This is a genomic window from Streptomyces sp. B15, assembly GCF_018070605.1.
Taxonomy (GTDB): Bacteria; Actinomycetota; Actinomycetes; order Streptomycetales; family Streptomycetaceae; genus Streptomyces; species Streptomyces smyrnaeus.
Window position 1 is genome coordinate 113,004 of sequence record NZ_JAGPXJ010000001.1, and the last position, 55,440, is coordinate 168,443.

Below are 55,440 nucleotides of genomic sequence, written 5' to 3' on the forward strand. Positions count from 1 at the left end.
GCCGTACGGAGGGCAGGATCGCCTCGTTCACCTCGATCTCCGGCCCTTCCCTGGACCACTTCGGCCACTGGATCAAGAAGCGGATCTCCCGGCCGACGCCACGCCGGGCCGCCCAACTGCTCGGCCAGGGCGCCAAGTCCTGGTACGTGTACGCACTGCACACCCCGGTGCTGCCCGAGCTGGCGTGGCGGGGCCCGCTCGGCAAGCGCTGGCCCCGCCTTCTGGAACTGACCGAGAAGATGCCGGGCGGCAGCTATCCGACCGCGTCCCTGCCCCAGGACGCGGCGCACGGCGCCTGGCTCTACCGCGACAACATCCGGGCTCGGCTGCGCCGCCCGCGCACCGACTGCTACGCCCATGCGCCGGTCCAGCTCATCACGCCCACCCAGGACGCCTTCTTGAGCGAGCACCTCTACGACGAGCTGGAGCTGTGGGCCCCACGGCTCACCCGGCGCACCCTTCCCGCCAAACACTGGGTGCCGCGCACCAGGCCCGACCAGCTGGCCGACTGGATCACCGAGTTCGTCTCCGGCAACGAACCGGGGTTGCCCGCCCGGGAGCCCACGGCCACCGGCAGGTACGCGGACCGGTTCGCCGGGCAGTTGGTACTGGTGACCGGAGCCGGCAGCGGCATCGGCAGGGCGACGGCCTTCTCGTTCGCGGAAGCCGGAGCCAGGGTGATCGCCGTCGACCGCGACGCGGACAGCGCCGCCCGCACCGCGGAGCTGGCCCGACTGGTGGGCGCACCCCAGGCGTGGGCGGAAACGGTCGACGTGGCGGACGAGCAGGCGATGGAGAGGCTGGCCGAAAAAGTGGCCGCCGAGTACGGCACGGTGGACGTGCTGGTCAACAACGCGGGCATCGGCATGGCGGGCGCCTTCCTGGAGACCACCACCGAGGACTGGAAGCGGACGCTGGATGTCAATCTGTGGGGCGTCATCCACGGCTGCCGGCTCTTCGGCCGCCAGATGGCCGAACGCGGCCAGGGCGGTCACATCGTCAACACCGCCTCCGCCGCCGCCTATCAACCCTCCCGGGCACTGCCCGCCTACAGCACCTCCAAGGCCGCCGTGCTGATGCTCAGCGAGTGCCTGCGCGCTGAGCTGGCGGGCCAGGGCATCGGCGTGACAGCTGTCTGCCCCGGCTTCGTCAACACCAATATCGCCGGTACCGCCCACTTCGCCGGGGTGGACGAGGCGGAGCAGCAGCGCCGCAGGCGCCGCACCTCCCGGCTGTACGGAATACGGAACTACCCGCCGGAGAAGGTCGCGGAGGCCATTGTGCGGGCCGTCGTCCGCAACCAGGCAGTGGTACCGGTGACCCCCGAAGCCCGCGGGATGCGGCTGATGTCCCGCTTCACCCCGCGAGTCCTGCGCGGCATCGCCCGCATTCAACCGCCCACCTAGTCCTCTGGTCCACCTCGGCCGGTCCGTCTCGGCAGCCGGCAGCCGGCGGTCGGCCACTTCGGCAACCGGCCACGCCGTCCCCACGTCGCCGGCCGGGCGCCAAGAGGCCGGACCGTGGACAACCCGGCTGTGCAGGCGGGCTGCAGGCCGGGGATGGCCGACGGCGGGCCACCCACGCCGCAGCGCACCGTGCCAGCTGTTCCGAAGGAGACCGCAACCATGCCTCCGACCCCTCAGCCATCAGGGCCGGCGTCGGCTTCGGCGACCGAGCCGGAGTACCGCCTCCCCGAGTACCGCGTCGAGTACCGCATCGAGGACCTCGCGCACCGCAGCGGTGCGACGGTGCGCACGATCCGCGCCTACCAGGACAAGGGCCTGCTGCCGAAGCCGGAGCGGCGTGGACGCGCCAACGTGTACGACGACTCGCACCTGGCGCGGCTGCGCCAGATCGCCGATCTGCTGGAGCGCGGCTACACGCTCGCGTCGATAAAGGAACTGCTCCAGGCGTGGGACGAGGGCCGCGGGCTGGGCGGGGTGCTGGGCCTGGTCGCGGAGGTGGACGGGCCGTGGACCGACGAGGAGTCGGGCCGGATCACCCGAGCCGAGCTGGACGAGCTGTTCGGAGGTGAGCACGACGAGGCTGCGGTCTCCGAGGCGGTGGCCCTCGGGGTGCTGGAGCCGCTGCCGGGTCGGCAGGACGAGTTCCGGGTTCCCAGCCCGCAGGAGCTGTCGGTGGCGGCAGAGCTGCACAAGGCCGGGGTGCCGCTGCTGGCCATCACCGAGCAACTGCGGGAGCTGCGCGGCCAGGTGGAGCACATAGCGGCCCGCTTCCTGGACTTCACCAACGAGCACGTCTTCGTCCGCTATCTGGGCGGCCACCTCTCGGACGGGGACGCCTCCGAGGCGGCCGACCTGGTGCGCAGACTCCGTCCGCTGGCCCAGCAGACCGTGGAGGCCGAACTGGCTCGGGCCATGCAGAAGTTCGCGGCCCGCAACCTCCGCGACCACCTCCGCTCGGCAGCCGCCGCACCGTCCGCCGCCGTACCGGACGGCGCGATGCGGAGCGAGCAGATACGACTGCCGTCGGAAACGGTGGAGGCCGTACGGGAGTTGGTGGGCGAGGCACGGGTGCCGGACTTCATCACGGCAGCGGCTGAACGGGAGGTGCGGGCACGAGCGATGGACCGGATGACCGCCGAGCGGAGCGGGGGACGGCAGAGCCGGGCGTAAAGCGACGGCCGAGAGGGGGCCGACCGCGTGATTGCTCACGTTCGTGTCTTGCCGACGGTGGGCGGGCGGACCAGCGTGTGGAGGACCGAAACGACACGAGGGGAGCACATCATGCGAAGACGCGTCTTCCTGGCCGGTGCCGCCGCCACGGGCTTGGCGGGGTTAGCCGTGCAGCCCAGCAGTGCGGTCGCAGCGACGGCGAACCCCACCACCCCCGCGACCACGGGTACGACGGCGCGGGCGGGATGGCGGCTGACGCCGGCCCCGGCCGCCGCCCCCGCCTCCCGGTTGCTGTCGGTGTCCGCCGCGAGCGCGGACCTGGCCTGGGCGGTGGGCGAGCAAGGCCTGCCGGGCCAGGGCACGGGCGGCGGTCCGCTGGCACTGCGCTGGGACGGGACGGCGTGGGCGCACACGGAGGTGGGGCACCTGGGCCTCAACGGCTCGCTGCGTGCGGTGAGCGGGACGGCGCCGGACGCCGCCTGGGTGGTGGGTCAGGACAGGGACGGCGCCGACCGCCTGCTGCGCTGGGACGGCAGCACATGGCGGCAGGTGCGGTATCCGGGCGACGACGACCCAGCCACCGTGCTGACCTGGGTGGCTGCCGTCAGTGACGGCAGGGCGTGGGTCACGGGTCAGCACGAGGGGCGGCCCAAGCTGCTGCGCTTCGACGGCACCAAGTGGACGTGGACGCCGCCCATTCCGGGTGCGACGTCTCCGGACGCCCCGTGGCGGGTACGGGTTTCGCCGTCCGGAGGTGTGCACACGGTCGGCTGGGACCTCGCGCGCTGGGACGAGAGCGCCGCAGGACACGGGTCCTGGACGGTGCTGCCGCCGCTGACCGGTATCCGGCTGGGCGTCAACGATCTGCTTCCCGTGGGGGAGGACGAGTTGTGGGCGGTCGGTGCGGCGTTCGGCGTCGGTGGGCCGCCCGGCAAGCCGCCGTCCGTGGTGCTGGCCCGCTACGACGGCACGGAGTGGACACGCGTCGACGGTGACACCCTGCCGTTCAAGATCGGCTCGCTGAACGCCATCGCGGGGAGCGGTACGGGGACGGAGGGCACCGGCGGCGGGCGGCCCGGACTGATCGGAGGGTGGGACTTCTGGGACGACAGTGCCGCGCACTATCTGCGCTGGGACGGTACGGAGTGGGCCGGGGAGCGGGGCGCGGCCGACGGGGTCGACGCGTATGTGCGCGACGTCGCGAGCATTCCGGGCACCGGCGCACCGGGCGGCGCCTGGTCCGTCGGCCATACCCGCAATGTGCCGGCGGCCGAGGTCCGGTTCCGTATCGAACGCTACGGCTAGGCAAGCCCCGCTGCCGTGCGGGCCGGTCGGCCGGCCACCGGTATCGCTGTCCCCGGGCCGACTCAGTTCCTCGACCGGCTCGGTTGCCCGGCCGGCTCGGTTGCCCGGCCGGCTCGGTTGCCCGGCCGGCTCAGTTGCCCAGTTGGGCGGGGGCCTCGGTGGCCACGCGTTCGAAGACCCGCTCGTCGGCCGCGAAGCGGGTACCGGGGAGGGGCCAGTGGAGGACGACCTCGTCGAAGCCGAGGGTGGCCAGGCGCCCGGCGAAGTCCACGAAGGCGTCGAGCGACTCCAGCGGGCGGTCGGGTGTGAAGCCGGTCAGCAGGGTGCGGCCGAGGGTGTGCGTGTCACGACCGGTGTCGGCGCACGCCTTCTCCAGGGCCTCCGTCTGACGGGCGAGGGCCGCCAGCGAGTCGGCGGGCGTGCCGGTCTCGTTGGCGGCCGGGTCGCCGGTGGTCAGCCATGCCTGCCCGTGGCGGGCGGCCAGTCGCAGCCCTCGCGGGCCGGTCGCGGCGACGGTGAACGGCAGCCGGGGCCGCTGCACACAGCCCGGGAGGTCGCGCGCCTCGTGGGCGGCGTAGTAGGTGCCCTCGGCCGTGACCTCGTCCTCGGTGAGCAGCCGGTCGAGCAGCGGAACGAACTCGGCGAAGCGGTCGGCGCGTTCCCGGCGGGTCCACGGGTGCTGTCCCAGGGCCGTCGCGTCGAAGCCGGACCCGCCGGCGCCGATACCCAGGGTGACGCGGCCGTCGCTGATGTCGTCGAGGGTGAGCAGTTCCTTGGCGAGCGGAACGGGGTGCCGGAAGTTCGGCGAGGTCACCATCGTGCCGAGCCGCAGCCGGGAGGTGGCGGCAGCGGCGGCGGTGAGGGTGGGTACGGCACCGAACCAGGGGCCGTCGCGGAACGGCACCCGCCACGAGAGGTGGTCGTAGGTGTACGCGGCGTGGAAGCCCAGTTCCTCGGCCCGTCGCCACATCTCCCGTCCGCCCTCGGACCAGCGGCGGACAGGGAGGATCACGGTGCTCAGACGCATACCCCCGAGCTTAGGCGTACGGTCATCGCCCCGCCTCATGGACCGCCCCGCCTCATGGAGACCCCCCGCCCCCATGGACCGCCCGGCCCCATGGACCGCCCGCCCCCATGGGCGCGGCTCGCGCCTGCCGCACACGCTGAGCGCTTGCCGCCGGTGGCTCGGGGCCTGGGCATCTGAGGCCCACGGTTCGGGTGCCGGTCGTTCGTGGTGTGCGGACCCGCTGAGCGATCCGCCGCGGGAGCGGGCATGCTCGGTGGTATGGAACGCATCCGTCATCCGCACCGTATGCCGCCGCAGATCCACAGCACCGAGTCGGCCGTTTCCGTGCTCAGCGCACTGGCGGAGCGCCGGGGGCTCCCGGTCTCGGTCGAGCATGCCATCGGTGCCGACGAGTCGTCGCGGCGTACGGCGGCCGGGGCGTTCGCCGTCACCGACGAGGACGGATCTCTGCCGCACGAGGCGCTGCTGGAGATCCCCGCGACGGAGAGTGCTGACGGGGCGCCGCGCACTCCGAAGATCGTCGTTCAGCTCTTCGAAGAGGGCGATGCGCACATCACGGTCGACGGGGTGACCTTCCACGATCTGCCGCGCGAGGCGATGCCGGGCTTCCTGGAGGCCGTTTTCGACAGGCGCGCCCATCTGAAGAGGACCTGGTACCCGCCGTTCTGCCGACTGGTGGTGACGTTGGACGACGAGCTGTCCTACAAGGAAGTCGTCCCCCTGGCCTACGGCCTTCCCCGCTGGCTGAACTCCCTGCCGGGTTGAGCCGGAAGGGCCTCAGGACAGGCCGAAGAGGCGGGCCGCGTTGTCGTGGCAGACGGCCCGCAGCCACTGCGCCCCGAGCCCGGTCCGCTCCTCCAGCGATTCCAGGGCATCGGCGTAGGCGTACGGGATGTTGGGGAAGTCGGTGCCCAGCAGTACGCGGTCGCCGAGCGCGGCCAGCCGGGGCAGGGCGTCCCGGGGGAAGGGCGTGCTCTCCTCGACGAAGTGGGTGAAGGCCATCGTGGTGTCCAGCATGACCGCCGCATGGCGCTCGGCCAGCGCGAGGAAGTCGGTGTACTCCGGCATCCCGAGGTGGGCGACGACCAGCCGCAGCCCTGGGTGCCGGTCGAGTACGGCACCGATCGGACCCGGGCCGGTGAACGCTCCGGGTACGGGACCCGAGCCGCAGTGCGTCACCACCGGTACGCGCGCCTCGGCGAGCAGCCCCCACACCTCGTCCAGTTGCGGGTCGCGCGGGTCGAAACCGCCGACCTGCAGATGGCACTTGAAGACGCGGGCCCCCTGGTCGAGTGCGCGGCGCACGTCGCCGGCCGCGCCGGGTTCGGCATGGAAGGTGGCGGTGTGCAGGCAGTCGGGCGTACGGGCCGCGAAGTCGGCCGCCCAGTCGTTGAGGGAGCGGGCCATGCCCGGCTTGTGCGGGTAGAGCATCGCGGTGAACGCGCGTACGCCGAAACCGCGGAGAGCTTCCAGCCGCCGCTGCTCGTCGGTGCGGTAGCTGATCGGCCACTGTCGCCCGACCAGCGGCCCGGCTGCGTCGAAGTACGCCCACACCTTCGCCAGCAGTCGCTCGGGCATGAAGTGCGTGTGGACGTCGATCAGCGCGGGGGCGGCTATCCGGGCGCGGAACGCGTCCACCCGCGCCCGCTCCTCGGCCAGGGCCTCAGCCGTGGGCCCGGTTGCCGCCCCGCTTGCCGCTCCGGTACCCGCAGTGTCCATGCCCGTCACCCTAGAACGTGGCCCGCCCTCGTCCATGGGCCGAGGCCGGGTACCGGCCACCCCTGCGCTGTCGCGGACAGCGCAGGGGCAGAGGCAGAGGCCCGGTGCTCAGGGGCCAAAGGCCGGAGCAGGGCTCACAGCACCTCTTCGGCGACCTCGACCGGGCGGGCCAGGCGGGTGCCCTTCTCCGTCACCACGAACGGGCGCTGGATCAGGGCCGGGTGCTCGGTCATGGCTGTGATCAGCTCGTCGTCGGTCACGTCCGGCCGGTCGAGGCCGAGCTCCTTGTACTCGGCCTCCTTCGTCCGTACGGCGTCCCGTACGCCCACTCCCGCGTCGGTGATCAGCTGCCGCAGGGTGGCCGCGTCCGGTGGGGTCTTCAGATACTCCACGATCTCGATGTCGTAGTCCGCGTCCTCCAAGAGGGACAGGACCTTCCTGGACGTACCGCAGCGCGTGTTGTGGTAGATCGTCGCCGTCTTCGCCATGGCGTCATGCTAAGCCGCGATCACGCAGCGCAGCCCACCACGCCGACGGCGTTCCCCGACGGCCCCGGCCCGGCGCCATCAGCGTCCGGCCCGGCGCCGTCTGCGTCCGGCCGCATCAGCCCAGCGCCGCGAGCAGTTCACGTTCGCGCTCGGCGCCGAGGCCGGCTCGGCGGGGGCGGTCGAGGCCCTGTTCGCGCTCCCAGCGCAGTGTGTCGGCCAGCATGTCCTGGCGCGGCCGGTGGTGGAGCCCGGCGGCGCGCGCCGCCGATCCGTTCCGGGCGGAGAAGCCCTCCCAACCGGGCTCCACCAGCCACATCGGCAGCGACTCCGGGCCCATGTACTGGGCCACCTGCTGTGCGAGCAGCCAGTCCGAGTCGGCGGTGACCACCGGGCCGGTGTGCCCGGCCACGGCGCGGGACAGCTCGATCCACTCCGCAAAGGGGAGGACAGGCCCGACGGCGTTGTAGGTGCCGGTGGTGCGCTTCTCCGCGGCGTCGAGCAGCCAGGCTGCGAGGTCCCGTACGTCGACGACCTGGGTCGGAAGGGCCGGGGTGTCGGGTACCAGCATCGGACCCTGCGGATCGCGGGCGGCCCGGGCGACCCAGTAGCCCGTCCGTCCGCTGCCGTCCCCCGGCCCGCCGATGAGCCCGGCGCGGGCGATCAGCAGGCGGTCGCCCACGGCGGCCGACGCCGCCTGCTCGCAGGCGACCTTCGCCTCGCCGTACAGCGACCGGTCGGTCTCGTCCCGGTCGGTCGGGGCGAGCAGAGCGGCGGTCTCGTCCGTGTCCACCGCCGCGTGGGAGGCGTAGACGTTGCCGGAGGAGACGTACACCCAGTGCCGGGCTCTGGCTCCCAGTGCGTCGAGTGCCCCGCGTACGAAGCCCGGCTGCCATGACACCTCCAGGACGGCGTCCCAGGTGCGGTCGAGCAAGGGGGCGTACGCCGCGGGGTCGCGCCGGTCGGCGGCGACCAGCGTCGCGCCCTCGGCCACGTCTCCGCTCTCGCCGCGCGCCAGGCACGTCACCCGGTGGCCGCGCTCGATCGCCTGCCGCGACAGCTCCCGGCCCACCCACGCTGTTCCGCCCAGAACCAAGGTCTCCATTCCGTCACTCAAGCACCGTGTGACGCGCACGCCCAGACCAATTCGCCGACAGCGGACCGGGGTTCGCCGACAGCGGATGCGCCCCCGGACCCGTCAGCCCGTCACCCCGTCCCACGAACCCGCGAGCGCGCCCGCGCCCGCGCCCGCACCCGCACCCGCACCCGCACCCGCACCCGCCCCCACACCCACACTCGTGCCCGCACCCGTGCTCGCGCTCGTGAAACGGCAAGTGCGCGTACCCGTATGCGGGTACGCGCACTTGTCGACCGTCCGCGGAGCTCCGGTGTCACCGGCGGCGCCCCGGGATCTTGAGTCCGGGACCTGGGGTCCGGGACGTGGTCAGTTCTTGACCGGCCACTCCAGCGGGTCCTTGTAGAAGCCCCGGCTCAGTTCGACCGCTGCGGCCTTCTGGCCCTCGGGGATGAGGAAGGCGGAGCAGATCTTCTCCGAGTCGCCCGCGTTCAGCTTCTTGTCGGTGTCCACCGCGGGGCAGTTGGGCCACTTGGCCTCACCCATGATCACGATGAGGGCCTTGGTGCGCTTGCCCTTGTCCGTCTTGACGACCAGGTCGTCGTCCATGTCGCCGAGTTCCATGGTCTTGCCGCTCTTGTGGGTGAGCGTCGACCAGACGTACACGGGGATCTGCGGACCGTCTTCCTTGTCCTTCTTGAGGCCGGAGTTGTCCATGTCGGCCTTCGTACCGGTCTGCACCTTGGTCGGTGTGACCGTGTACGTGGCGCCCTTGGACTCCTTCGTGTCGCTCTTCTGCACCGGGCTGGTCTCGCCCAGGCTGAACGTCGTCTTGCCGCCGGACGAGTCGGAACCGGAGTCCGAACCGGAGTCGGAGTCGGAGTGCGAGCCGGAGCTGCCCTTCTTCTTCCCCGAGCCGTCCGAGTCGTTGCAGCCGGTCAGTGCCACGGCGAGCACCAACGCTCCGGCCACCGCCGGAACAGCACGAGTCCACGTACGCATGTCTTCCTCACTCTCCCCGTTGAAGCTCCCCGCGCCCGGCCGGGGCGGCTCGCCCATACAACCGGACCATTGCTTTGGCGGATGATCCTGCCAGAGCGGAATGCGCCGCTCACCGGCAGGGGTTGCCAAGAGGGTCACAAGGCCGCGGCGTCGCGAGGTCGCAGGGCCACATATGGTCCCCGGAATCACAGTCCCGGGGCACCCCAGACGGGGAACCAGCGGCTGAGGTCCTCCTCCACCGGGAGGTCGTCGGCCAGCAGGCCCCGCACTTGGAGCTCCAGGCCGTTGTCTCGCTTCTCGGCACCGCCGGACAGCGGGGCGAAGGGGTAGAAGGTGCCGCGCTTGTAGAGGTAGATCAGGGCGAGTGAGGCGCCCGATCCCTCCTGCCGGAAGGACACGAGCGAGCAGAGCAGTTGCGGGCCGAACCCGCCCTCGGCGAGGAGGGTGTTGACGGCGTGCAGGTCGTTGACGAGCGCCGCCATGTCGTCGGGCGGCTGGCGCGCGGTGAGCCATGTGTAGCCGTAGGAGTCCTGGTCGAACTCGACGGGGATTCCGCCCCGCGCGGTGTCCGCGTCCAGCAGCTCCCGTACGTCCCGCCGCAGCCGGGTGAAGGCGCCGCCCTCCACACTGGCGAAGCACACGGCGCCGACGCCGGTCGGCTCGAACGCGGTCCCTGCCTGGAGGGTCAGCGCGGCGGCGGGCAGCGCGAAGAGCTGGTCGAGGTCGGGCCGCTTGGGCTTGCTGCGGCCGAGGAGCACGTCCAGAAAGCCCACGGGCCGTCTCCCTTCGAATGTCGTCCGACGGCTCGGATGTCGTCCGGCGGCGGGCTCACTGCCCGAGCTGGGCGGATATCCGGCTGAGCTGGTCGAGCCGCTTGTCCAGCTTGGGGTGCGAGGAGAAGAGCGAGGCGAGGCTCTCGCCGGAGAAGGCGGGCACGAAGAAGAACGCGTTGTACGGCTCGGCCTTGCGCAGGTCCCGGGTGGGGATGCGGGCCATGTCGCCGCTGATCTTGGTGAGGGCCGAGGCGAGGCTGGAGGGGCGTCCGGTCAGCAGGGCGCCGGCACGGTCGGCGGACAGCTCGCGGTAGCGGGACAGCAGCCGGGTGAGCAGGAAGCTGATCACGTAGACCACCGCGCTGACCAGCGGAACGAGCAGCAGGAGCAGCCCTACCCCGTTGTTGTCCCGGCCGGCGCTGCGGCCGATGCCGCCCCACAGGGCCATCCGGGTCATGATCCCCGCCAGCACACCGAGGAACGAGGCGATCGTCATGACGGCGACGTCACGGTGTGCGACGTGCGACAGCTCGTGCGAGAGCACCCCTTCGAGTTCGTCCCGCTCCAGGCGACGCATCAGTCCGGTGGTCGCGCACACCAGGGCGTTCTTCTGGTTACGGCCCGTGGCGAACGCGTTGGGCACGTCGCTGTCGGCGATGGCCACCCGTGGCTTGGGCATGTCGGCGAGAGCGCACAGCCGGTCGACCGCGCCGTGCAGCTCCGGTGCCTGCTGCGGGGTGACCTCGCGAGCGCCCATGCTGAAGGCGGCGATCTTGTCGCTGAACCAGAACTGGGCGACAAACAGCGCGCCCGCGATCACCAGCACGATGGGCCAGGCGTTGCCCAGCACCGCCACCAGGACGCCGACGAGGACGACGTAGAGCAGGCCGATCAGGAACATGGTGGTGACCATCCGGGTGGTCAGACCACGGTCTGCGACGTAGCGCGAGTGACGGGCCATGACGGCCGCTCCTTCCCGAGGTGCGGAAGCTGTCGCGCGGAAGCTGTGGCGTGGCAGCACAGCACTTATGAGGCGCTTTCTTCGATTGTGCCTGTTTGGTGGGTGAGAGGACGATAAGACTGTTCTGACCTGCTCTGATCAAGTCAGACGCAACCGGGCCGAGGGGGTGCTCACTCCACCCCGTGCGCCCCTTCCGTGCGCTCGCGTGCCCCCTGGCCCTCGCGTTGTGCTCTCATCCGCCTCTCATATGGGCGGAGCTTCGCACGCTTGTTCAGGCATATGCGGGAAGATAGTGCTCGTGACTCATCCGACTAGTACGTCCGCCCCCTTGGTCTCCCGGTCCCCGCAGAACCCGCCGTCGCTCGGCAGGCGCACCGCGCCCCGGCTGATCGCCACCGATCTGGACGGCACTCTGCTGCGGAACGACAAGACGGTCTCCGACCGCACCATCGCGGCCCTCGCCGCGGCGGAGTCCGCCGGGATCGAGGTGTTCTTCGTCACCGGCCGCCCCGCCCGCTGGATGGATGTCGTCAGCGAGCACGTACACGGCCACGGGCTGGCCATCTGCGCCAACGGCGCGGCCATCGTCGACCTGCACGCGGGCCGCCGGGTGATCCGGGTACGGGAACTCGCGCGGCGGGACGCGCTCGCCGTCGTCCTGGCCCTGCGTACCGCGGCGCCCGGCGTCAGCTTCGCCGTCGAGCGCACCGGGGGCATCCACTACGAGCCCGAGTACCCCTCCTTCCCCCAGGACCCCGGCGTCTCCTACGCGCCCGTCGACGAGCTGCTGGCCGACGGGGACGAGGGCCACCGCGCCGAGCCCATCGTGAAACTCCTCGCCCACCATCCGGTGGGCGACCCCGACGAGTTCCTCGCCCTCGGCCGCACGGCCGCCGGCTCCCACGCCGAGTTCACCCGGTCCAGCCCCAGCGCCCTGCTGGAGATCTCGGGCCGCGGCGTCAGCAAGGCCAGCACCCTCGCCCTCGCCTGCGAAGAGCGCGGCATCAGCCCGGAAGAGGTCGTCGCCTTCGGTGACATGCCCAACGACCTGGCCATGCTCACCTGGGCGGGCACCTCCTACGCCATGGCCAACGCCCACCCGGAGGTCCTTCTCAGCACCACCCACACCACGGCATCCAACGAGGACGACGGCGTGGCCACCATCATCGAAAGCTTCCTCTGACCGGACGGTGTCCCCCCTCGGCGGCTTCTCCCGGGCCCCTCCGGCGGCCCTTGCCCCCGGCGGCCCTTGCGTCCGAACCCTTTACCTCCGGCGGCCCTTACCTGCGGCGTAATCGACGCCCTGCGGGCAGCCCGGCAGGCTGGGGCCCATGACAACCACCACAGCGGACGCCACCCGCGCCACCGTCGAGAAGTTCCTCACCCTCCGCCTCGCCGGGGACACCGAGGGGCTCACCGCGCTGTTCGCCGACGAGGTCGACTGGCAGCTCGCCGAGAACCCCGTGGTTCCCTGGATCCGGCCCCGCTCCACCGCTGCCGAGTGCGCCGCCCAGTCCGCGGAGCTGGCCGAGCACACCGTGGCGGAGGACGCCCACGCGTCCGTGGACACCTTCCTCGTCGACGGCGCCGACGCCGTCTTGACGGGGCAGCTGTCAGGAACCGTCCGCGCGACGGGCAAGTCCTTCGCGGGCCCCTTCGCGCTGCGCCTCACCGTCGAGAACGGCCGGATCACCCGGCACCATCTGTACGAGAACAGCGTGTCGATAGCGGCGGCCTGCACTCCCTGACGGGGCGGCCGGCCCTCGCCGCACCGCCCTGACCCGGACGGCGACCACCGGCTCAGCGCCGCCGGCGTTCGCGGTAGAGGTCGGTGAGGAGGGCGGCCGCCGCGTGGGTGGCCGGGTGGGGGTCGTGGGGCTGCCAGATGAGCTGGACGGGGACCGGCGCGGCGTCGCGGAGGGGGCGGTAGGTGATGCCCACCCGGCGGTACTGGGTGCTGGTCGCCTCAGGAGTGACGCCGACACAGCGACCGCCCGCGATGGCGGCGAGCCAGTCGTCGATGTCCTGGGTGTACTCGATGGCCGGGCGGGCGTCCGCCGGCCACAGGTCGAGGGTGGTGGTGCCGGTGCGCCGGTCCACCACGACGGTGCGCTGCCGGACCTCCTCCAGCCGGATGCTGCGGCGCTTGGCCCAGGGGTCGTCGGAGGCCAGAGCCAGACAGCGGCGCTCGTCACCGAGGACGGTGTGGGCGTAGCGGTGCCGGTCGACGGCGGTGCGGACGATGGCCAGGTCGCACACGCCCTCGGCCAGTCCGCCGGTCGGGCTGTTGTGCCGGATCAGCTGCAGCTCGATGTCGGGGTGGCGCTCCGCCCAGCGGCGCTGGAACTCGGTGGTGTGCCGTCCCAGGGAGGCCCAGGCGTGGCCGAGGCGGAGCCGGGTGTGCCCCGTGGTGGCCGCGCGGACCAGGTTGTCGGCCTCCGCGAGCAGCTGGCGGGCGCGGACCAGGACCTCCACCCCCGCGGTGGTGGTGCTGACGGTGCGGCTGGTGCGGTGCAGCAGCCGCACGCCGAGCAGTTGCTCCAACGACCGCAGGGTGCGGCTGACCGACGCCTGGGAGACGCCGAGTTCGAGGGCGGCGTCGGTGAAGCTGCCGGTGTCGACGATCGCGACCAGGCAGCGCAACTGGCGCAGCTCCAGCTCCGAGGTCCTGTTCATACACCCACGTCCGTACGGCCACCCACACGCCCATTCATACGCCATCCATACCGTCGGCGTATCGATGGCTCCACAGATGCATTTTGCGTATGCACGGGCGCGGTGGACAGTGCGGGCATGGCACTGCCCAGCGCTCCCGCACGTCGCTCAGCCCCCGCCGCCGAGACGGCCCGCGCCACCGGTCGGAGCCGGTGGACCGGGCTGGCGTTGATGCTGGCCAGCAGCGTCTCCAGCCAGTCCGGCGCGGCCATCGCCTCCCTCGCCTTCCCGGCGATGGGCCCGGTGGGGGTGGTGGCGGTACGCCAGTGGGTGGCCGCCGTGCTGCTGCTGGCCGCCGGCCGACCGCGGCTCGCCGCGTTCACGGCCGCCCAGTGGCGGCCCGTGCTCGGACTGGCCGTGGTGTTCGCGGCCATGAACCTGGCGCTGTACTCGGCCATCGACCGGATCGGTCTCGGCCTCGCGGTCACGCTGGAATTCCTCGGTCCGCTGACCGTCGCGCTGGCCGGTTCGCGGCGCCGACTGCACCTGGGATGCGCGGTGGTCGCCGCGGCCGCGGTGGTCGTCCTGGTGCGCCCCGAGCCGAGCACCGACTACCTCGGTATCGCGCTCGCCCTGCTGGCGGCCGTCTGCTGGGGCTGCTACATCCTGCTCAACCGCACGGTGGGAGAGCGCCTGCCCGGGGCGCAGGGTTCGGCCGCAGCGGCGCTGGTCTCGGGAGCGCTGTATCTGCCGATCGGCCTCGCCGCACTGCTGCACCACCGTCCCACCCCCGCCGCGGTGGGCTGCGCCCTGGCGGCCGGAGTGCTCTCCTCCGCCGTTCCGTTCCTGTCCGACCTGCTGGCGCTGCGCCGTGTCCCGGCCCACTTCTTCGGTGTCTTCATGAGTGTGAGCCCGGTGGCCGCGGCGCTGATCGGTCTGGTGGCGCTCGGCCAGCACCTGCCGCCGGTCTCCTGGCTGGCCGTACTCGCGATCGTCGCCGCGAACACCGTCGCCGTGGGCACCGAGTCCCATCCTCACGGCCACCGTCCGCGAGCGGTGGCGAAACGCGATGGACCGACGGGGCCGGGTGGCCGATAGTTCGTCGTATGTCTTCTCTGGTGCGCCACCTCACATTCGACTGCCACGACGCCTACCGGCTCGGCAGCTTCTGGGCCACGGTGCTGGACGGGTCCCTCTCCGACGACGACCGGCCCGGCGATCCCGAAGCGCTGGTGGAGGCGCCCGGTTCGACGTTGCTGTTCGTCAACGTCACCGACGCCAAGACCGTCAAGAACCGGGTGCACCTCGACCTCCAGCCGCAGGACCGCACCCGGGACGAGGAGGTCGAGCGCATCCTGGCGCTGGGCGCCACCCTCGTCGCCGACCACCGCACCCCGGAGGGCCTGGGGTGGGTGACACTCGCCGACCCGGAGGGCAACGAGTTCTGCGTCGAGCGCAGCGCGGCCGAGCGGGCGCGGTAGGCGGGCCGGTCGGTCAGGGCACCGCCACGGCGTGCGCCGCCGCGCGCTCGCGGGCCAGCATGGCCGCGAACGGGCCGTCGGCGTAGGCGAGTTCGTGGTAGCTGCCGCGTTCGACCGGGCGTCCGTGGTCGAGCACGACGATCTCGTCCACCGCTGCCAGGCCCTGGAGCCGGTGGGTGATCAGCACGGTGGTGCGGCCCTCCGTCGCCGCCAGCAGATCGGCGGTCAGCGCGTCGGCGGTGGGCAGATCGAGGTGCTCGGCGGGCTCGTCCAGGACGAGGACGGGGAAGTCCGCGAGGAGCGCGCGGGCCAGCGCGAGGCGCTGCCGCTGGCCCCCGGAGAGCTTGGCGCCGTGCTCACCGACGAGGGTGTCCAGACCGTCCGGCAGGGTGGCCACCCAGTCGTCGAGCCGGGCGGCGGCGAGAGCCGCGTGCATCCGGGACTCCGTCGCCGTCGTGGGGGTCTGCTCGGCCCGGGACCGGGGGAGGGCCAGCCGGAGGTTCTCCCGGAGCGAGCTGTCGAACAGGTGGGCGTCCTGGGCACAGAGGCCGACCTGCTGTCGGACGGTGTCGGTGGGGATGTCGAACGCGGAGACGGCCGGGGCCGCGCCGAAGGTGTAGGAGCCGTGCTGCGGGTCCACGAAGCGGAGCAGCGCGTTGGCGAGTGTCGTCTTGCCGGAGCCCGAAGCGCCGACCACGGCCACCCGGTGGCCCGGCACCAGGTCCAGGTCGAAGCCGAGCAGGGCGGGCGGCGCCCCGACCGGCGCGTCCGGATAGCGGACGGTCAGTCCGCGGACGCGGAGAGGGAAGGGGTCGGCCGGCAGCGGCCGGGGGGCCGCCGGTTCCTGGACGGGTGCGGGCGCGTCCAGCACCTCGTGCACCCGCTCCGCCGAGCGCCGCACCCGCTGCCGGAACTGCACCGCCTGCGGCAGCGGCGTGACGACCTCGAACACGGCGAGCGGCGTGAGGACGACCGTGGCCAGCAGCAGGCCGTCCAGCGCACCGCCCGTGGTGGCGCGCGCGCCCGCCCAGGCCGCCACCGTCACCGTCAGGCCGGCGGCGAGGGTGCTCAGCCCGGACGCCAGCGCCGTACGGGAGGCGGAGCGGGCCGCGATCCGGGTCAGCGTGGCGTCGGCCGCCGTCACCTCGGCGCGGCGGGCGGCGAGCGCGCCGGAGACCGGGAGTTCACCGGACGCGGTCCCGGTGAGCAGGTCCACCGTACGGACCGCCAGGTCGGCGCGGGCAGGGGCGAGTCGGCGCTCGGTGCGGCGCGAGAGCACCGCCGTGAGGGCCGGGACGGCGACGCCCGCCACCGCCAACCCCACGGCGAGGGCCGCGCCGGCGGCGGGCAGGAGCCAGGCGGTGAAGGCCACAGTCACCACGCCGACCGTTGCGGCGACGGTCGCCGGGAGCAGCCAGCGCAGGAAGTAGTCCTGGAGCGCGTCCACATCGGCGACGAGACGGGTGAGCAGGTCACCGCGTGCCTTGTGTTTGAGTCCCGCCGGGGCGAGGCGCTCCAGACGTCGGTAGACGGTGACGCGGAGGGCCGCCAGGACGCGGAGGGCGGCATCGTGCGAGACGAGGCGTTCCGCGTAGCGGAAGACGGCACGACCGATACCGAAGGCCCGGGTCGCGGTGACCGCCACCATGAGGTAGAGGATCGGGGGCTGTTGGGCGGCCCGCGATATCAGCCACCCCGAGGTGGCCATCAGGCCGACCGCACTGGCCAGCGCGAGCGCCCCCAGGGCGAGGGCCAGGCCGAACCTGCGGCCCAGGCCCGCCCCCCGGCCGTCGGCCCGCACCCGGGCGAGCGGGCTCCGCGCGATGGCGGCGCCCGCCCCCGTCCCGGGGCTCCGGTTCGTGGCGGCGCCCGCCCCCGTCCCGGGGCCCCGGGTCGTGGCGGCGCTCACGGCAGTGTCGGGCTGCGGGTCGGCCGGCGGCTGCGCACTGCCCCGGTACTCCCCCGGCCCCCGGTCGAGGGATCGCCCGCCGCCGCTCCCGGCGACGGGCGGCTCCGCGGCCGAGACCGGTGGAGACAGGGTGAGCACCCGGTCGGCCGCCGCCAGCAGCGCCGGGCGGTGGGTCACCAACACCACCGTCTTGGTCCTGGTCAGACGGCGGACGGCGGTCAGCACGGCCGCCTCCGTGCCGCCGTCCAGGGCCGCCGTGGGCTCGTCCAGCAGGACGAGGGGCCGGTCGGCGAGGAAGGCCCGCGCCAGCGCGACGCGGCGGCGCTGCCCCGCGGACAGCCCGGCACCGGACTCCCCCAACTCCAGCGCCGGGTCGAGCTCCGGCGCCCCGGCGTCGGCGAGGGCGCGGGCGACGGCGCCCCGGTCGGCGTCGGGACGCGCGAGGCGCACGTTGTCGGCGACGGTTCCCGCGAAGAGATAGGGGTGCTGCGGCACCCAGGCGATCTGTTGGTGCCAGGCGGCGCGGTCGAGCGAGGACAGCGGCACCCCGCCGACCAGCACCCGCCCTTGTGTCGCCGGGGTGAAGCCCAGCAGCACCGACAGCAGCGTGGACTTGCCGCCGCCGGAGGGACCGGTCAGGGCGACCGTCTCACCAGGCCGGATCACCAGGTCCGTCGGCGGGAGCGACCACCCGGTGCGGCCCTCGTGCCGTACGGCGACCCCCTCCAGCGTCAGGGGGGCCTCCCGGACGTCCACCTGGGCACAGCCGCGGGTGGGCACCGGGCGCTCCAGGACGTCGAAGACGGACTCCGCGGCGGCGAGCCCTTCGGCGGCGGCGTGGTAGTGGGTGCCCACCTGGCGCAGCGGCAGATAGGCCTCGGGGGCGAGGATGAGCACCATGAGCCCGGTGTGCAGGTCGAGGTCGCCGTGGACGAGCCGGGTGCCGATGCTGACGGCGACGATGGCGACGGAGATGGTCGCCAGCAGCTCCAGCGCGAACGACGACAGGAACGCCAGGCGCAGCGTGCGCAGGGTGGCGCGACGGTAGTCGGCGGTGATGGTGCGGATGTTGTCGGCCTGGGCCTTGGCGCGGCCGAAGACCTTCAACGTCGGCAACCCGGCGACGACATCGAGGAAGTGGCCGGACAGCCGGGCGAGCAGCTTCCACTGCCGGTCCATGCGCGACTGGGTGGCCCAGCCGATGAGCGCCATGAACACCGGGATCAGCGGCAGAGTGACGACGATGATGGCGGCCGAGATCCAGTCGGCGGTCACGATGCGGGCCAGTACCGCGACGGGCACCACGACGGCGAGGCCCAGTTGGGGCAGATAGCGGGCGAAGTAGTCGTCGAGCGCGTCGATGCCCCGGGTGGCGAGGGTGGTCAACTCGCCGGTGCGCTGAGTGGTGAGGAAGCCGGGCCCGAGCGTGGTGGCCCGCTCCAGCAGCCTCACACGCAGCTGCGACTTGACGGCGGCCCCGGACCGGTGCGCGGCCAGCTCGGTCAGCCAGGAGACCAGGCCCCGGGCGAGCGAGACGGCCGCCAGCAGCAGGAGGGCGCCACGCTCGAACTCGCCGTGCCGGTAGGCGCCGACGATCACATCGGCGAGCAGCACGGCCTGGGCGACGACGAGTCCGGCCCCGGCGAGTCCGAGGGCCACGGCCGCGACGAGGAAGACGCGCGTCGCGCGGGCGTACCGCAGCAACCGCGGGTCGACGGGCTTCATGGACGGTTCACCTCCGTTCGACGCACGGCTCAGTGCCCGCCGGAGGGGGCGAGGTGGTGGGTACCGATGCGCTTACGGAACACCCAGTAGGTCCAGCCCTGGTAGAGCAGGACGACGGGGGTGGCGATGGCCGCGCACCAGGTCATGATCTTCAGCGTGTAGGGGGTGGAGGCCGCGTTGGTGACGGTGAGGCTCCAGTCCTCGTTCAGCGTCGAGGGCATGACGTCGGGGAAGAGGGAGAGGAAGAGCATCGCCACGGCGGCCACGATGGCCAGCCCGGAGAAGGTGAACGACCAGCCCTCGCGGCCCGCGAGGTTGGTGCCGAGCGCGGCGAGCAGCGCCACGGCGGCGACCACCGTCGCCACCAGCGAGGCCGTGTCGCCCCGGTCGGCCTGCGTCCACAGCAGGAAGACGACGGCGAGCACGGCGGCGGCGGCGCCCACTCCGGTGGCCAGCCGGCGGGCGCGGGTCCGGATGTCGCCGAGGGTCTTGAGCGCGGTGAAGACGGCGCCGTGGAAGGTGAAGAGGGTCAGCGTGACCAGGCCGCCCAGCAGCGCGTACGGGCTGAACAGGTCGGTCAGGCCGCCGACGTACTCCATCTCCGCGTCGATCTTGACGCCCCGGACGATGTTGGCGAAGGCCACACCCCACAGGAACGCGGTGATCAGCGACGTCCAGAAGATCGCGTGCTCCCAGTTGCGCTGCCAGCGCTCCTCCGGGCGCTTGGCGCGGTACTCGAAGGCGACACCGCGCACGATCAGACAGACGAGGATGACCAGCAGCGGCAGGTAGAAGCCGGAGAAGAGGGTGGCGTACCACTCGGGGAACGCGGCGAAGGTGGCGCCGCCCGCGCTGAGCAGCCACACCTCGTTGCCGTCCCAGACCGGTCCGATGGTGTTGATCAGTACCCGCCGCTCGGCCCGGTCCCGGGCGAGCAGCTTGGTGAGGATGCCGACCCCGAAGTCGAAGCCCTCCAGGAAGAAGTAGCCGATCCACAGGACGGCTATGACGACGAACCAGACGTCGGTCAGTTGCATTGCTCAGCGCCCCTGTCTGTGGTGAGAGCTCAGTACGAGAAGGCCATCGGCCGGTCTTCGGCGTCGGCATCGGCGCCCGCGGAGCCGCCGCCGATCCGGGTGGGCGGATTGAGGTCGGCCTCGGTCAGCTCGGGCGGCCCGGCCTTGACGTACTTGACCAGCAGCCGGACCTCGATCACGGCGAGCAGCGCGTACAGCGAGGTGAAGACGATGAGGGAGGTGAGGACCTCGCCCTGGGAGACGCTGGGGGAGACGGCGGCCGAGGTGGGCAGTACGCCGTAGACCACCCAGGGCTGACGGCCCGTCTCGGTGAAGATCCAGCCCCACGCGTTGGCGATCAGCGGGAAGCCGAGGGTGAGGACGGACAGCCGCCAGTACCAGGTGCCCAGCCGCGGGTTGAGCTCGCGGTTCCTGGTCAGGGCGAGCCGAGGTATCTCGTCCTCGCCGGTCCGCAGCCGCTCGGCCAGCCACAACCGGCGGCGGGTGAGGTAGAGGCCGACGGCACCGAGCGTGAAGGAGGCCATTCCGAAGCCGATCATCCAGCGGAACGACCAGTAGGCGACGGGGATGTTGGGCCGGTAGTCGTCCAGGCCGGTGTCGGCCTTGTACTTCTCCCGCAGCTGCGCGTTGGTGTCGTTGATGCCGGGGACGGCCTCGTGGAAGTTGTCGTGCGCGAGGAAGGAGAGCACGCCGGGGATCTCGATGGCGACCTTGTTGTGGCCCTTGTCGACGTCGCCGTAGGAGAAGACGGAGAACGGGGCCGGCGCCTGGGTCTCCCACAGCGCCTCGGCCGAGGCCATCTTCATCGGCTGCTGCTCGTACATGATCTTGCCGAGCCGGTCGCCGCTGACGACGGTGAGCAGTCCGGCGGCCACCAGGGTGATCAGCCCGAGCCGCAGCGAACTGCGCATCACGGGTATGTGCTTCTTGCGGAGCAGGTGGTACGCGGATATGCCGACCATGAACGCGGCGCCGGTGAGGAAGGCCGCCGTCATGGTGTGGAAGAACTGCGCCAGCGCGGTGTTCTGGAACAGGATCCCGAAGAAGTCGGTCATCTCGGCACGGCCGGTCTCCTCGTTGATGCGGTAGCCGACCGGGTGCTGCATCCAGGAGTTCGCGGCCAGGATGAAGTACGCCGAGGCGACGGTGCCGAAGGCGACCAGCCAGATCGTCGCCAGGTGCAGCTTCTTCGGCAGCTTGTCCCGGCCGAAGATCCACAGCCCGATGAACGTCGACTCCATGAAGAACGCGATCAGCGCCTCGAAGGCGAGCGGCGCGCCGAATATGTCCCCGACGAAGCGGGAGTAGGCGGACCAGTTCATCCCGAACTGGAACTCCTGCACGATGCCGGTGACCACACCCATGGCGATGTTGATCAAAAAGAGCTTGCCCCAGAATCGGGTCGCCTTGAGGTACTTCTCCTTGTCCGTCCGCACCCACGCCGTCTGGAGCACCGCGGTGAGGGTGGCCAGCGAGATCGTGAGCGGGACGAAGAGGAAGTGGTAGACGGTCGTGATGCCGAACTGCCAGCGCGCCAGTGTCTCCGGCGCCAACGCAAGATTCACGTCGCTCTCTCCTTCAGGCAGCGCCCCCGTTCGGGCGAGCTCTCGTGAATGCGTTCACATTCACAAGACCTAGCGTACGACGCGACGATTTCGGACATGTCAGGGGGTCACCGCGACCGGTGGGCGCCCCGCCCGCCCACGCGGCGGACCGGGCGCCCACGGCCGAAGGGGTCAGACCTCCTTACGGAAGGCCGCTGCGACCTGCAAAAAGATGTCGTTGGCCGCGGTCTCCCCGACGGTCACCCGCACGCCCTCGCCCGCGAAGGGGCGGAGGGTGACGCCGGCCTCCTCCGCGCGCTCCGCGAAGGCCGAGGTGCGCTCCCCCAGCCGCAGCCAGACGAAGTTGGCCTGCGATTCGGGCACCGTCCAGCCCTGGCCCCGCAGCTCGGCGAGCACGCGTGTGCGTTCTTTCACAAGCGCCTCGACCCGCTCCTGCAGTGCGTCCTCGCTGCGCAGCGAGGCGATGGCGGCCTCCTGTGCGAGCTGGCTCACACCGAACGGGACCGCGGTCTTCCGCAGCGCCGCGGCCACCGGCTCGTGGGCGACCGCGAAGCCGACCCGCAGCCCGGCCAGGCCGTACGCCTTGGAGAAGGTCCGCAGCACACACACGTTCGGCCGGTCGCGGTACAGCTCCAGCCCGTCGACCATCTGCTCGTCCCGGACGAACTCGCGGTACGCCTCGTCCAGCACCACCAGCACCTGGTCGGGCACCCGGTCCAAGAAGCGCTCCAGCTCCGCGCCGGGGATGGCGGCACCCGTGGGGTTGTTGGGATTGCAGACGAAGATGAGACGGGTGCGATCGGTGATCGCATCCGCCATCGCGTCCAGATCGTGCGCCTCCAGCTCCGCGCCCCCGGTCAGCGGCACCCGCACCGAGGCCGCACCGGAGATCTGGGTGATGATCGGATAGGCCTCGAAGGAGCGCCAGGCGTAGATCACCTCGTCACCGGGCCCGGCGGTCGCCTGGAGGAGCTGCTGGGCCACACCGACCGAGCCGGTACCGGTCGCCAGATGCGCGGCGGGCACCCCGAAACGCTCGGCCAGCTGTGCGTACAGTTCCGTGCAGGCCAGGTCCGGGTAGCGGTTGAAGGACGCCGCGGCAGACGTCACCGACTCCAGCACCCCGGGCAGCGGCGGGTAGGGGTTCTCGTTCGACGACAGCTTGTAGGAGACGGGACCGCCGGCAGCGGCCGGGCGCCCCGGCTTGTAGCTGGGAATGTCCTCCAGCACCTCGCGCAGCCGCGGGCCACCCGCACTCCGCTCGCTCTTGTCACTCACCGCTGCTCCTCCTCCGTCGTCACCCTGGACCTCGTGCAGCCGCGTACCGCACGCCGCCAATGCTCTTCACCTTATGAGGATTCACCCGCACGGCGTAGAGCCCGACCGGGACGGGACCGCGCCGAACCGGGTGCGGCCTCCCGACGACCGGCGAGCCGGGGGCTCCGGACCCCGGCTCGGAAACCCCGCTCGGCACCTCGCTCCGGACCCCGGCTCGGAACCCCGTTCCGGGCCCCGGGGCGCGCATACGTACGCTCCCGCCACGCGCTCCCATGCACGCGCCTGCGTGCGCCGGGCCGCTCCGCGCGCTGGTGGCGGGCGCGGTGGCGCGCGTCGCTCGTGAAGGTGAGTTGCGACCTGTCCGCCACCTCGCCCCCGCACCGCAGCAGCCCACCCCCCACAGCCCGGCAAACGGTGCACACCCCCTCGCGAGCTGGGGTTTCCATGGTCGTCGGCGCGAGTGGCTCATGCAGAATCGTGCCTCCACCCGGCTCTCGGACGGTCCCCGCCGTCAGCATCCTGCGGGCCTACGATCGGCTCGCCATGACAGCAGCAGAGAAGCAGCAGGCGGGTCGGACATCGGCCTCCGTCCCCCCGTCCGTGGCCGGGAGGTGCCCCTCGCCGCGCGGCGGGGCCCGGCTGAACGGGCGGGCGGGCATCAGGGATGTCGCCGCCGCAGCCGGTGTCTCCATCACGACTGTCTCCGACGCCCTCAATGGAAAGGGCCGCCTCCCGGACGCGACGCGCAGCCACGTCCGCGAGGTCGCAGAGCGGCTGGGCTACCGCCCGTCGGCCGCCGCGCGAACGCTGCGCACGGGAAAATCGGGCCTGATCGGCCTGACCGTGACGACATACGGCGAAGAACCGTTCACCTTCACGGAGTTCGCCTACTTCGCCGAGATGGCGGCCGCCGCCACCTCGGCCGCGCTGGCCCGCGGCTATGCGCTGGTCATCCTGCCCGCACCGGCCCGGCGCGGGCCGGCCGGAGCGGGCGGCCCCGATGTGTGGTCGAACGTCGCGCTCGACGGCACCGTGGTGGTCGACCCCTCGGCCCAGGACCCCATCGTCAGCGAGTTGCTCCGCTCCGGGCTCCCCGTCGTCTCCGACGGCCGCCCCAGCGACTCCCTCCCGGTGGCCGCCTGGGTCGACAACGACCACGAGGCGGCCGTCCGCGGCATCCTCGACCATCTCGCCGCCTCCGGAGCCCGCCGTATCGGGCTGCTGACCGGCACCACCACCGACACCTACACCCGGCTGTCGACCACCGCCTATCTGGACTGGTGCGAGCGGGTGGGCCAGGAACCGGTCTACGAGCGCTACCCCGCACACGACCCGTGCGCGGGCGCCGTCGCCGCCGACCGGTTGCTCGCCAGACCCGACCGCCCCGACGCGGTGTACGGGCTCTTCGACCCCAACGGCACCGATCTGCTGGCCGCGGCGCGCCGCTACGGACTGCGGGTGCCGGAGGACCTGCTGCTGGTGTGCTGCAGCGAGTCCCCCGCCTACGCCACCACGGCCCCGCCCATCACCACGCTGTCGCTGAAGCCCGGCCGGATCGGCACCGCCGTCGTCCAACTGCTGATCGACGTCATCGAGGGTCTGGCCCCGGCACGCCCCGTCCACCGGGTGATGCCCACCGAGCTGATCGTCCGCACGTCCTCCCAACGCGACGGCGCCCGGACGACGGTGAGCGCGCCCCGCGCCCCCACGACCGAGTGAGTGGCGTGGCCGGGCCGCTCCCGAGTGCGGATTCCGTAAGGTACGACAGCGGATGATTCAGGAGGAATTCCCACCTGGACGGGCGCCCTCGCCAAATGCGCGCCCCCAGGTGCGTCACAAGCCGCGACCTGCGTTCCTATGATTGGGGGCACCCCCGGCCGAAGGCCGGGGGAGGACGACACCGGGACCGGCTCCCGATCTGGGGCGGCACCCCGGCCGAAAGACCAGCGACTGGGGCCCCACGGAAGGGGGAGGCCTGCGGTGCACGGCGGCGGCGCGATGGTGGAGGGGTCGATGACTCAGGGGGCCGGTCAGGGACCCGACGTATGGCACGGCGGGACGACGACGCACGGCGCGGGTACCGCACCGGCGTTGTCCGGCGCGGCGCAGGACGCTCCGGTGCCGCTCGGCAGCCGCGTCCCACCGCAGCCGGCCGTGGAGGAAGGACCGAAAGCGGCGCTCACCCGACCGGCCCCGTCCGCCGCCCCGCCGACCGGCGACGGCACACGTGCGTACCCGGGGCGGCGGCCCGACCCGCGCGCGGTCCGCTCGCCGGTCGAGCCGTCGGCGGTACCGGGCGCACCGGCCCCCGCCCACACCGACCCCCGCACCGCGACCGGGCGGACACCGGACGCCTCCGTACCGAACGGCCCCGTACCGAACGGCCCCGTACCGAACGGCCCCGTACCGGGTGGGGACGGGACGGGAGAGCCCGGGAAGGTGGGCTCGGCGGCGGTCGGGGCCGGCCAGGGCGGCCCGCCCGAGGAGTACACGCCGACCGCCCGCGACCTGCCCGTGCTCGGGGCCGTGGCCGCCGCGGGAAGCAGCGAGGGGCCGGAGCCGACGATGGTGGACGTACCGGTGGCGACCGGGGCGGTCAACGACGGGGAGGGACCGCTCTACGTCGTCGGGGACGTACACGGCTACCTCGACGAACTGCGTACGGCGCTCCGCCAGTTCGGGATCATCGACGCGGACGGCCACTGGATCGCGGGCAACGCGCGGCTGTGGTTCCTGGGCGACTTCACCGACCGGGGCCCGGACGGGATCGGCGTCATCGAGCTCGTCATGCAGCTCTCCGCCGAGGCCGCGGCGGCCGGCGGGTACTGCAAGGCGCTGATGGGCAACCACGAGCTGCTGCTGCTCGGCGCGAAGCGGTTCGGGGAGACTCCGGTCAACTCCGGCGCCGGCACGGCCTCGTTCCAGGCCGCCTGGCTGCTCAACGGCGGCCAGCGCAGCGACATGGAGCGGCTGGCCGACCACCATGTGCAGTGGATGTCCCGACTGGACGCCATCGCGCTGGCCGACAACCATCTGCTGGTGCACTCCGACGCGACGTGCTACCTGGACTACGGCGACACGATCGAGGACGTCAACGACGCGATCACCGAGGCCCTCCAGCGCAACGACGCGGAGGAGACCTGGGAGCTGTTCCGCAAGTTCACCAAGCGCTTCGCCTTCCGCGAGGAGACCGCGGGCCCGGCTGCCGTACGGGAGCTGCTGGAGACCTTCGGCGGCAAGCGGATCGTGCACGGGCACAGCCCGATCCCGTATCTGCTGGGCGAGGTCGACAGCGAGGACGGCGAGAGCGCACCCGATGTCACCGGCCCGCACGTGTACGCCGACGGGCTGGCCGTCGCCATGGACGGCGGTGTGACGATGGCCGGAAAGCTCCTCATCGCGCAGCTCCCGCTGGTGCAGTGACCCGCGCCACAGGACGCGGACGCGGCAGCGAGCAGGGCGGCGGGCGGTGTGAAGACGGGGCGTGGGCACCGTGCGGGTGAGGCGCGGACGGGGGCGCGCGGAGCACGGTTCCACACCGCTTCTGATTCGCGCGCGGATAACCGGGCAGGTGTTTTCCCAGAAATGATCGGCTGGGGGGCATCGCTGTAGCGGGTCAATTCTGGAAACTCTCTGTCAGGCAGCGTCCGAACGGCTCTACCATCGGCTTGCCGAGGCGAGTTGTCCGCCTGCTGACCTGCCCCGCCCTCGACCGGCCGCCTGGGCCCTACGGAGCATCGGGGGATGCACATGAACAGCGCTCCGCACCTGCTGCGCGAGGACCGGCCCGAGTTCGAGCGGGTCCTCGACGAGGCACTGCGAACCGCCCATCGCCGCCCCGACCTGGCGGCCGTCGGGCAACGGCTGAACGCCGAGCAGTTGCGCACGATGGCGCTCAGCGCCGCGACCGCGATAGCTGCCTGCGCCGAGGCCGAGTACCAGCACTTCGTACGGCTGCGCGAGGAGCTGCGCCGCCCGGAGAACGCCCCTTCCGTCTCGGGCGCCGGCGCGCACGGCGGCTCCGGGAACGGGAACGGCGCCGCCGAGGTGCGCGGTCCTGGCCAGGGCGGCAGCAGCGTCAGCGAGAAGCTGGTCGGCGCGATGGGCGGCGAGACCCTCGCCGAGGCGTCCGGCGCCGGGCTGGTCGCGGTCGTCTCGGTGCTCGCCCCTGTGCTGGCGGCCACGGCCGCCGTCATCTTCCTGCTGCTGGGGTACGCGCTGCGGCTGCTCTCCCCCGAACCCGCCGTCGCGGGCCCGATCCGCAGCGCGGGCTGGGTGTTCGCCGCGTTCGCGGCGGCCGGGATCCTGGTGGCCATGGCCGGCCTGCTGTTCGCGGCGCTGCGCAACGGCGCCAGTTCCATCCGGGCCCCGGGCCCAGGTGGGCGCCGCGGCGCTCCGGGCGGCAGCCGCCTGGCGGAAGAGGTGGCGCTGGCCCGCGCCGCCTGGCGGGAGGCGCTGCTGGAGCGCGGCATCGTGCCGTTCCTCCAGGAGGCGCTGGCCGATCCGAACGGCCCGGAGCGGGCCCCGACGGCCTATGTCTCACGGACACCGGGCAGTCGGCTGGGCTACTCGCACCCCGGGTTCTCCAGCCGTCCCGCCTCCGAGACGACGGAAGAGGCGCACTCCCGTCCCCCGCGCTTCTCCAGCCCCGACTACTCCAGCCCCGAGTACGGCGGCCCGGAGACCCCCACGGCCTAGCCGTACCGCCCTGCCGGCCGTACCGCCCTGGCGCGGGGTCGCACCGGCCTCGGCCTGGCGGGGCACCGGCTGCTCGCCCGGCCGCCCCGGTCGGCTCAGCCGGTCCCGGTCGGCTCAGCCGGCAGCCTCGTCCAGGGCACGGCGGATGTCCGTCACCAGGTCCGCGCTGTCCTCCACACCGACCGACATCCGGACGAAGCCGTCCGGCACCGCGTCGCCGCCCCAGCGGCCGCGGCGTTCAGCGGTGGAGCGGACCCCGCCGAAGCTGGTGGCGTCGCTCACCAGCCGCAGCCGGGCCAGGAACCGGTTGGCGTACGCCTGGTCGGGCAGGGTGAAGGAGACGACACAGCCGTAGCGGCTCATCTGACGGGCCGCCAGTGGGTGTGCGGGGTCGCCGGGCAGCCCCGGGTGGCGGACGTCGCGCACCTCCGGGCGGGCGCCGAGCGCCTCGGCGACGGCCAGCGCGTTGCCCGCCTGGCGCTGGGTACGGACATCGAGCGTCGCCAGCGAACGGTGCGCCAGCCACGCCTCCATCGGCCCGGGAATCGCGCCGACCGTCTTGCGCCAGGCGCGTGCCGCCGCCGCGACCTGGGCGTTACGGGTGGCGACGTAGCCGAGGAGCACATCGCCGTGCCCGGTCAGCGCCTTGGTGCCGCTGGCCACCGAGATGTCGGCGCCCAGCAGGAGGGGGCGCTGCCCGAGCGGGGTGGCCAGGGTGTTGTCGACCGCCACCAGCGCGCCCCGCTCATGTGCCGCGCCCGCCAACTCGCGGATGTCGCACACGTCGAGCCCCGGGTTGGAGGGCGTCTCCAGCCACAGCAGGCTCGCCCCGTCCAGCTCGGCGCGCTGGGCGCCGCCACCCGTCGGCGCCGTCCGCACCTGCACACCGAAGCCCTCCAGCCGCTCGTGGAGCGCGGCCAGCAGGTTGTAGCCGTCCGAGGGCAGCACCACCGTCTGGCCCGGCCGGACCTGGGAGAGCAGCACCGCGGAGATCGCGCCCATCCCGGAGGAGAAAGCGATCACCTCGGCGTCCGGATCGCCCGGCGCCTCCAGTTCGGCCAGCGCCGCCTCCAGCCGCGACCAGGTCGGGTTGGCGTCCCGCCCGTAGGAGTACGGCGCCCCTTCCACCTCGCCGGGCAGGTGGTAGTGGGCGGCGAAGACCGGGCCGGGCAGCGGCGGCTCGTACGGCTCCTCGGCGGGCAGCCCGGCACGTACCACGCGGGTGCCGTCGGCGTCGTTCGCCGGCCCGTAGTCGTGCCGGGGACCGGTCAGTGGCGGATCGTCCGATGCGGTCATGCTGTCTCCCACAGTGTGTGCCGGGTCTTCGACGGCAGCGACACGGTTGTTCTGCTCACCCGAGGGCGGCGCGCGCGGCGGCACCGCTCTGCGCACCGTAACCCCCACCGAAGAGCACGGCATGGACGAGGAGGTGCTGGAGCTGGTGCAGCGGTACGCGGGCCTGGCGGCCGGGCAGCGGGCGTACCTCCTCGTACGCGGCGAGGACGCGGGGCAGTTCGGGGCAGCCGAACAGTTGGAGCATCGCCAGGTCCGTCTCGGGGTGACCGCCCTGTGCCGCCGGGTCGATCAGCACGGCCCGGCCGTCCGCCGACCAGTGCACATTCCCCGACCACAGGTCGCCGTGGATGACGGCGGGCGGTTGCGGAGGGCCCATGACCGCCTCGTCGTCCAGCCGCTCGCACAGCCGCTCGATGTCCCGCGCGTCCCTCGGCCCGATGTGGGCGCTGTCCACGGCGGCGCGCAGCAGCGGCAGCAGCCGGTGCTCGGCGTGGAAGCGGGGCCAGGCTGCCGGGTCGGCGACCGGCCCGGGCGGCGAGGTCAGCGGCAGCGGCCCGAGGTAGCAGGGCTCGCCGGGGGTGCCCCAGGACGGGGCCGGGCTCTCGTGCAGCGCGGCCAGCTGGCGGCCGAACCGTTCGGCGGCGGACCGGTCGGGGGCGCCCGGCTCCACCCACTGCAGGACGAGCACGTCCCGCTCGGCCGCGTACACCTGGGGAACGTGGACGGCTCCGGTGGCGCGCAGCCGCGCGAGCCCGGCGGCCTCGGCGGCGAAGAAGTCGGCGGGCGCGGCGTCCAGCGCCTTGGCGAAGACGACACCGGGCGGGTCCTGGCCCGCGGGAGCGGCGCCTCGGGCACCGCCCGCACCGGCCACGCCGCCGACGCCGCCCGCGCCGCCCGGTGCGTCGGCCGGGTCGTGGGACAGCAGTACCTGGTACGCGTCGCAGATCGAGCCGCCGCCGACCGGGGTGGCGGCCCGTGCCGGGAGGCCGAGCAGTTCGGCCGTGCGGGCGACGGGCCGTGGCGGTCCGGCGGTGGCCCCATCGCCGGCCCCGGCCTCGGCCGCCCCGCCCATCAGCCCGCCTCCCGGGCCGCGACGGCGGCCGAGACCTCCGACAGCAGCCCCGGGGCGGCGGCCTCCACCATGGCCAGGCACACCTCGAAGCCGGCCGCGCCGCCGTAGTAGGGATCGGGCACGCTCAGCTCGTCCGGGTCGGCCTCGGGGTCGTAGGAGCGCAGCAGCCGCACCTTCGCGGCCTCGACCGTGTTGCGCGCCATGGCCCGCAGTTCGGCGGCGTGGCCCTCGTCGAGCGCGACGACGAGATCGTGCCGGTCGAACCAGTCCGGCTCGAACAGGCGCGCGATGTGGCGGAGCGGGTAACCGGCGGTGTCCAGCACGGCGGCCGTACGGGGATCGGCCGGGTCGCCCAGGTGCCAGCTCCCGGTGCCGGCGCTGCTGACCTCACCAGCCCGTCCAGACCCGCGTCCCGCACCTGCGCGCGGAAGACGGCCTCGGCCATGGGGGAGCGGCAGATGTTGCCCGTACACACGAAGCACACGTGGTACACGCGCCGTCAGTCCCGGTCCCGGTCGAGTGCCATGTGCAGGGCCCAGGCGACGATCGAGATGATCAGGCCGCCGAGGAAGGCGGTACCGAAGCCGTCCACGTGGAAGCTCACGTCCAGCTTGTCCGCGACCCAGGAGGTCAGCATCAGCATCAGCGCGTTGATCACCAGGGTGAACAGCCCGAGCGTGAGCACCAGCAGCGGTAGCGAGAGCAGCTTCACGATCGGCTTGACCACGACGTTGACGACGCCGAAGATCAGGGCGACGACCAGCAGGGTCAGCGCCTTCTCACCTCCGGAGCCACCGGTCAGCTCGATATCGCTGAGCAGCCAGGTCGCCACGGCAAGGGCTGCTGCGTTGGCCAGCGTCTTGATGAGGAAGTTCATACTCAGATCGTTGCAGAACAGGCGCCCGGTCAGGGAGAGGGGACAGCGGTGAAGGCATTCCGGCTGGAGGAACTGGAGGCGGAGCGCGCCGTGAACGACGGCGCGTACCTGCGGTTCCTGCACGAGCGCAACATGTCGGCCGGCCTCTACGCACTGGACGCGGGCGCCGCCGACCGGCAGCAGCCGCACGCCCAGGACGAGATCTACTTCGTCGTCAGCGGGCGCGGCTCGATCACCGTCGGGGAGGAGACCACGCACGTGGCGCGGGGCAGCGTCGTCTACGTACCGGCCGGGGTGGCGCACAAGTTCCACCACATCTCCGAGGACCTGCGCGTCCTGGTGGTCTTCTCGCCCCCCGAGGGCTGAGCCGGCTCACGCGCGGCGCGCTCCGTGCTCCCCCGGCCGTCAGGGTCGCCTCAGGGTCGGTTTCAGGGGAGGACCGGGGCCCGGGCCGCCCCGTCGGCTTGCGGTGCGGCCTAGCATCGGGGCCAGAGGGCACAAAGCCTTCAAAACTCTTCGATACGGAGTACACAGTCATGGACGCGAAAGGCACCCTCTCCGGCCTGCCGTGGTGGGTCACATGGATCGTGATACCGGTGATCGCGCTGGTCGTCTTCGGCGGCCTGATCGCCAGCGTGGTCGGCTTCCTGGTCGGTCTGCTGTTCAAGGTGCTGGTCTTCGTCGCCCTGGTCGGCGGCGTCGTCTACCTCGTCCGCCGCTTCAAGGCCGGCGCCTCCGGCCGCAGCGATTGGTGACCCCCTCGCGCCCCGCGCCGCCCCTCCTGTCCGCGGCAGGCGGCGCGGGCCCGGAGTAACCCCTCACTTCGGCTTGCGGCGCCTGCCGCGGGCACCGATGGCCGGGCGGCGAGCCGCTGCCGGGCCGCCGGAGGAGGGAGCCGGGATGCTCGGCGGGGGGCCGGGCGGGGCACCGGGCGGGGCACCACCCTCCACACGCGGGGCGGCCTGTTGGGGACGGCTCCGGTCGGCCGAGACGACCAGCGCGGCCAGCAGGGTGGTGACCGGAACCGAGGCCACCAGGCCGATCGAGCCGACGAGCGTACGGATGATCTCCTCGGCGACCACCTCACTCGTGGCGACCATCGTCACATCGCTGCGCGCGATGGAGAACAGCAGCAGCAGCGGCAGCGCCGCACCCGCGTAGGCCAGTACCAGAGTGTTGACCACGGACGCGATGTGATCGCGCCCGATCCGCATGGCGGAGCGGTAGATCCGCCGCCAGCTCGCCCCCGGATCGGCCTCCCGCAGTTCCCAGACGGCCGACGTCTGGGTGACCGTCACATCGTCGAGCACGCCGAGCGAGCCGATCAGCACACCCGCCAGCAGCAGCCCCCGGATCTCGATGCCGGGGTACAGCCCGTGCACCAGGCTGGTCTGATCGTCGGTGTTTCCCGTCAGTTGCGCCCAGCCGATGAACAGCGAGCCGAGCACCCCGATCAGCAGCAGCGACACCAGGGTCCCCAGCACCGCCACCGAGGTACGGGCCGACAGGCCGTGGCACAGATACAGCGTGGCCAGCATGATGGCGCTGCCCCCGACCACCGCGACCACCAGCGGATTGGAGCCCTGCAGTATCGCGGGCAGGATGAACAGCGTCAGTACGGCGAAGCTGATGATCAGGCCCACCAGCGCCAGCACCCCGCGCAGCCGGCCCACCAGCACCACCACGAGCGCGAAGACGCCGGCGAGCAGCACCATCGGCAGATCGCGGTCGGTGTCGACAACGCTGTACTGGAGCTTGCGCGGCGCTTTCTCGGAGTACCCGACGACGACGCCCTGACCGACGGAGTAGGTGCGGGTGGAGTCCGGCGGCACCACCTCGGTGAAGGTATGGCCCTTGTCCTTGCCCTCGGTGACCTCCACCGTCGCTTTGTGGCACGGCCCGTGCTCGCCGTCCTGCGGTGTGCCCCCCGGGGACTGCGTGCCACCGCCCGAGGAGGGGGGTGGTTGCTGGACGTTGACCTTGTCGCAGTCCACCTCCGCCAGTTCCACGACCTTCGCGTCGAAGGTCGGCCGGTCGAAACCGACACCGGAGTGGTCGTGTCCGTGGCCCGGGGCGCCTCCCGGCCACAGCACCACCAGCCCCGTCAACACCGCCACCGCGAACGGCACGAGCACGGCCGCGATGACCTTCCGCAGATGGCGGGACACGGGCGCGGCGGGCCCGTGTGCGTGGGCATGCGAGTGGCCATGGGCCTGCGAGTGGCCATGGGCCTGCGGGTGTCCGGGGCCGGCGGCGGGGCCGGACTCAGGCGCGGCATCGGCGGAGTCGGAGTGGGTCACCGCCCGATCATCGCAAGAACGGCCGTGCGGGGTGTTCAGTGCGGGCCGTGTGCCGTTAGCGTAGAGACGCCTTTGCACATCGCGGGAGCTCCGAGCACGGGGCTGAGAGGGCGCTGACCTCCGTGGAAGGAACCACGGAAACGGCTGCGCCGACCGCCGAACCTGTTACCGGGTAATGCCGGCGTAGGGAGTGGGTCTCATGACCACGCAGGATGCACACGCGCGCGCCGACAACGCGTCGGACACCGGGGCCGAGAAGGCCATCGGCTCGCACAAGGGATATCTGCAAGGAACGCGCCCGGACATCCGGGTCCCCGTCCGACGGGTGCATCTCACCAACGGCACGGACGTGACGCTCTACGACACCTCCGGGCCGTACACCGACCCCGACATCGAAACCGACGTGCGCCGCGGACTGGCACCGCTGCGCGAGAACTGGATCGTCCAGAGGGGAGACACCGAGGAGTACGCGGGCCGGGAGCTGCGGCCCGAGGACGACGGCATCAAGCACACCAGCCCGCGCGGCGGACTGGTCCGCGGCAACCAGGCCGATCTGGCGGGCCTGGACGCGGTCTTCCCGGGCCGTCCGCGCCAGCCGCGCCGCGGCCGGGCCGGTACGGCCGTCACCCAACTCGCGTACGCCAAGCGGGGCGAGATCACCGCGGAGATGGAGTACGTCGCCCTCCGCGAGAACCTCACCCCCGAGTTCGTCCGGGACGAGATCGCCGCGGGCCGCGCCGTACTGCCCGCCAATGTGAACCACCCGGAGACCGAGCCGATGATCATCGGGAAGAACTTCCTGGTGAAGGTGAACGCCAACATCGGCAACTCCGCCGTCACCTCCTCCATCGAGGAGGAGGTCGAGAAGATGACGTGGGCGACCCGGTGGGGCGCCGACACCGTGATGGACCTCTCGACCGGCCGCAACATCCACACCACCCGCGAGTGGGTGCTGCGCAACTCCCCCGTCCCCATCGGCACGGTGCCGCTCTACCAGGCGCTGGAGAAGGTGGACGGCAAGGCGGAGGAGCTGTCCTGGGAGGTGTACAAGGACACCGTCGTCGAGCAGTGCGAACAGGGCGTCGACTACATGACGGTGCACGCCGGTGTGCTGCTGCGCTACGTCCCGCTGACGGCGCGCCGCAAGACCGGCATCGTCTCGCGCGGCGGCTCCATCATGGCGGCCTGGTGCCTGGCGCACCACAAGGAGAGCTTCCTGTACGAGCACTTCAGCGAGTTGTGCGAGATCCTGCGCGCGTACGACGTGACGTTCTCGCTCGGTGACGGGCTGCGGCCCGGCTCGATCGCGGACGCCAACGACACCGCGCAGATGGCCGAGTTGGACACCCTGGGCGAGCTGAACCGGATCGCCAAGGCGCACGACGTGCAGACCATGATCGAAGGCCCGGGCCATGTACCCATGCACAAGATCAAGGAGAACGTCGACCGCCAGCAGGAGGTCTGCGAGGAGGCCCCGTTCTACACACTGGGCCCCCTCACCACGGACATCGCCCCCGCCTACGACCACATCACCAGCGGCATCGGCGCGGCGATGATCGGCTGGTGGGGCACGGCGATGCTCTGCTACGTCACCCCGAAGGAACATCTGGGGCTGCCGGACAAGGACGATGTGAAGACCGGCGTGATCACCTACAAGATCGCCGCCCACGCCGCCGATGTGGCCAAGGGCCACCCGGGGGCGCAGGACTGGGACGACGCCCTGTCCGACGCCCGCTTCGAGTTCCGCTGGGAGGACCAGTTCAACCTGGCCCTCGATCCGGAAACGGCCCGCTCCTTCCACGACGAGACGCTGCCGGCCGAGCCGGCCAAGACCGCGCACTTCTGCTCCATGTGCGGCCCGAAGTTCTGCAGCATGAAGATCAGCAGAAGCATCACAGAGCAGTTCGGCGGTGAAGAGGGCGCGTCCGCCGAGGAAATCGAGGCGGGGATGCTGGAGAAGTCGAGGGAGTTCGCGGCGAGTGGGAACCGGGTGTACCTGCCCATCGCGGACTGATCCAGTCGCGTCGCCAGGCAAAGCGGCCCCGGGCCCCGGGGCCGCTTTGCCTGGTAGAAGGTGATCACCTTCCCTGGCCCGCGGCACCTCCACGGTGCTCCGGAGCGGCACCCGACGACTCGGACAGGCTCGCGGGCATGACTCTTTTCCTTCAGAGGGCGACGGCAAGGGAGACCCGCGATCAGGCCACGACGCCTGCGGGGTCGGTGGTGTCGGCCCAACTCGCGGCGGCGATGTCCAGAGCCCGTGCGGTCTCGCCGGCCTTCCCGTCGACGGCGTAGGCCCATGCCAGTCGTTCACGCAGCCGTGCGCGTACTCGGCGGGCTCTGGCAAACCTTCTCGACTTCGACGAAGGACGCTTGTCGGCGCCGCTCGTCCTCGTTGATGTCAGTCGTGGATGTCAGCCGGGTCGCAGTTCAGGCTCGTTGTCTGTGGCATGTGTTTCACTCTCTGGCCATGGACGAACAGGAACTGCTCGAAGCCGTTACCTCCGTGGTTCGGCCGGGCAGGCGGGAATTGGTGTGCGCCCGGTCTGGGCACCCGGCGGGGCATGTGTGCCTGACTGTTTCCGACACAATCAACCTGTCCACTCTCCTCAGGGAGTTCAGCCGTCGGTACGGGCAGCTGCGCAACCTCGTCATGGGCGGTTACGCCGATCCGACGGTGACCGAGCGGACCGGGCTGCCGCTCCTTGCTCCCTTCGCGGGGGAGCTGGTCGAGATGCGCGGGTGGGCGTGCGGCAGTCGGTGGATCGGCTGCGGTGTGGTCCGTGCGGGGGGCGGCGAACAGCTGATGGTGCTCGTGGCGGAGCGGGCTGCACCGCCGGAGGAAGCTTCCTGGGGGGACTCTCTTCTCCATGTCACAGGTTGGGACGCGCGGGACACCGCACAGCCCTGGGCGGAGATCGAAGCGGAAGTAGAGGCTGAACTGCCCGATGATTGTTGTGCGTGGGTACAGCGAGTGATCGGGCTGACCGGGTGGAAGCCGCTCGGGATCTCCGTCGACTGGGGGGCGATCGAGGGAGAGCTGGGGGTGGCGCTGCCGGCGGACTACAAGAAGCTCTGCGAGGCGTTCGGTGGCGGCGTCTTCAGTGACTCCATCTACTTTCTCGGGCTCGCCGAGGGCGTCTCGTTCAACTTCCTGACACAGTGGCGGGTCTCCCTCTCGGTCGACCAGGACGACAGGTACGGAGATGTCTCCCCCGTCGATCCCTATGCGGTCTACGCGCCGGGCGGCAAGGGGGTGGTTGCTTGGGGCTCCACCGAATGGGCTGACGAGTACTGCTGGCTGGTCGATGCCGAGCGGCCGGACGATTACCCCGTCCTTGCGCGGTCCCATGACGGCGGCCCATGGCATCGGTACGACATGTCCACCTCCGAGTTCCTCTACCGCGTCCTTGCTGATGCCGAATTTCGACCTTTTGGGATCGCGCAGTACGACCTCGGCGCGACGTTCGAGCCCGGCTCCGTCGGCCCCTTCGACGGCCGGCCGCTCTGACGGGAGGCAGCCGTCTCCCGTTCGTGGATCGGGGCCTCTTACGCTGACCGCGGGGCGGGCAGGCTTGAACCTGCCCGTTGGTGCCCGATTGGGGGCGGTGATGTGCGAGGGGTCGCGCCAGAATGGCCGCCTGAAAGCCGTGCAGACGACCGCCCCAGCCATGATGCTTTCCGACCTCATGCTCCATGTGCCTCTTGGGCAGGATCGGGGCGACGAGATGTGCCTGACGAAGTGAAGACAGGTTTCGACACTCAACGGCGGCTCAGTGGCGTACGGCGCGCAGTTGGCGAGCGCCCTCGGCTGTGATGCGGTAGCGGCTTGTGCTCGGTCGCCGTTGACGCGGCACTCATGGGGCAGCGGGGCGGCGATGTGAGCACCGAACGCCGTCGGCGCTACGTCGGCTCCGGACACAGCCCCGGCACAGCGCTCATGGAGTCCGGTGGCTCGGTGGGCACGCGGGTCCCGCCGCGCCACCGCCGTGAAGCGTGAAGGGCGGTTCGTGGCTCCCCCCTCTTGCCACGAACCGCCCGGCTCTACGCGCGAAGCAGCGCAGACGACAAGAGTAGTTGACTCAACGTCAGTGTCCAATCACTTATCGGTATGGACTTATCGGGAGATTTAATGGCCCGCCACTCACGGTGACGAAAGCGGAGGGTTTGGCCCGGGGCGATGTGGGCCAGACCTCCTGCATGTTCGTCGAACGTCCCGTGGTCAAGCGGACTGCCCGCGCCATCCTCCTCGCGCCCGGAGGCGGCCGGGGCCGACCCGCGGAGCTGATCCTCATCAAGCGCACCAAGCCCGGTCAGGAGCCGTACTGGATCACACCGGGAGGCGGCGTCGAACCCGACGTCGACCGGACCGTGGTGGACGCCCTGCACCGCGAGGTGGCCGAGGAACTGGGGGCCGAGATCACCGATGTGGTGCCCGCCTTCGTGGACACCGTGAGTGATCCCGAGGAGACACCGGGTGGAGTGAAGGTTCAGCACTTCTTCGTGTGCCGACTCGTCTCCCTCAACCCCCGCCTACGGCACGGACCCGAAGTGGAGGAGCCGCAGGGGGAGTACGAGATCGTACGGCTGCCCTTCACCCCGGAGGGCGTCACCTCGGTGGAGGTCGTACCGCCGTCGCTGCAGGCCTATCTCGCCGCCAACATCGAGGGCGTCCGATCCCTGCTCGCGCCCGACCTGGGCTGAGCGCGCAGCACCGCCCGGCCGACCGCCGCCCGTCCACTGTCCGCTATCCGAACCAGCTCTGGAACGGGGCGGGTTCGGGAGCGTCCTCCGGCTCGGCGTTCCGGCCCCGGCGCTGCGCCTCGGCCAGCGCCCGTTCGGCCTCCAGCCGCCAGGCGGAGATGTCCCGGGCGTGCTCGCCCATCTCCCCGTTCCCGGAGCGTGCCGACATCGCGGCGGAGACCGCCGAGGACGCGGCGGGAACGGCGGCCGACGCGGCGGCATGCCGCCGCCGCGGCAGCGGCTCGGGGCCGGTCCCGGGGCCGGAGGCAGTCCTCTCTGCCCGCTCGGGCTCCGAGGACTGCTCCCGCTCCCCGGAGGGGTCCGGGCGCACAGCGGGTTCGGCCGCCGTGAGGTGCGCGTGGGCCGGCTCGGCCCCGGGCACGGGCAGTGTGGTCGGCATGGGCGGTGTGGCGGGCACGGGTGGCAAAGCGGGCGTGGTCGGCAGCGGCGGCGCCGCGAGGGTGAGGGTCTCCTCGGCCCTGCCGCCTTCGACCTCGTCCGCACCACCCGAGGCCGGAGTTTTCGAAGCCGGAACCTCCGCGGCCCGAGGGCTCGGGATCTGCGGGCTCGGCGCCGACGTACTCGCGGCCGACGTGCTGGGCGCCGATGCGCTCGGGGTCTTCTCGTCCGAGGCCGCAGCATCGCGGCGGGCCTCACGGGCGTCGCGGGCGGCACCGAAGAAGTCGCCGCCCTTGCGCTTGTAGTCGTCGGTGCCCCACTCGCGCGCCGGGCGGCGCGGAGCCTTCTGGAGGTGGGGGATGTGCTTGGCGCAGTGGATGTACGCCTCCTCCACCTCGACCCGGACCCACAGCACGGCCCGCCGCCCCGGTACCGGGTCCTGCGGCAGGTCCGGGACCCAGGGGCGCAGTTCGGCGTCGTCCAGCACCTCGGCGCGGCCGTTGATGTGCAGTCCGATCCGGGCGCGGAGGAAGTCGATGAGCAGGAGCCCCACATGGGGGTTCTCCTGGATGTTGCCGAGGCTGGCGTGCACGCCGTTGCCGCGGTACTCGGGGAAGACCAGCGTCCGCTCGTCCAGCACCCGCAGGAACCCGGGCGGTCCGGCGCGGAAGCTGTTGTCGCACTCGCCGTGGCGGTCGGCGGTGGCGAGGAAGAACATCTCCTGCTGCCGGGTGAACTCCCGCATCCGTTCGTTCAGATGGTCGAGCACCTGGTCCTGGTAGAACCGGTTGGCGCGACCGTCCGAGCCGATCCGCTGCTGCAGCGCGTGTTCCCCGTCGCTGCCGGGCAACCGCTGCCGCGGCGGGCCGTGGTCCGTGCCCGCTATGTGCCCCGCGGACCCGCCGCCGTTTCCGTTCGCGTCACTCAACGCCGCCACTCGTCCCTTTCCTCAGCCGGCCGGCCCTCGACAGCCACGATCCGCACACCCCACCACTCAGACCCCCTGCGCGACCAGTTCGTCGAGGGAATCGTGGCGTATGCGATGTGTGGGGATGCCGAGCCCGACCAACGTCTCGACTCCGGTTCTGATCATTCCGGGCGGCCCGGACAGATAGCCGTCGTACGCGGCCCAGGGGCCGTATCTGCGTACCGCGTCGGGAAGCTCGCCCGCAAGCGCCTCGGCGGCGGCCTGCGCCGCGCCCGCCGCGACCACCGGCCGTACGGAAAGCCAGCGGTGGCGCTCCTTCAGGCGCAGCATGGTCTCCAGGTCGTAGAGGTCGTGGCTGGTGCGGGCACCGTAGAAGACCTCGACCGGGCGTGGTCGGCCCTGACCGGCCACATCCTCGACCAGCGCCTTGATGGGAGCGATACCGGTACCGCCGCCCAGGCACAGCAGACCGCTGTCGGCGCGGTGGTCGACGACCATCGAGCCGGCCGGCGGGCCGAGCCGCAGCACGTCACCTGGGCGGGCGCGCTGCACCAGCGCGGTGGAGACCCACCCGGCGGGCACGGACTTGACGTGGAAGGTCAGCAGCCCGTCGGGGCGGGGGGCCGAGGCGAAGGAGTAGTGCCGCCACACCCGGGGCCACCAAGGGGTCTCCAGGCTGGTGTACTGCCCGGCGCGGAACGGATACGGCTGGTCCGGGCGGACGGTGATCACGGCTATCTCCGGGGTGCGGAGCTCGTGCGAGACGATCTCCGCGTCCCACCAGGCCGGTGCCCGGCGCTCGTCCTCGGCAGCCGCGTCGATCATCGTCTGGGAGATCGCGGTGTAGGCACGCACCCAGGCCGCCTCGGTGCGCGAACCCCAGCTGTTGGGGGCGTAGCGCGCGATCGCCGCCATCAGGCACTCGCCGACGGCCGGGTAGTGGGTGGGCAGGGTGCCGTACTTGCGGTGGCCGCGGCCCAGGTTGGCGAGGTAGTCGCCGAGGAGTTTGCCGTCGTCGTAGAGGCGTACGGCGGTCAGCAGGGCGCGGAAGAGCCGGTCCCGCTGGTTGTCCATGGCGGCCGGGAACATCTCGCGCAGATGCGGGTACTGCACGAACAGCAGCGCGTAGAAGTAGGCGGTCGCCGCGTCGGCGGAACGTTCGAGCTCGTCCATGGACGTCCGGATCAACTCGGAGTCGGCGAGCGGTCCGGTGGCGGTGGCAGGAGCAGGGGCAGGGGCAGGGGCCGGTGCCGCTTCGGCCCTCGGTGCCGCTTCCGCTTGCGGTTCCGCTTCCGCCCTGCGCTCCGGTCCCGGCTCAGCTGCGGCCGTCCCGGTGCGGCCCTGCGGGGCCGGTGCCGCGTCCAGTGCGCCTGGCGCGGGGCGCTCCGCGGCTTCGGCGTCGGACGCCGGGGTGAACCATCCCCGTCCGCCGTTGCCAGCGGCGGACGCACCGTCGCTGCCCGACATGGTGCTCATGCTCGCCTCGCCTCGTACCTCTTCCGGACGTTCTGTGCACATCCGCGTTCCGAATGTTCCGGTAAACCGCCCCCTGCACGCATCGAGCAAGGAAACCTTTGCTGTCCTTACAGCACGATGCGGGAGGGACCCGACCATACCGTGAAGCCTTCACGCCACAACCCCTGTTCCCGGTTCCGACGAATTCCGCCATTCGGAACGGGAACATGAATTACCGTGCGTCAGGGACCAGTCCGTAGGCGTCCCGGAGATCACGGCCGGTGTAGTGGTACGAGGCGAGGGAGCGGACGTGCTCGTCGGCGTTGACCGCCACGGAGACCGGGACGGCGGCGAACAGTTCGGCGTCGGAGAGGGAGTCCCCGTACGCCACGCAGTCCTCGGCCCGGACCCCGAATTGGGCGCACAGCTCCTTCGCGATCTTGACTTTCGACGACGGTGAAAGAATCCCGTCCGGGTCGAGGGGACGCATCGGATACTTCGTACTTCCGTTCGGAATTACAGGCGGAACCTCCGGCCACCGCGAACCGTGGGTAACGTCGACCCCCCAATCCAGTAGTCGCCGTACAAAGAAATCCGGCGAGAGGGAAATCACGGCGCACCGCTCCCCGTTCGCCCTGATCCGGGACCACACCTCCTGGATACCCGCCAGCCACGGCGCTCCCGCGAAGGCGGCGGCCACGATCTCCTCGTTGAGCGCCGACCACAGCGCGCACGCGCGCAGCGCGAACTGCGGGGGTGTCAGTTTCCGTTCCGCAAAGGACCGTTCGAGCTCCTTGATCTCCTTCTCGACGCCGAGTTGCTGGGATATCTCCACGGAGGCCGCCGATCCGTACAGCAGCGTGCCGTCGAGGTCGAAGAGGTGGAGCCGGGGGCGGGGCCGGTCCGGCGCGGATCGCGCGGTCGCATGCTGAACCCGATGCATACCCGCGATCGTACGACCGGGCATGGGTACCGCCGTATGCGCGCGTTCACGTACTCGGCATCGAGCAGTCGCGGATACTCCCGCCGTCGGACGCCGTACGCGGCGGCCGACGGCACAGTCGGGAACATGCGGCAACTCTCCCGACGTGCCCGCAGGGGCACCCTCGCGCTCCATGTCTGCGCCTCGGCCGGCTGGCTGGGCATGACGCTGTGCCTGCTCGCGCTCGGCCTCACCGCTGCCCTCACCGACTCCGACGCGGTGGCCGAGGCGGCGTACCGCTCCATGAAGGTCTTCGGAGACTGGCTGCTCGGCCCGCTCGCCCTGGCCACCCTGGTCAGCGGAGTGCTGCTGTCCCTGGGCACCAGGTGGGGGCTGGCACGGTACTGGTGGATCTGGATCAAGTTCTGGCTCACCCTGGCGGCGGCGTCGGCGAGCGTCCTCGCCTTCCGCGTACGGATCGACAGCACGGTTGCCGACGTCCTCGCCGGACGTCCGGTCCTGCCGTACGAGTTGGTGATCCCACCGGTCGTCTCGCTGGGCGCCTACACGTTCATGACGGTCGTCTCGGTGCTGAAGCCGTGGGGGATGACGAGGCGGGGGCGCCGCCGCGCTCCCGCTCCCCGCCGTCCACCACAGCCGTCCGCCGCCGGTGGCCGGACCGATCGATCCGGGCGTTGATTGCGGGGGCGAGGTGAGTTCTCGCTGCTGGACGTGTTGAGCGAGCAGCACGACGGGGACGGCGGCCACTTCCGTATGCATCAGCTCGCCGACGCCGTGGTCCTCAGCCAGAGCGCGACGACACGACGGGTCACGCGGCTGGAGGACCGGGGGCTGCTGCGGCGGTACCTGTGCCCCGACGACCGGCGCGGCATCTACACGGACGTGACCGAAGAGGGCCACGCACTGCTGGACGCGGCCCGCCCCACGCACGACGCCGCCCTCCGCGAAGCGCTGAACGCGGCGGAGGCCCGTCCGGAGCTCGCCCCGCCGGCCGCGCGCGGCCGTCCGTGCCCTCGCCCCCGCCGAGCGAACGGCCTGACGGCACCCGGCCCCACCGAACGCGTGGACCTCCCGCCGAGCACCCGGATCGCCCCCGGCCGGGACCGCGCGCAGCGTGCCCGCGCCGCTGTGGCCGTGACCACAGGGCGTAGGGTTCGGAGGATGACCACGCCTTCCACCGGCGCGGCGACCTCCGCCGCCGAGCCGCCCGCCGAGGAGTTCACCGTCCGCCGGGCGACCGCCGAGGACATCCCCGAGATCGTCGCCATGCTCGCCGACGACGCGCTCGGCGCGGCCCGTGAGACACCGTCCGACCTCGCCCCGTACCGCGCAGCGTTCGACCGGATCGACGCCGACCCCAACCAGCACCTCGTCATCGCGGAGATCGGCGGCAAGACGGCCGGCACCCTGCAGCTCACGGTCATCCCGGGGCTGTCCCGCCGGGGAGCCGCCCGCGCCCTCATCGAGGCCGTACGCATCCACGCCGATTTCCGCGGCAGCGGTCTGGGCACCCGGCTCATCGAGTGGGCCGTCGCCGAATCCCGGCGCCAGGATTGTGTTCTGGTGCAGCTCACCTCCGACGCCACCCGCGTCGACGCACACCGCTTCTACGAGCGCCTGGGCTTCCAGGCGTCGCACCTCGGCTTCAAGATGCCGCTGGCCTGAGAGCACTACGGCGGCGGCATGCGCCCCCCTCGGCCGGGCCGAGGAGGCGTTCCGCCCATCAGCCGGCGCCGCGCGAACCTCGGCACGGTGCCGCTGCACCTCTGACGGCCGCCCCGCTCCGGGGGCCAGGACCGCACGCGCCCCCGGCCGCACCCCCCGGCCGAAGCCCCAGCCGCTCCCACACCCGCCCGCGCAGCAGCGCGTACTCCGCGGCTCTGCGCAGCGAATGACCCATCGGGCGGGGCACGGAGACGCCTTCCATGACGACCTGGCCGGCGCGGAACTGGTCACCGGTGAGATCGACCTCGGAGCCGTCCGGCAGCCTGTTCCACCAGTGGAAGCCCTGCCGCTCGCCGTTCACCGCGTACACCTCCCCGCACATCAGTTCCCCGCCCAGCAGGTCGTGCACCACCAGCGCCGTCACATCGCACTGCCCCCACGCGGGGTTGGCCGGACTCCAGCCCGCGCGCGCCAGATCGTCCGGGGCACAGGTGTCCGCGCCCCAGGACGCCCGCAACGCCCCCTCGATCCGGCCCAACTCCGAAGCACCCACGCCCACACCGGAAACTCCGACCGCATCCACACTCATGTCCGCAAGCATGCCCCACCCCACTGACAACGACCCCTGTCGACCGTGTCACAAGGCGGTTACCCACCGCTGTTCCCAGCGCGGCGCGGGTGCCGTCGGACCGCCGGTCACCGCAGGCGTCGGGCCCGCAGCACGACGTCGTGCGTGTGGTGCGTGCCCGCGGGCGTCGGGCTGGTCCGGGGACGGGTCTCGTTGATCAGGACGGCCCAGTCGTGGTCGAGGAGGCCGGCGACGTCGCCCGGCTGGCAGAAGTCGGCGGGGTCGAGGTCCAGTTCCGAACGCGGGGGCAGGTCGGCGAGGTCGTGTCCGGCGAAGAGCAGGGTCCCGCCGGGAGCCACGGCGTCCAGCAGGCCGCGCAGCGCGGCATGGTCCGGCTGGCGCCGGAGCGGGAGGTAGTGGGCGGACACCAGGTCGAAGGAGGCGGCCGGGGGTGAGGCGGCGGTCAGGTCCATATGGGTCCACGCCACCCGGTCCTCGAGGTCGGCCCCGGTGGCGGCCGCCCGTCGCAGGGCGGTGCGGGAGATGTCGATCGCGGTGACCTGCCAGCCGCGCCTGGCCAGCCAGAGCGCGTCGGCGCCTTCACCGCACCCGACGTCGAGCGCCTGTCCGGGCGGCAGGTCGGTCGCCTCGGTGACGAGCACCCCGTTGGGGGCGCCGCTGAAGACCTGGTCGCTGCTGCGGTACTTCTCGTCCCAGAACTGTTCGTCCATGTGTCCTGCCTCGGTAGTGGTCGATGGCCCGTCGCCGGTCCGGCGAGTGACCACCAAGCTGCCCCGGGGAGGGACAGAACGACAAAACCGTTTGCGGAAACCGCAAATCCGGCGACGCGTGCCGTTGCCGCCGATCGCCCGGCACGCCGACGGTACCGGGCATGCCGGATGCGCCGGGTACGCCGCCTCAGCCGCGGCGGGGCCAGGGGTCGGCCTGCCGCCGGGTGGCGTGGACGGAGCCGAGGAGGTGGAGGGCCTCGGCGCTGGGGCCGCCCGGTTCGGCGTGGTAGATGACCAACTGCTGGCCCGGGGCGTCGCGTACGTCGAATGCCTGGTAGGTGAGGGTGAGAGGGCCGACGTCCGGGTGGAGGAGTTGCTTGGCCTCCTGCGTCTTGCCGCGCACGGTGTGGGCGTTCCACAGGCGGGTGAAGTCCGCGCTGTGCTCGGTCAGGGTGTGGACGAGTTCGCGCAACCGTGGGTTGTCCGGGTCGAAGCCCGCCGCCTGGCGCAGATTGGCGACGGCCGCCCGGGCCGCCCGGTCCCAGTCCGCGTAGAAGTGGCGGCCCGCCGGGTCGAGGAAGGTCATCCGGGCCAGGTTGTCCGCCGGCTCGAACGGCGCGTAGAGGGCGTCGGCCAGCGCATTGGCGGCGAGGATGTCCAGGGTCCGGCTCATGACGAACGCCGGGGTGTGCGGATAGCCGTCCAGCAACTGGCGCAGCGCGGGAGCGACCCGCTCGGCGGCGCGCTCGACGCTGCGGTCGCTCGGCACGGTCCCGGCCAGCCGGAACAGATGCGCCCGGGCGTCCGCGTCGAGGTGCAGTGCGCTGCTGAGGGCTTCGAGCACCTGGGATGAGGGGTTGCGCTCGCGGCCCTGTTCCAGACGGGTGTAGTAGTCGGCGTTCACCCCGGCCAGGACGGCGACCTCCTCGCGGCGCAGCCCGGCGACCCTGCGGGCCCCGTAGCTCACCATGCCGACCTCCTCCGGCCGTAGACCGGAGCGGCGGGCGCGCAGGAAGTCTCCCAGGTGGTTGTCGTCCATGCGTTCAGGCTAGGCGTCGGCCCGAGGTGCTGCCGGGGTGTGTCGCACCCAGGCAGCACACGTCCTGGTCGCTCGCCGCCGACCTGCGCAGACTCGTTCGGAGCCGGACAGGACCGCACCGGTCGGGAGAGGAGTCCGCCATGGCCGGGACCGCAGAGGGAGACGACCCCGTCGACGTGGTCGGGATGTGGGTGACCGCGGACGGTCACATCCTCCCCCAGGCCCTTGGAGGCCTGGGAGGTGCACCCAGAGCTGCTGCCGGACGGCCGCTACGACGAAGCCCGCGGCGCACGGCGCAGCTCTGCCACGAGCACCTCGTACTCCACCGGGAGCACAAGTCGCCGTGACGCAGCAGTCAACGGCAGTCAACGGCAGCCAGCAGCAGCCAGCAGCAACGAGAAACGAGAAACGAGAACCCTTCCATGACAGGACAACGACTCGCCGGCAAGGTCGCGCTGATCACCGGTGCGACCGGGGGCCTCGGCACCGCGACCGCCGAGCTCTTCGCCCGAGAAGGCGCCCGGATCGTGCTGACCGATGTCGCCGAAGCCCCCCTGCGGGAGCTGGCGGATCGGATCGAGGCACCCGGGTGCCCGAGCGCGCAGGTCGTCACCGCCCGCCTCGATGTCTCCTCCGCGCGGGAGTGGGAGGAGGTGATCGCTCTCGTCCGCGACCGGTTCGGAGCGCTGGACATCCTGGTGAACCTCGCCGGCATCGTGGACTGGCCGGGCATCGAGGACACCCGGGAGGAGGCCTGGGACCGCGTCATCGACGTGAACCAGAAGGGCACCTGGCTCGGCATGAAGGCGGCGATGCCGCTTCTGCGCGCGAGCGGCGACGCTTCGGTGATCAACACGTCGTCGGTGCTCGGCCTGGTGGGAAGCGGCGCGGCCGCGGCCTACCAGGCGTCCAAGGGCGCGGTGCGCCTGTTGAGCAAGACCGCCGCGGTCGAGTACGCCCGGCAGGGAGTGCGGGTCAACTCGGTGCATCCCGGGGTGATCGCCACGCCGATGATCCAGGAGATCCTGGATGACCAGGGCGACCAGCAGCCGGACATCCGTCGTACCCCCATGCGCCGGGCCGGCCGCGCCGACGAGATCGCGCCCGCGATCCTCTTCCTCGCCTGCGACGACTCCTCCTTCGTCACCGGCTCCGAGCTCGTGGTCGACGGCGGGCTCACCGCGCACTGAGCGAGCAGCCGGTCGTACGACACCCACCACGCCCGCCGCGACGGCCGCACCGCCCTGCCGCACCGCCACATCGGAGCGCCGCGCCCGCCGCACCGACCCCCGCACCGACCCGCTCGGCGGCATCCGAGCGCCGGTGCTCCCCTCCCCCAGGAAGTACGCCATGACCATGACATCCGCTGCCACCTCGCCGTCCACTGAAACCGCCGAGTTCGCCGGAAGAGTCGCCCTCGTCACCGGGGCCGCGCGCGGCGTGGGCAAGGAGACGGTGGCTCTCCTGACCGCCCGCGGCGCCCGCGTCGTCGCCGTCGACCTGCGCCCCGACATCGAAGACCTGCCACACGAGATACCCGGCGTCCTCGCGATGAGAGGGGACATCACCCAGGAAGAGACCGCCACCCGCGCGGTGCGGTCAGCGGTCGACGAATTCGGCGGACTGGACATCCTGGTGAACAACGCCGGACGCACCCTGAACAAGCCCGTCACCGAGACCACCGCCGAGGACTGGGACGCCGTGCTGGCAGTCAACGCCCGCGGCTCCTTCTTCTGCGCCCGCGAAGCCTTCCGGGCCATGCGGGCCCGCGGCGGCGGAGCCATCGTCAGCACCGGCTCCTACACCTGCACCGTCGCCCTTCCCGAAGGCGCCGCCTACAGCGCGTCGAAGGGCGCTCTGGCCCAGCTGACCAAGGTGCTCGCCGTCGAGGGCGGACCACTGGGCATCCGCGCCAACATCGTTGCCGCAGGCGTCGTCGAGACCGACTTCCTCGACACGATCCGCTCCGACAGCCGCGCGTATCTGGCGTCCTTCGCGGACGCGCAGCCACTGGGCCGCGTGGCACAGCCCGAAGAGATCGCCGAGGTCCTGTGCTTCCTGGTCTCACCACGCGCCGGCTTCGTCACCGGAGCCGTGGTCGCCGCCGACGGCGGCTTCACGGCCGTCTAGCCCGGGGGGGGCGGGGAGCCGGGTGGAACCCGCGGGCGGGCCGGGTGGCCGGGCGCACGCGCGGGCGGGGGCGCACGCGCGTGCCAGGGGGGCACCGACTGCGCCCGCGGAATCGGCGGTTCCCGCCTGCGCTGTTCCGCCGACGGTGAAGACTTTCCGCCGACGGTGAAGACCGGTCCGACCGGACCCGCCGCTCACTACAGTCCGATCCCATGACGACGATCACCACGCGCACGGTCACCTACCCGGCCGACGGCCTGACGATGAAGGGGCACCTCGCACTCCCCGCCGGTGCGGGCCGCCGGCCCGCGGTCCTGATCGGGCCCGAGGGGCCGGGCCTGAACGACTTCCAGCGCCGCCGGGCTGACGCCCTCGCCGAACTGGGTTACGTGGCGTTGGCCTTCGACCTCCACGGCGGGCGCTGGTTCACCGACCCGCAGGAGATGCTGGCACGCGTGACCCCGCTGCTCGCCGATCCCGACCGGATGCGGGACATCGGCCACGCGGCACTCGACGTGCTGCGTGCCGAACCGCGGACCGACCCCGACCGGATCGGCGCCATCGGCTACGGCACGGGGGGCGCGGTCGCGCTGGAACTCGGCCGCGACGGCGTCGACCTGCGGGTCATCGGGACGGTCAACGCACTGACCACGGGCCGACCGGGTGAGGCGGCGCGCATCCGCTGCCCCGTATGGGCCGGGGTCGGGTCCGAGGACCCCATCATGCCGCCCGCGCAACGGGACGCCTTCGCCGCCGAGATGCAGGCCGCGGGCGTCGACTGGCGCCTCGTGGTCTACGGCGGGGCCCTGCACGCCTTCCACCACCCACCGGTCGACCAGACCGTACTCCCAGGCGTCGGCCACCACCCGCAGCACGCGCAGCGAGCCTGGCGCGACATCGTCGACCTGCTCACCGAGTGCCTGCCCGTCACCGAATGACGGGGTCTTCCCGCTCGCTCGTAGTGGGCCCCATGCCCCGTAGAGCGTCGCGGCTTCGGTCGGATCGGGCAGCAGCGGACTGTGCCGGTCGACGTGGGCGCCACCGTCGACAAGCGCGTCGGCCACCCGGTTCACGCCCGCCCGCACAGCGGACCCGGTCGGAATCAGCGGATGCTCGTCGACGACCAGGACCCGGAAGTCGCCGAGCCGCTCGTGACGCGCGGGCGGCAGCGTCAGGTCGTGCGCCACACCGAGCGTCAGCGGGTCCGGTCCGGCCATGACGTCGAGCAGGAGCGTGAGGTCGCGGGCACTGCGCGCCATCGGGCCGACGACGGCGAGGTCGAATTCGACCGGCAATGGCGGTGCCGGAGGCGCCACCATGCCGCGGGTTGCCGCCAGTCCGAGTGTCGGCTTGTGCGCATAGATGCCGCAGAAATGCGCGGGGGTGCGCAGCGAACCGGCGAGGTCGGAGCCGATGGACAGCGCGCAGAATCCGGACGCCAGGGCCGCCGCTGATCCGCCGGAGGATCCGCCCGGCGTGCGAGCGCGCTCCCACGGATTGTTGGTGGTGCCGTAGATCTCGTTGAAGCTTTGGATATCTTGCAGCCCCGAGGGCACATTGGTTTTGCCGAGCACCACCGCGCCCGCGGCCTTGAGCCGCGAGACCTGTACCGCGTCCTCGGCCGGCACGTGATCCCGGTATTGCGGCAGGCCCCAAGTCGTGGGCATTCCCGCGATGTTGTACGACTCTTTCACCGTTACCGAATGCCGAGCAGCGGCCTGTCCTCGCCATGAGCACGCGCCTGGTCGGCGCGGCGCGCGGCGGCCCGTGCACGGTCGAAGTCCGGCACACAGACAGCGTTGATCGCCTTGTCGTCCCGCTCGATACGGGCAATCGCCTCGTCGGTCAGTTCTGCCGAGGTCACTTCACCGGCGCGCAAGGCAGCCGCCATTTTCTCGGCCGTCGGAAATATCTGCTCCATAAAATCGGACCGTAGCGGCCCCTGGTTGAGGGCAGAAAATGCCGCTCCGCACAACCGGTTGGATATCCCCTATTCATGACGCGGCTCTCCGGACGGAGATGCCGTCTCCTTCTGGGTGCGCGGTGGTATCCCATGAGCTGGGAGCTCAGCTCTTGTCGCTCGGCTTCTGCCTCAGCAGCGTGTCATTCCCTCGATCGGGGACGGCGTGCGCCCAGTCAGGCGGTCCGGCCGACGAGTACGGAGACCTGGACCTGCTCGGGGAACGGCTCCTCGTGCGGCAATGCCTTCCGGATGTCGTCCTCGAACGCCGGCCGCTGCTCGGCCCCCGGGAGTTGCTCCGCGGGGATGGCGGAGTAGAGACCGCCGATGACCTGCTGAAAGGTCAGCTCCTCGGTGTAGGAGACCGTCTCGCTCCGTACGTCGGAAAAGCCGGCGTCTCCGAGGGCCTGTGCATACCGGATCCGGTCCTGACCGGCAGTCCCGCAGGATGCGGTCAGTTCGGTCTCGAAGTGCTGTTCCAGGCAGCTGCGCAGGGCACGGGACCAGGCGGTGTCCTGCAGCCATAGCGGTGTCCCGTTAGCGATCACGGCGATGCCTCCGCCTGCGCGGAACAGGGGGAGCAGGTCCCGGAAGAGTTCGTCGTGCCGCATCCAGTGGAGAGCCTGCCCGACGACGGTCATCGCCAGGGAGGGCTCGTGGCCCAGCAGTGTTCCGAGAGCTGGGACGTCGGTGTCGGCACCGAGCACCCAGATGGCGTTGCGGACATCACGCCGGCTCGCCGCTTCATGAGCGAGGCGAAGCATGTCCGGCTCGGGGTCCATGCCGATCACTGATCGGACTCGGGGGGCGAGCGGGAGGGCGAGCTGCCCTGTACCGCATCCGAGGTCCAGGACGCTGTCTTCCGGTGTCAGGGAGAAGTACTCCTGGACGAAGTCGAGCACTTGCTCGGGATAGCCCCGCCGGAACTTCGCGTAGTACTCGGCCACTTCCCCGCTGAACCCGACAGTCATGAGGGCACTATGCCGAGCCCCGCCACGGCTGGAAAGCCGCACAGCCCCTCATCGCTGAGGGCGCAATGGGGAGTCGCGGGCTCCGATTGCGTGCTTCGTGGCGCGGACGGCTTGGACGACGTGGTGTCCGTGGTCCAGCCCCTGTCGGCCACTCAGCCCGACACGAGGAGAGTCGAGATCGAGCACGCACCGCGGGGGCGCGGTTCAGGAACGCCACCTGATCGGGTGATGCCCCTGAACTGAGCTTCTCCGGTGGGTGCCAGGAGTGCCATCGCCATGACACGGAGGCAGAGCACCTACAGTCCACCGGTCTACGTCTGCGCCATGTCCACGAAGCGGGAGTAGTGGCCCTGGAAGGCGACCGTGATGGTGGCGGTGGGGCCGTTGCGGTGCTTGGCGACGATCAGGTCCGCCTCGCCGGCGCGGGGGGACTCCTTCTCGTAGGCGTCCTCACGGTGCAGCAGGATCACCATGTCGGCGTCCTGCTCGATGGAGTTGTGGACATGGATTCCGTTGGCGACGAAATTGTGGGTGCCGAGAACCGTGGCGTCGTAGACCTCTTGCTCTCCGACACTTTCGATGGAAACGACCTCGTCCCAGAACACATCGCTGGTGGCGAGCATCTCCAGCCCGGCGTCCGAGAGAACGTCTGCCACCCGGGAGAGCCGCGCCCGGCTCGGAGCAGACTCGTACAGGGCGCTGCCGCAGTACTTCGTACCCAGAGCGGCCTGGAACGCTCGCGTCGTGACCGATTGCTCCCGCAGCACCGTGCGAACGGTGTCCCCGATGTCGCGCGGCACGGTGTCGAGGTTGGTGTTCGCCTTCACCTCGCGCAGCCGCTCATCTGCTGCGACAACGTGTTTGGCCCGCGCACCGTGAACGCCGATCTCTTCGAGGAAGCGCTTCTGATCCTCCACGCCTGAAACGTCGACCGTCCACTGCGGATGGCCCCTGTCGTTGCCGACAGCCCGAACTCTGGCCCGGATGTCGGTCCTCAGCAGCAGATGCTGGAGATCCCGGGCAAGACGCTCACTGGTCGTTGCGTAGTAGATCCGCACGGCCCCCGAAGCCGCCGAGACGGTGACCGAACCGTCCGTCGCCCACAAGTGACGGAGGAACAGCCGCACCTGCGCGTCCGGCAGCCCGAAGACCTCGGGCGGGACGAACTTCTCGTGGGCCCGCTTGCCGTACAGCCCCATGCCGTCCAGCCACGCCGCCACAGGGTTACGGCGACCGTGCGTCAGGTGATGCGGCGACGGCAGGTAGACGTGCCACCAGCTTCCCTGGCTCACCCGCCGCGGCGTGATTCCGAAGTGCGCCGCGGCGTCCTCGACGGCGTTCAGGTTCGCCTCGTCGTTGCTCGTGTAGTGCACCGGCTGGCGTGGCGCCACGCATCCGTCGCCCAGCAGATGGGCCAACATGACGATCTCCGCCTCCGGCCAGGGCGCGGTTCGCTGCGGGGCCTCGAGCCTGCGCGGGACCGCCAGCCGAGCGCCCACCGGCAGCTCGCCCAGCGGCTTCCACCCGTCGTACGTGAGGAACGGATGGTTGGCGGTGGCCTCGATCTCCCGGCCGGAGGCCAGCTTCAGCCGGAAGACCTCCTTCACCCCGCTGGGGAAGACATGCGTCATCGTCCTGGGTACGAGAAGCAGCTGCTCGTCCACGGACCAGACGGGAATGTTCCGTTCGCCGCTTTCCAGCAGCTCGCCCATCGTCACCTCCGCGCCGGTGTCGGCGCGCAGCACCCGGGTGGAAGCCGTGAGGCAGCCTGACTCGCGCAGGTCGGACACCATCGGCTTCTTGTCCGTGCGCTGTTCGGGGCCGCGGTTGAGCTGGGAGAGGGCGATGACGGGGACCTCGAGCTCCTTGGCGAGGAGCTTGAGGTTACGGGACATCTCCGAGACCTCCTGCTGGCGGCTCTCGGGGCGGCGGGAGCCGCCCGTCTGCATCAGCTGGAGATAGTCGATGACGATCAACTGGAGATCGTTCCGCTGCTTGAGGCGGCGGCACTTGGCGCGGATCTCCATCATCGACAGGTTGGGCGAGTCGTCGATGTACAGCGGCGCGTCGGTGACCTGCGGCATCTGGCGGGCCAGCCGCGTCCAGTCCTCGTCCGTCATGGAACCGGACCGCATATGGTGCAGGGCCACTCTGGCCTCGGCGGACAGCAGCCGCATCGCGATCTCGTTGCGGCCCATCTCCAGCGAGAAGATGACGCTGGGCATGGCGTGTTTGATGGAGCAGGCGCGGGCGAAATCGAGGGCCAGGGTCGATTTGCCCATGGCAGGGCGCGCCGCGATGACGATCATCTGGCCGGGGTGCAGCCCGTTGGTGAGCGAGTCGAGGTCGGTGAAGCCGGTGGGGACACCGGTCATCTGGCCGCTGCGGGAGCCGATGGCCTCGATCTCGTCGAGGGCGCCCTCCATGATGTCGCCGAGCGGGAGGTAGTCCTCGGAGGTGCGCTGCTCGGTGACGGCGTAGATCTCCGCCTGGGCGCCGTTGACGATGTCGTCCACGTCGCCGTCGGCCGCATAACCCATTTGAGTGATGCGGGTGCCCGCCTCGACCAGCCTGCGGAGGATGGCCCGCTCGTGGACGATCTCCGCGTAGTACTCGGCGTTGGCGGCCGTGGGAACGGCCTGGACGAGTGACTGGACGTACCCGGGGCCACCGACGCGGGCGATCTCACCGCGGCGGGTCAGCTCGGCGGTGACGGTGATGGGGTCGGCGGGCTCGCCCTTGGCGTAGAGGTCGAGGATGGCCTGGTAGACCGTCTCGTGCGCGGGCCGGTAGAAGTCGTTGCCCTTGAGGACCTCGACGACGTCGGCAATCGCGTCCTTGGACAGCAGCATGCCGCCGAGGACGGACTTCTCCGCCTCCAGGTCCTGCGGGGGGACGCGTTCGAAGCCGCCGGCGGGGCCCTCGGGGCCGCGCTCGTGCTGCTCGGGGAGGGCCGGTGCGGAGCGGTCACCGCCGGGGCCGGGGCCGCTGCGGGAGCCGTTGCCGTATCCGTTGCCACGCCCGTTGCCGGAGCCGTTGCGGCGCTGGGGCGCCTGCGCCGCGACCGGGAATCCTTCCTCGGCGGCGAGGTCGGCGGCCCAGGGGTCTTCCACGTGTTCGGGCTGCTGTGTCACCCCGCCTCGCCTCCTCCCACCGGTCCTCCCAACAGGTCCCGTCGTACGCCACAGTCTTACGGCACAGCACTGACAAACGCTGGCAATCGAGCCGCCCGGCCCTGGTTACGGCGCGTCGGTGCGACGGTGAAGAAGGGGGAACGGGAGGACGGACGCTGGTACACCGTAGGCGGCCCGCACGGTTCAGCCAATCACCTTATCCACAGGGTGGTGTGGACAGTCGGTGCCAACCTGTGGAGAAGCCGCCGAAAGCTGTGCACGAGTCGGGGGACAGCGCTGTGGATTACTGCTGCGCCCTCCACCCACTGCGCATCTGAACTGCAGCTTTACCGTCCATGAGCTGTGCGGGGAAAAAACTTCTCCACTCTCTCCCCGGGAGGATCACCCAGGGTGTTCAAGCCTGCCGCGTACACGGTCAAGTAAGCGTCATAGCACCCTTGCGCTCATTACCTGTGGATGTTTGGATCGAACCTATGAACCCCGCTTCCCCGACCGGGCGCACCGCCGTGCGACGCCACGACCGTGAGATCATCGCGCTCGCCCTCCCCGCCTTCGGCGCGCTCGTCGCGGAACCCCTCTTCGTGATGGCCGACAGCGCCATCGTCGGGCATCTCGGCACTCCCCAGCTCGCCGGACTCGGCGTCGCCGCGGCGCTCCTCCAGACCGGCGTCAACATCTTCGTCTTCCTCGCCTACGCCACCACCGCCGCCGTCGCCCGCCGGCTCGGTGCCGGAGATCTGCCCGCCGCACTCCGCCAAGGACTGGACGGCATCTGGCTCGCGCTCATCCTCGGCGCCCTGGTCATCGCCACTGTGGTGCCGACAGCGCCCTGGCTCATCGACGCGTTCGGTGCCTCCGCGACCGCCGCCCCGTACGGCACCACCTATCTGCGGATCAGCGCGCTCGGCATCCCCGCCATGCTCGTCGTCCTCGCCGCGACCGGTGTGCTGCGCGGGCTCCAGGACACCAAGACCCCGCTGTACGTCGCCGTCGGCGGCTTCAGCGCCAACGCCGCGCTCAACGCGCTGCTCGTCTACGGCGCCGGACTCGGTATCGCGGGCTCCGCCTGGGGAACGGTGCTCGCCCAGTGGGGCATGGCTGCCGTCTATCTGACCGTCGTGGTCCGGGCAGCGCGACGGCACGGCGCCACCTTGCGGCCCGACCTCGCCGGAATCCGCGCCAGCGGACGGGCCGGAGTGCCGCTGCTGGTCCGTACGCTCTCGCTGCGCGCCGTGCTGATGATCGCCACGGCGGTCGCGGCCCGGTTGGGGGACGCCGACATCGCGGCCCATCAGATCACCCTGACCCTGTGGTCGCTGCTGGCCTTCGCCCTGGACGCCATCGCCATCGCGGGGCAGGCCATCATCGGCCGCTACCTCGGCGCCTCCGACGTGGCGGGGGCGAAGGCGGCGTGCCGCAGGATGGTGCTGTGGGGCGTGGTGTCCGGGGCGGTGCTGGGGGCACTGGTCGCACTGGTACGGCCGCTGTTCATGCCGATCTTCACCACGGACCAATCCGTGATCGACCAGTTGACGCCGGTGCTGCTGGTCGTCGCCGTCACCCAGCCCATCGCCGGGGTGGTGTTCGTGCTCGACGGCGTGCTGATGGGAGCCGGGGACGGGCCCTATCTGGCGGGCGCCATGCTGGTGACGCTGGCGGCCTTCGCGCCGGTGGCCGTGGCGGTGCCGGCGCTGGGGGGCGGGCTCACGGCGCTGTGGTGGACCATCGCCGGGCTGATGATGGGCACCCGGCTGGTGACCCTCGCCCTGCGGGCCCGCTCGGGACGGTGGGCGGTGACGGGCGCGGTGCGGGCCTGAGCAGGGCGGCTTCCCCGCACCGCGCGACACGGCAACACCCACGCGAGCACGGCACACGCGAGCACGGCACACGCGAGAGGG

Annotated in this window: 46 protein-coding genes, 4 pseudogenes and 1 riboswitch (1 of these 51 cut by a window edge); of the genes and pseudogenes, 24 read left to right on the plus strand and 26 right to left on the minus strand. The window is 71.6% G+C overall.

Annotated features, from left to right (window positions below; all coding sequences use genetic code 11):
• The 3 genes from KBY19_RS00555 to KBY19_RS00565 all read left to right on the plus strand — a co-directional run.
• Nucleotides 1-1,406, plus strand: partial view of an SDR family oxidoreductase gene (locus KBY19_RS00555; protein ID WP_210964885.1) — the 3' portion only. Its footprint begins 406 nt before the window's first position; the window shows 1,406 of its 1,812 coding nt (coding positions 407-1,812); its start codon lies off the left edge, out of view; the stop codon is at nt 1,404-1,406.
• A 219-nt stretch (nt 1,407-1,625) separates the two neighbouring features.
• Nucleotides 1,626-2,636, plus strand: coding sequence for a MerR family transcriptional regulator (locus KBY19_RS00560; protein ID WP_099882696.1), 1,011 nt, complete (start codon nt 1,626-1,628; stop codon nt 2,634-2,636).
• Nucleotides 2,637-2,747: 111 nt separating this feature from the next.
• The gene (locus KBY19_RS00565; RefSeq protein WP_210964886.1) at nt 2,748-3,941 is read left to right on the plus strand and encodes a hypothetical protein; all 1,194 of its coding nucleotides are present in this window, start codon (nt 2,748-2,750) and stop codon (nt 3,939-3,941) included.
• A gap of 130 nt (nt 3,942-4,071) precedes the next feature.
• Here the strand turns inward: KBY19_RS00565 and KBY19_RS00570 are convergent, their stop codons facing one another.
• Complete coding sequence (locus KBY19_RS00570) at nt 4,072-4,968, minus strand: LLM class flavin-dependent oxidoreductase (protein WP_210964887.1); 897 nt, start codon at nt 4,966-4,968, stop codon at nt 4,072-4,074.
• A gap of 258 nt (nt 4,969-5,226) precedes the next feature.
• Here KBY19_RS00570 and KBY19_RS00575 point away from each other — a divergent pair, with 258 nt between their 5' ends.
• The gene (locus KBY19_RS00575) at nt 5,227-5,733 is read left to right on the plus strand and encodes a hypothetical protein (protein ID WP_099886633.1); all 507 of its coding nucleotides are present in this window, start codon (nt 5,227-5,229) and stop codon (nt 5,731-5,733) included.
• Between the two features lie 12 nt (nt 5,734-5,745).
• On the opposite strand, the gene KBY19_RS00580 is transcribed toward KBY19_RS00575, so the two are convergent.
• The 6 genes from KBY19_RS00580 to htpX all read right to left on the minus strand — a co-directional run bounded on the left by KBY19_RS00580 (nt 5,746) and on the right by htpX (nt 10,983).
• A complete protein-coding gene (locus KBY19_RS00580; protein WP_185017578.1) occupies nt 5,746-6,687 on the minus strand; it encodes an amidohydrolase family protein in 942 nt (313 codons plus the stop codon).
• 134 nt (nt 6,688-6,821) lie between these two features.
• A complete protein-coding gene (gene arsC, locus KBY19_RS00585) occupies nt 6,822-7,175 on the minus strand; it encodes an arsenate reductase (glutaredoxin) (protein ID WP_099882705.1) in 354 nt (117 codons plus the stop codon).
• A 115-nt stretch (nt 7,176-7,290) separates the two neighbouring features.
• Nucleotides 7,291-8,277 (minus strand): NAD-dependent epimerase/dehydratase family protein, encoded by a 987-nt coding sequence (locus KBY19_RS00590; protein WP_210955864.1) that lies wholly within the window; start codon nt 8,275-8,277, stop codon nt 7,291-7,293.
• 339 nt (nt 8,278-8,616) lie between these two features.
• Nucleotides 8,617-9,249: a hypothetical protein gene (locus KBY19_RS00595; RefSeq protein ID WP_099886634.1), complete on the minus strand. Its 633-nt coding sequence runs from the start codon at nt 9,247-9,249 to the stop codon at nt 8,617-8,619.
• A gap of 185 nt (nt 9,250-9,434) precedes the next feature.
• The gene (locus KBY19_RS00600) at nt 9,435-10,022 is read right to left on the minus strand and encodes a hypothetical protein (RefSeq protein ID WP_099882712.1); all 588 of its coding nucleotides are present in this window, start codon (nt 10,020-10,022) and stop codon (nt 9,435-9,437) included.
• Nucleotides 10,023-10,077: 55 nt separating this feature from the next.
• Nucleotides 10,078-10,983 carry a zinc metalloprotease HtpX gene (gene htpX, locus KBY19_RS00605; protein ID WP_099882714.1) on the minus strand — a complete coding sequence of 302 codons (906 nt, stop codon included), beginning with the start codon at nt 10,981-10,983 and terminating at the stop codon, nt 10,078-10,080.
• Nucleotides 10,984-11,281: 298 nt separating this feature from the next.
• On the opposite strand from htpX, the gene KBY19_RS00610 reads away from it, so the two are divergent.
• Both KBY19_RS00610 and KBY19_RS00615 read left to right on the plus strand, forming a co-directional pair.
• Entirely contained in the window at nt 11,282-12,166 is an 885-nt protein-coding gene (locus KBY19_RS00610) for a Cof-type HAD-IIB family hydrolase (protein ID WP_307843412.1), read from the plus strand.
• Between the two features lie 148 nt (nt 12,167-12,314).
• Nucleotides 12,315-12,731 carry a nuclear transport factor 2 family protein gene (locus KBY19_RS00615; RefSeq protein WP_099882718.1) on the plus strand — a complete coding sequence of 139 codons (417 nt, stop codon included), beginning with the start codon at nt 12,315-12,317 and terminating at the stop codon, nt 12,729-12,731.
• 52 nt (nt 12,732-12,783) lie between these two features.
• On the opposite strand, the gene KBY19_RS00620 is transcribed toward KBY19_RS00615, so the two are convergent.
• On the minus strand, nt 12,784-13,659 hold the full coding sequence (locus tag KBY19_RS00620) for a LysR family transcriptional regulator (protein WP_099882720.1): 876 nt from the start codon (nt 13,657-13,659) through the stop codon (nt 12,784-12,786).
• A gap of 210 nt (nt 13,660-13,869) precedes the next feature.
• Here KBY19_RS00620 and KBY19_RS00625 point away from each other — a divergent pair, with 210 nt between their 5' ends.
• Together KBY19_RS00625 and KBY19_RS00630 are read left to right on the plus strand one after the other, a co-directional pair.
• The gene (locus tag KBY19_RS00625; protein WP_210964934.1) at nt 13,870-14,736 is read left to right on the plus strand and encodes a DMT family transporter; all 867 of its coding nucleotides are present in this window, start codon (nt 13,870-13,872) and stop codon (nt 14,734-14,736) included.
• Nucleotides 14,737-14,744: 8 nt separating this feature from the next.
• Complete coding sequence (locus tag KBY19_RS00630; RefSeq protein ID WP_099882724.1) at nt 14,745-15,119, plus strand: VOC family protein; 375 nt, start codon at nt 14,745-14,747, stop codon at nt 15,117-15,119.
• 13 nt (nt 15,120-15,132) lie between these two features.
• Here KBY19_RS00630 and cydD read toward each other — a convergent pair whose 3' ends face one another.
• From cydD to hisC, 4 genes are all read right to left on the minus strand, one after another.
• Nucleotides 15,133-18,753, minus strand: a complete 3,621-nt coding sequence (gene cydD / locus KBY19_RS00635; RefSeq protein WP_185017580.1) for a thiol reductant ABC exporter subunit CydD — start codon at nt 18,751-18,753, stop codon at nt 15,133-15,135.
• A gap of 29 nt (nt 18,754-18,782) precedes the next feature.
• Entirely contained in the window at nt 18,783-19,790 is a 1,008-nt protein-coding gene (cydB, locus tag KBY19_RS00640; RefSeq protein ID WP_099882728.1) for a cytochrome d ubiquinol oxidase subunit II, read from the minus strand.
• Nucleotides 19,791-19,819: 29 nt separating this feature from the next.
• Nucleotides 19,820-21,355: a cytochrome ubiquinol oxidase subunit I gene (locus KBY19_RS00645; RefSeq protein ID WP_099882730.1), complete on the minus strand. Its 1,536-nt coding sequence runs from the start codon at nt 21,353-21,355 to the stop codon at nt 19,820-19,822.
• Between the two features lie 171 nt (nt 21,356-21,526).
• Entirely contained in the window at nt 21,527-22,633 is a 1,107-nt protein-coding gene (gene hisC / locus KBY19_RS00650; protein WP_099882732.1) for a histidinol-phosphate transaminase, read from the minus strand.
• A 543-nt stretch (nt 22,634-23,176) separates the two neighbouring features.
• Here hisC and KBY19_RS00655 point away from each other — a divergent pair.
• The 3 genes from KBY19_RS00655 (at nt 23,177) to KBY19_RS00665 (ending at nt 27,331) form a co-directional block, all read left to right on the plus strand.
• Nucleotides 23,177-24,352, plus strand: coding sequence for a LacI family DNA-binding transcriptional regulator (locus tag KBY19_RS00655; protein ID WP_099882734.1), 1,176 nt, complete (start codon nt 23,177-23,179; stop codon nt 24,350-24,352).
• Nucleotides 24,353-24,646: 294 nt separating this feature from the next.
• The gene (locus KBY19_RS00660) at nt 24,647-26,056 is read left to right on the plus strand and encodes a metallophosphoesterase family protein (protein WP_247690453.1); all 1,410 of its coding nucleotides are present in this window, start codon (nt 24,647-24,649) and stop codon (nt 26,054-26,056) included.
• A gap of 321 nt (nt 26,057-26,377) precedes the next feature.
• On the plus strand, nt 26,378-27,331 hold the full coding sequence (locus KBY19_RS00665; RefSeq protein WP_099882736.1) for a hypothetical protein: 954 nt from the start codon (nt 26,378-26,380) through the stop codon (nt 27,329-27,331).
• A 114-nt stretch (nt 27,332-27,445) separates the two neighbouring features.
• Here the strand turns inward: KBY19_RS00665 and KBY19_RS00670 are convergent, their stop codons facing one another.
• The 4 genes and pseudogenes from KBY19_RS00670 to KBY19_RS00685 form a co-directional block, all read right to left on the minus strand.
• The gene (locus tag KBY19_RS00670) at nt 27,446-28,627 is read right to left on the minus strand and encodes a cystathionine gamma-lyase (protein ID WP_099886636.1); all 1,182 of its coding nucleotides are present in this window, start codon (nt 28,625-28,627) and stop codon (nt 27,446-27,448) included.
• 55 nt (nt 28,628-28,682) lie between these two features.
• The gene (locus KBY19_RS00675; protein WP_210964889.1) at nt 28,683-29,699 is read right to left on the minus strand and encodes a fructosamine kinase family protein; all 1,017 of its coding nucleotides are present in this window, start codon (nt 29,697-29,699) and stop codon (nt 28,683-28,685) included.
• A pseudogene (locus tag KBY19_RS00680) lies at nt 29,699-30,144 on the minus strand (low molecular weight protein-tyrosine-phosphatase). Before KBY19_RS00680 ends, KBY19_RS00675 begins: the two are co-directional and overlap by 1 nt.
• Before the next feature lie 54 nt (nt 30,145-30,198).
• Nucleotides 30,199-30,576 carry a phage holin family protein gene (locus tag KBY19_RS00685; protein ID WP_099882742.1) on the minus strand — a complete coding sequence of 126 codons (378 nt, stop codon included), beginning with the start codon at nt 30,574-30,576 and terminating at the stop codon, nt 30,199-30,201.
• Nucleotides 30,577-30,624: 48 nt separating this feature from the next.
• Here KBY19_RS00685 and KBY19_RS00690 point away from each other — a divergent pair, with 48 nt between their 5' ends.
• Together KBY19_RS00690 and KBY19_RS00695 are read left to right on the plus strand one after the other, a co-directional pair.
• Nucleotides 30,625-30,942, plus strand: coding sequence for a cupin domain-containing protein (locus KBY19_RS00690; RefSeq protein ID WP_185017581.1), 318 nt, complete (start codon nt 30,625-30,627; stop codon nt 30,940-30,942).
• A 170-nt stretch (nt 30,943-31,112) separates the two neighbouring features.
• Nucleotides 31,113-31,331, plus strand: coding sequence for a DUF5326 family protein (locus tag KBY19_RS00695; RefSeq protein WP_099886637.1), 219 nt, complete (start codon nt 31,113-31,115; stop codon nt 31,329-31,331).
• Between the two features lie 63 nt (nt 31,332-31,394).
• Here KBY19_RS00695 and KBY19_RS00700 read toward each other — a convergent pair whose 3' ends face one another.
• Nucleotides 31,395-32,876, minus strand: coding sequence for a YibE/F family protein (locus tag KBY19_RS00700; protein WP_210964890.1), 1,482 nt, complete (start codon nt 32,874-32,876; stop codon nt 31,395-31,397).
• A gap of 71 nt (nt 32,877-32,947) precedes the next feature.
• Nucleotides 32,948-33,083, plus strand: a riboswitch (TPP riboswitch).
• Between KBY19_RS00700 and thiC the strand changes: the two genes are divergently transcribed.
• The 3 genes from thiC to KBY19_RS00715 all read left to right on the plus strand — a co-directional run bounded on the left by thiC (nt 33,076) and on the right by KBY19_RS00715 (nt 37,580).
• The gene (gene thiC, locus KBY19_RS00705; protein ID WP_210964891.1) at nt 33,076-34,890 is read left to right on the plus strand and encodes a phosphomethylpyrimidine synthase ThiC; all 1,815 of its coding nucleotides are present in this window, start codon (nt 33,076-33,078) and stop codon (nt 34,888-34,890) included. It overlaps the preceding riboswitch by 8 nt.
• Nucleotides 34,891-35,346: 456 nt before the next feature.
• Nucleotides 35,347-36,387 carry an SMI1/KNR4 family protein gene (locus KBY19_RS00710; protein ID WP_210964892.1) on the plus strand — a complete coding sequence of 347 codons (1,041 nt, stop codon included), beginning with the start codon at nt 35,347-35,349 and terminating at the stop codon, nt 36,385-36,387.
• Between the two features lie 689 nt (nt 36,388-37,076).
• The gene (locus tag KBY19_RS00715) at nt 37,077-37,580 is read left to right on the plus strand and encodes an NUDIX domain-containing protein (protein ID WP_099886638.1); all 504 of its coding nucleotides are present in this window, start codon (nt 37,077-37,079) and stop codon (nt 37,578-37,580) included.
• Nucleotides 37,581-38,277: 697 nt separating this feature from the next.
• Here the strand turns inward: KBY19_RS00715 and KBY19_RS00720 are convergent.
• From KBY19_RS00720 to KBY19_RS00730, 3 genes and pseudogenes are all read right to left on the minus strand, one after another.
• Nucleotides 38,278-38,841: pseudogene (locus KBY19_RS00720) on the minus strand (pyridoxamine 5'-phosphate oxidase family protein); the annotation flags it as partial.
• Nucleotides 38,842-39,012: 171 nt separating this feature from the next.
• Nucleotides 39,013-40,422, minus strand: coding sequence for a globin domain-containing protein (locus tag KBY19_RS00725; RefSeq protein WP_210964893.1), 1,410 nt, complete (start codon nt 40,420-40,422; stop codon nt 39,013-39,015).
• Between the two features lie 211 nt (nt 40,423-40,633).
• Nucleotides 40,634-41,344: an HAD family phosphatase gene (locus KBY19_RS00730; RefSeq protein ID WP_099882750.1), complete on the minus strand. Its 711-nt coding sequence runs from the start codon at nt 41,342-41,344 to the stop codon at nt 40,634-40,636.
• Between the two features lie 126 nt (nt 41,345-41,470).
• On the opposite strand from KBY19_RS00730, the gene KBY19_RS00735 reads away from it, so the two are divergent.
• From KBY19_RS00735 to KBY19_RS36110, 3 genes and pseudogenes are all read left to right on the plus strand, one after another.
• Nucleotides 41,471-42,022: a DUF2269 domain-containing protein gene (locus KBY19_RS00735; protein ID WP_099882752.1), complete on the plus strand. Its 552-nt coding sequence runs from the start codon at nt 41,471-41,473 to the stop codon at nt 42,020-42,022.
• A 33-nt stretch (nt 42,023-42,055) separates the two neighbouring features.
• A pseudogene (locus KBY19_RS37145) lies at nt 42,056-42,202 on the plus strand (MarR family transcriptional regulator); the annotation flags it as partial.
• Nucleotides 42,203-42,505: 303 nt separating this feature from the next.
• Nucleotides 42,506-43,009, plus strand: a complete 504-nt coding sequence (locus KBY19_RS36110; RefSeq protein WP_247690483.1) for a GNAT family N-acetyltransferase — start codon at nt 42,506-42,508, stop codon at nt 43,007-43,009.
• 58 nt (nt 43,010-43,067) lie between these two features.
• On the opposite strand, the gene KBY19_RS00745 is transcribed toward KBY19_RS36110, so the two are convergent.
• From KBY19_RS00745 to KBY19_RS00755, 3 genes are all read right to left on the minus strand, one after another.
• Nucleotides 43,068-43,598: a hypothetical protein gene (locus KBY19_RS00745; protein WP_099882756.1), complete on the minus strand. Its 531-nt coding sequence runs from the start codon at nt 43,596-43,598 to the stop codon at nt 43,068-43,070.
• A gap of 107 nt (nt 43,599-43,705) precedes the next feature.
• A complete protein-coding gene (locus KBY19_RS00750) occupies nt 43,706-44,308 on the minus strand; it encodes a bifunctional 2-polyprenyl-6-hydroxyphenol methylase/3-demethylubiquinol 3-O-methyltransferase UbiG (protein WP_210964895.1) in 603 nt (200 codons plus the stop codon).
• A 187-nt stretch (nt 44,309-44,495) separates the two neighbouring features.
• Nucleotides 44,496-45,347 carry a helix-turn-helix domain-containing protein gene (locus KBY19_RS00755; protein WP_099882758.1) on the minus strand — a complete coding sequence of 284 codons (852 nt, stop codon included), beginning with the start codon at nt 45,345-45,347 and terminating at the stop codon, nt 44,496-44,498.
• Between the two features lie 240 nt (nt 45,348-45,587).
• Here KBY19_RS00755 and KBY19_RS36115 point away from each other — a divergent pair, with 240 nt between their 5' ends.
• From KBY19_RS36115 to KBY19_RS00775, 4 genes are all read left to right on the plus strand, one after another.
• On the plus strand, nt 45,588-45,773 hold the full coding sequence (locus KBY19_RS36115; RefSeq protein WP_307843413.1) for an Atu4866 domain-containing protein: 186 nt from the start codon (nt 45,588-45,590) through the stop codon (nt 45,771-45,773).
• A complete protein-coding gene (locus tag KBY19_RS00765) occupies nt 45,770-46,537 on the plus strand; it encodes an SDR family NAD(P)-dependent oxidoreductase (protein WP_099882759.1) in 768 nt (255 codons plus the stop codon). The genes KBY19_RS36115 and KBY19_RS00765 overlap by 4 nt, the downstream gene beginning before the upstream one ends.
• A gap of 166 nt (nt 46,538-46,703) precedes the next feature.
• Nucleotides 46,704-47,477, plus strand: a complete 774-nt coding sequence (locus KBY19_RS00770; RefSeq protein ID WP_099886639.1) for an SDR family NAD(P)-dependent oxidoreductase — start codon at nt 46,704-46,706, stop codon at nt 47,475-47,477.
• Nucleotides 47,478-47,689: 212 nt separating this feature from the next.
• Nucleotides 47,690-48,415 (plus strand): dienelactone hydrolase family protein, encoded by a 726-nt coding sequence (locus tag KBY19_RS00775; RefSeq protein WP_099882761.1) that lies wholly within the window; start codon nt 47,690-47,692, stop codon nt 48,413-48,415.
• A 39-nt stretch (nt 48,416-48,454) separates the two neighbouring features.
• On the opposite strand, the pseudogene KBY19_RS00780 reads toward KBY19_RS00775, so the two are convergent.
• From KBY19_RS00780 to KBY19_RS00790, 3 genes and pseudogenes are all read right to left on the minus strand, one after another.
• Nucleotides 48,455-49,398: pseudogene (locus KBY19_RS00780) on the minus strand (amidase); the annotation flags it as partial.
• 215 nt (nt 49,399-49,613) lie between these two features.
• Nucleotides 49,614-50,408: a class I SAM-dependent methyltransferase gene (locus KBY19_RS00785; RefSeq protein WP_185017591.1), complete on the minus strand. Its 795-nt coding sequence runs from the start codon at nt 50,406-50,408 to the stop codon at nt 49,614-49,616.
• 311 nt (nt 50,409-50,719) lie between these two features.
• Nucleotides 50,720-53,542: a replicative DNA helicase gene (locus KBY19_RS00790; protein ID WP_180289696.1), complete on the minus strand. Its 2,823-nt coding sequence runs from the start codon at nt 53,540-53,542 to the stop codon at nt 50,720-50,722.
• A gap of 473 nt (nt 53,543-54,015) precedes the next feature.
• Here KBY19_RS00790 and KBY19_RS00795 point away from each other — a divergent pair, with 473 nt between their 5' ends.
• A complete protein-coding gene (locus KBY19_RS00795; RefSeq protein ID WP_185017592.1) occupies nt 54,016-55,359 on the plus strand; it encodes an MATE family efflux transporter in 1,344 nt (447 codons plus the stop codon).
• The last annotated feature ends 81 nt before the right edge of the window (nt 55,360-55,440 follow it).

What these genes read in the sequence shown, in the direction of transcription:
- KBY19_RS00670 (WP_099886636.1), bottom strand. Translation starts at nt 28,627, where the DNA reads ATGACCGCATCGGACGATCCGCCACTGACCGGTCCCCGGCACGACTAC.
- KBY19_RS00655 (WP_099882734.1), top strand. Translation starts at nt 23,177, where the DNA reads ATGACAGCAGCAGAGAAGCAGCAGGCGGGTCGGACATCGGCCTCCGTC.
- cydD (WP_185017580.1), bottom strand. Translation starts at nt 18,753, where the DNA reads ATGAAGCCCGTCGACCCGCGGTTGCTGCGGTACGCCCGCGCGACGCGC.
- KBY19_RS00765 (WP_099882759.1), top strand. Translation starts at nt 45,770, where the DNA reads ATGACAGGACAACGACTCGCCGGCAAGGTCGCGCTGATCACCGGTGCG.
- KBY19_RS00795 (WP_185017592.1), top strand. Translation starts at nt 54,016, where the DNA reads ATGAACCCCGCTTCCCCGACCGGGCGCACCGCCGTGCGACGCCACGAC.
- KBY19_RS00750 (WP_210964895.1), bottom strand. Translation starts at nt 44,308, where the DNA reads ATGGACGAACAGTTCTGGGACGAGAAGTACCGCAGCAGCGACCAGGTC.
- htpX (WP_099882714.1), bottom strand. Translation starts at nt 10,983, where the DNA reads ATGGCCCGTCACTCGCGCTACGTCGCAGACCGTGGTCTGACCACCCGG.
- KBY19_RS00590 (WP_210955864.1), bottom strand. Translation starts at nt 8,277, where the DNA reads ATGGAGACCTTGGTTCTGGGCGGAACAGCGTGGGTGGGCCGGGAGCTG.
- arsC (WP_099882705.1), bottom strand. Translation starts at nt 7,175, where the DNA reads ATGGCGAAGACGGCGACGATCTACCACAACACGCGCTGCGGTACGTCC.
- KBY19_RS00620 (WP_099882720.1), bottom strand. Translation starts at nt 13,659, where the DNA reads ATGAACAGGACCTCGGAGCTGGAGCTGCGCCAGTTGCGCTGCCTGGTC.
- KBY19_RS00745 (WP_099882756.1), bottom strand. Translation starts at nt 43,598, where the DNA reads ATGAGTGTGGATGCGGTCGGAGTTTCCGGTGTGGGCGTGGGTGCTTCG.
- KBY19_RS00575 (WP_099886633.1), top strand. Translation starts at nt 5,227, where the DNA reads ATGGAACGCATCCGTCATCCGCACCGTATGCCGCCGCAGATCCACAGC.
- KBY19_RS00785 (WP_185017591.1), bottom strand. Translation starts at nt 50,408, where the DNA reads ATGACTGTCGGGTTCAGCGGGGAAGTGGCCGAGTACTACGCGAAGTTC.
- KBY19_RS00665 (WP_099882736.1), top strand. Translation starts at nt 26,378, where the DNA reads ATGCACATGAACAGCGCTCCGCACCTGCTGCGCGAGGACCGGCCCGAG.
- KBY19_RS00660 (WP_247690453.1), top strand. Translation starts at nt 24,647, where the DNA reads ATGACTCAGGGGGCCGGTCAGGGACCCGACGTATGGCACGGCGGGACG.
- KBY19_RS00615 (WP_099882718.1), top strand. Translation starts at nt 12,315, where the DNA reads ATGACAACCACCACAGCGGACGCCACCCGCGCCACCGTCGAGAAGTTC.
- KBY19_RS00560 (WP_099882696.1), top strand. Translation starts at nt 1,626, where the DNA reads ATGCCTCCGACCCCTCAGCCATCAGGGCCGGCGTCGGCTTCGGCGACC.
- KBY19_RS00685 (WP_099882742.1), bottom strand. Translation starts at nt 30,576, where the DNA reads ATGAACTTCCTCATCAAGACGCTGGCCAACGCAGCAGCCCTTGCCGTG.
- KBY19_RS36110 (WP_247690483.1), top strand. Translation starts at nt 42,506, where the DNA reads ATGACCACGCCTTCCACCGGCGCGGCGACCTCCGCCGCCGAGCCGCCC.
- KBY19_RS00770 (WP_099886639.1), top strand. Translation starts at nt 46,704, where the DNA reads ATGACATCCGCTGCCACCTCGCCGTCCACTGAAACCGCCGAGTTCGCC.
- KBY19_RS00630 (WP_099882724.1), top strand. Translation starts at nt 14,745, where the DNA reads ATGTCTTCTCTGGTGCGCCACCTCACATTCGACTGCCACGACGCCTAC.
- cydB (WP_099882728.1), bottom strand. Translation starts at nt 19,790, where the DNA reads ATGCAACTGACCGACGTCTGGTTCGTCGTCATAGCCGTCCTGTGGATC.
- KBY19_RS00725 (WP_210964893.1), bottom strand. Translation starts at nt 40,422, where the DNA reads ATGAGCACCATGTCGGGCAGCGACGGTGCGTCCGCCGCTGGCAACGGC.
- KBY19_RS00735 (WP_099882752.1), top strand. Translation starts at nt 41,471, where the DNA reads ATGCGGCAACTCTCCCGACGTGCCCGCAGGGGCACCCTCGCGCTCCAT.
- thiC (WP_210964891.1), top strand. Translation starts at nt 33,076, where the DNA reads ATGACCACGCAGGATGCACACGCGCGCGCCGACAACGCGTCGGACACC.
- KBY19_RS00755 (WP_099882758.1), bottom strand. Translation starts at nt 45,347, where the DNA reads ATGGACGACAACCACCTGGGAGACTTCCTGCGCGCCCGCCGCTCCGGT.
- KBY19_RS00595 (WP_099886634.1), bottom strand. Translation starts at nt 9,249, where the DNA reads ATGCGTACGTGGACTCGTGCTGTTCCGGCGGTGGCCGGAGCGTTGGTG.
- KBY19_RS00730 (WP_099882750.1), bottom strand. Translation starts at nt 41,344, where the DNA reads ATGCATCGGGTTCAGCATGCGACCGCGCGATCCGCGCCGGACCGGCCC.
- KBY19_RS00675 (WP_210964889.1), bottom strand. Translation starts at nt 29,699, where the DNA reads ATGGGCGGGGCGGCCGAGGCCGGGGCCGGCGATGGGGCCACCGCCGGA.
- KBY19_RS00775 (WP_099882761.1), top strand. Translation starts at nt 47,690, where the DNA reads ATGACGACGATCACCACGCGCACGGTCACCTACCCGGCCGACGGCCTG.
- KBY19_RS00695 (WP_099886637.1), top strand. Translation starts at nt 31,113, where the DNA reads ATGGACGCGAAAGGCACCCTCTCCGGCCTGCCGTGGTGGGTCACATGG.
- KBY19_RS00580 (WP_185017578.1), bottom strand. Translation starts at nt 6,687, where the DNA reads ATGGACACTGCGGGTACCGGAGCGGCAAGCGGGGCGGCAACCGGGCCC.
- KBY19_RS00565 (WP_210964886.1), top strand. Translation starts at nt 2,748, where the DNA reads ATGCGAAGACGCGTCTTCCTGGCCGGTGCCGCCGCCACGGGCTTGGCG.
- KBY19_RS00715 (WP_099886638.1), top strand. Translation starts at nt 37,077, where the DNA reads ATGTTCGTCGAACGTCCCGTGGTCAAGCGGACTGCCCGCGCCATCCTC.
- KBY19_RS00710 (WP_210964892.1), top strand. Translation starts at nt 35,347, where the DNA reads ATGGACGAACAGGAACTGCTCGAAGCCGTTACCTCCGTGGTTCGGCCG.
- KBY19_RS00570 (WP_210964887.1), bottom strand. Translation starts at nt 4,968, where the DNA reads ATGCGTCTGAGCACCGTGATCCTCCCTGTCCGCCGCTGGTCCGAGGGC.
- KBY19_RS00625 (WP_210964934.1), top strand. Translation starts at nt 13,870, where the DNA reads ATGCTGGCCAGCAGCGTCTCCAGCCAGTCCGGCGCGGCCATCGCCTCC.